This window comes from Mesorhizobium sp. AA23 (assembly GCF_001672435.1).
In the GTDB taxonomy this organism is placed as follows: Bacteria; Pseudomonadota; Alphaproteobacteria; order Rhizobiales; family Rhizobiaceae; genus Mesorhizobium.
Window position 1 is genome coordinate 570,902 of record NZ_LYTP01000023.1, and the last position, 55,806, is coordinate 626,707.

The 55,806-nt window shown below is 61.4% G+C and carries 54 protein-coding genes and 1 tRNA gene (2 of these 55 only partly in view); 28 read left to right on the top strand and 27 right to left on the bottom strand.

What is annotated here, in order from left to right:
* Positions 1–78, bottom strand: the 5' portion of a protein-coding gene (locus A9K66_RS19410) for a protein-L-isoaspartate O-methyltransferase (protein WP_067326752.1). The gene continues 765 nt to the left of window position 1, outside the view; 78 of the gene's 843 nt are visible here — the first part of the coding sequence; the start codon lies at positions 76–78; its stop codon lies off the left edge, out of view.
* A gap of 45 nt (positions 79–123) precedes the next feature.
* Positions 124–1,473 carry an Nramp family divalent metal transporter gene (locus A9K66_RS19415; RefSeq protein ID WP_067326755.1) on the bottom strand — a complete coding sequence of 450 codons (1,350 nt, stop codon included), beginning with the start codon at positions 1,471–1,473 and terminating at the stop codon, positions 124–126.
* Positions 1,474–1,699: 226 nt separating this feature from the next.
* On the opposite strand from A9K66_RS19415, the gene mntR reads away from it, so the two are divergent.
* From mntR to A9K66_RS19430, 3 genes are all read left to right on the top strand, one after another.
* The gene (gene mntR / locus A9K66_RS19420) at positions 1,700–2,152 is read left to right on the top strand and encodes a manganese-binding transcriptional regulator MntR (RefSeq protein ID WP_067327157.1); all 453 of its coding nucleotides are present in this window, start codon (positions 1,700–1,702) and stop codon (positions 2,150–2,152) included.
* Positions 2,153–2,519: 367 nt separating this feature from the next.
* Entirely contained in the window at positions 2,520–3,437 is a 918-nt protein-coding gene (locus A9K66_RS19425; RefSeq protein ID WP_067326758.1) for a neutral zinc metallopeptidase, read from the top strand.
* A gap of 144 nt (positions 3,438–3,581) precedes the next feature.
* Complete coding sequence (locus tag A9K66_RS19430) at positions 3,582–4,850, top strand: TCR/Tet family MFS transporter (protein WP_067326761.1); 1,269 nt, start codon at positions 3,582–3,584, stop codon at positions 4,848–4,850.
* A 189-nt stretch (positions 4,851–5,039) separates the two neighbouring features.
* Here A9K66_RS19430 and carA read toward each other — a convergent pair whose 3' ends face one another.
* The gene (gene carA, locus A9K66_RS19435; protein WP_067326765.1) at positions 5,040–6,242 is read right to left on the bottom strand and encodes a glutamine-hydrolyzing carbamoyl-phosphate synthase small subunit; all 1,203 of its coding nucleotides are present in this window, start codon (positions 6,240–6,242) and stop codon (positions 5,040–5,042) included.
* A gap of 269 nt (positions 6,243–6,511) precedes the next feature.
* Here carA and A9K66_RS19440 point away from each other — a divergent pair, with 269 nt between their 5' ends.
* Positions 6,512–6,961 carry a GatB/YqeY domain-containing protein gene (locus A9K66_RS19440; RefSeq protein ID WP_067326768.1) on the top strand — a complete coding sequence of 150 codons (450 nt, stop codon included), beginning with the start codon at positions 6,512–6,514 and terminating at the stop codon, positions 6,959–6,961.
* Between the two features lie 9 nt (positions 6,962–6,970).
* Here the strand turns inward: A9K66_RS19440 and A9K66_RS19445 are convergent, their stop codons facing one another.
* The gene (locus tag A9K66_RS19445; RefSeq protein WP_067326772.1) at positions 6,971–7,960 is read right to left on the bottom strand and encodes a hypothetical protein; all 990 of its coding nucleotides are present in this window, start codon (positions 7,958–7,960) and stop codon (positions 6,971–6,973) included.
* Between the two features lie 291 nt (positions 7,961–8,251).
* Here A9K66_RS19445 and A9K66_RS19450 point away from each other — a divergent pair, with 291 nt between their 5' ends.
* Together A9K66_RS19450 and A9K66_RS19455 are read left to right on the top strand one after the other, a co-directional pair.
* Complete coding sequence (locus A9K66_RS19450) at positions 8,252–8,962, top strand: DNA helicase (protein ID WP_067326775.1); 711 nt, start codon at positions 8,252–8,254, stop codon at positions 8,960–8,962.
* A 51-nt stretch (positions 8,963–9,013) separates the two neighbouring features.
* A complete protein-coding gene (locus tag A9K66_RS19455; protein WP_067326778.1) occupies positions 9,014–9,571 on the top strand; it encodes a GNAT family N-acetyltransferase in 558 nt (185 codons plus the stop codon).
* Between the two features lie 27 nt (positions 9,572–9,598).
* Here the strand turns inward: A9K66_RS19455 and A9K66_RS19460 are convergent, their stop codons facing one another.
* The gene (locus tag A9K66_RS19460) at positions 9,599–9,988 is read right to left on the bottom strand and encodes a DUF983 domain-containing protein (protein ID WP_082953963.1); all 390 of its coding nucleotides are present in this window, start codon (positions 9,986–9,988) and stop codon (positions 9,599–9,601) included.
* Between the two features lie 105 nt (positions 9,989–10,093).
* On the opposite strand from A9K66_RS19460, the gene A9K66_RS19465 reads away from it, so the two are divergent.
* Positions 10,094–11,470, top strand: a complete 1,377-nt coding sequence (locus tag A9K66_RS19465; RefSeq protein WP_067327162.1) for a PLP-dependent aminotransferase family protein — start codon at positions 10,094–10,096, stop codon at positions 11,468–11,470.
* 25 nt (positions 11,471–11,495) lie between these two features.
* Here A9K66_RS19465 and A9K66_RS19470 read toward each other — a convergent pair whose 3' ends face one another.
* Together A9K66_RS19470 and A9K66_RS19475 are read right to left on the bottom strand one after the other, a co-directional pair.
* Positions 11,496–12,677 carry an MFS transporter gene (locus A9K66_RS19470; protein WP_067326781.1) on the bottom strand — a complete coding sequence of 394 codons (1,182 nt, stop codon included), beginning with the start codon at positions 12,675–12,677 and terminating at the stop codon, positions 11,496–11,498.
* Positions 12,678–12,922: 245 nt separating this feature from the next.
* Positions 12,923–14,587 (bottom strand): Na/Pi cotransporter family protein, encoded by a 1,665-nt coding sequence (locus tag A9K66_RS19475; RefSeq protein WP_067326785.1) that lies wholly within the window; start codon positions 14,585–14,587, stop codon positions 12,923–12,925.
* A gap of 362 nt (positions 14,588–14,949) precedes the next feature.
* On the opposite strand from A9K66_RS19475, the gene A9K66_RS19480 reads away from it, so the two are divergent.
* The 7 genes from A9K66_RS19480 (at position 14,950) to A9K66_RS19510 (ending at position 22,109) form a co-directional block, all read left to right on the top strand.
* Positions 14,950–15,312, top strand: coding sequence for an RcnB family protein (locus A9K66_RS19480; RefSeq protein WP_066994606.1), 363 nt, complete (start codon positions 14,950–14,952; stop codon positions 15,310–15,312).
* A gap of 138 nt (positions 15,313–15,450) precedes the next feature.
* Complete coding sequence (dnaG, locus tag A9K66_RS19485) at positions 15,451–17,403, top strand: DNA primase (RefSeq protein WP_067326789.1); 1,953 nt, start codon at positions 15,451–15,453, stop codon at positions 17,401–17,403.
* Between the two features lie 422 nt (positions 17,404–17,825).
* A complete protein-coding gene (gene rpoD, locus A9K66_RS19490) occupies positions 17,826–19,856 on the top strand; it encodes an RNA polymerase sigma factor RpoD (protein ID WP_066994612.1) in 2,031 nt (676 codons plus the stop codon).
* A gap of 203 nt (positions 19,857–20,059) precedes the next feature.
* Positions 20,060–20,353: a GYD domain-containing protein gene (locus A9K66_RS19495; RefSeq protein WP_066994615.1), complete on the top strand. Its 294-nt coding sequence runs from the start codon at positions 20,060–20,062 to the stop codon at positions 20,351–20,353.
* A 67-nt stretch (positions 20,354–20,420) separates the two neighbouring features.
* Positions 20,421–20,801 carry a DCC1-like thiol-disulfide oxidoreductase family protein gene (locus A9K66_RS19500; protein WP_197507491.1) on the top strand — a complete coding sequence of 127 codons (381 nt, stop codon included), beginning with the start codon at positions 20,421–20,423 and terminating at the stop codon, positions 20,799–20,801.
* A gap of 140 nt (positions 20,802–20,941) precedes the next feature.
* Positions 20,942–21,613 (top strand): PadR family transcriptional regulator, encoded by a 672-nt coding sequence (locus tag A9K66_RS19505; protein WP_067326791.1) that lies wholly within the window; start codon positions 20,942–20,944, stop codon positions 21,611–21,613.
* Positions 21,614–21,815: 202 nt separating this feature from the next.
* Positions 21,816–22,109, top strand: a complete 294-nt coding sequence (locus tag A9K66_RS19510; protein ID WP_067326794.1) for an HlyU family transcriptional regulator — start codon at positions 21,816–21,818, stop codon at positions 22,107–22,109.
* 31 nt (positions 22,110–22,140) lie between these two features.
* Here A9K66_RS19510 and A9K66_RS19515 read toward each other — a convergent pair whose 3' ends face one another.
* From A9K66_RS19515 to A9K66_RS19525, 3 genes are all read right to left on the bottom strand, one after another.
* Complete coding sequence (locus tag A9K66_RS19515; protein ID WP_067326797.1) at positions 22,141–23,073, bottom strand: 3-keto-5-aminohexanoate cleavage protein; 933 nt, start codon at positions 23,071–23,073, stop codon at positions 22,141–22,143.
* Positions 23,074–23,102: 29 nt separating this feature from the next.
* Positions 23,103–23,342, bottom strand: coding sequence for a hypothetical protein (locus A9K66_RS19520; RefSeq protein ID WP_067326800.1), 240 nt, complete (start codon positions 23,340–23,342; stop codon positions 23,103–23,105).
* Between the two features lie 84 nt (positions 23,343–23,426).
* Positions 23,427–24,071, bottom strand: a complete 645-nt coding sequence (locus tag A9K66_RS19525) for an FMN-dependent NADH-azoreductase (protein WP_067326803.1) — start codon at positions 24,069–24,071, stop codon at positions 23,427–23,429.
* A 110-nt stretch (positions 24,072–24,181) separates the two neighbouring features.
* Between A9K66_RS19525 and A9K66_RS19530 the strand changes: the two genes are divergently transcribed.
* A complete protein-coding gene (locus A9K66_RS19530) occupies positions 24,182–25,129 on the top strand; it encodes a LysR family transcriptional regulator (protein WP_067326806.1) in 948 nt (315 codons plus the stop codon).
* Here the strand turns inward: A9K66_RS19530 and A9K66_RS19535 are convergent.
* Entirely contained in the window at positions 25,071–25,697 is a 627-nt protein-coding gene (locus tag A9K66_RS19535) for a TetR/AcrR family transcriptional regulator (RefSeq protein ID WP_067326810.1), read from the bottom strand. The genes A9K66_RS19530 and A9K66_RS19535 overlap by 59 nt on opposite strands.
* 66 nt (positions 25,698–25,763) lie before the next feature.
* On the opposite strand from A9K66_RS19535, the gene A9K66_RS19540 reads away from it, so the two are divergent.
* Entirely contained in the window at positions 25,764–26,189 is a 426-nt protein-coding gene (locus A9K66_RS19540; protein ID WP_067327168.1) for a VOC family protein, read from the top strand.
* Between the two features lie 15 nt (positions 26,190–26,204).
* Here A9K66_RS19540 and A9K66_RS19545 read toward each other — a convergent pair whose 3' ends face one another.
* Entirely contained in the window at positions 26,205–27,152 is a 948-nt protein-coding gene (locus tag A9K66_RS19545; RefSeq protein WP_067326813.1) for a trypsin-like peptidase domain-containing protein, read from the bottom strand.
* 171 nt (positions 27,153–27,323) lie between these two features.
* Here A9K66_RS19545 and A9K66_RS19550 point away from each other — a divergent pair, with 171 nt between their 5' ends.
* From A9K66_RS19550 to A9K66_RS19560, 3 genes are all read left to right on the top strand, one after another.
* Positions 27,324–28,196: a S1C family serine protease gene (locus tag A9K66_RS19550; protein ID WP_067326816.1), complete on the top strand. Its 873-nt coding sequence runs from the start codon at positions 27,324–27,326 to the stop codon at positions 28,194–28,196.
* A 7-nt stretch (positions 28,197–28,203) separates the two neighbouring features.
* Complete coding sequence (locus A9K66_RS19555; protein WP_067326819.1) at positions 28,204–28,851, top strand: helix-turn-helix transcriptional regulator; 648 nt, start codon at positions 28,204–28,206, stop codon at positions 28,849–28,851.
* A 104-nt stretch (positions 28,852–28,955) separates the two neighbouring features.
* The gene (locus A9K66_RS19560; protein ID WP_067326822.1) at positions 28,956–29,822 is read left to right on the top strand and encodes an NAD(P)-dependent oxidoreductase; all 867 of its coding nucleotides are present in this window, start codon (positions 28,956–28,958) and stop codon (positions 29,820–29,822) included.
* 421 nt (positions 29,823–30,243) lie between these two features.
* Here A9K66_RS19560 and A9K66_RS31275 read toward each other — a convergent pair whose 3' ends face one another.
* The gene (locus tag A9K66_RS31275) at positions 30,244–31,554 is read right to left on the bottom strand and encodes an OmpA family protein (RefSeq protein ID WP_245307586.1); all 1,311 of its coding nucleotides are present in this window, start codon (positions 31,552–31,554) and stop codon (positions 30,244–30,246) included.
* Between A9K66_RS31275 and A9K66_RS31280 the strand changes: the two genes are divergently transcribed.
* The 3 genes from A9K66_RS31280 (at position 31,540) to A9K66_RS19575 (ending at position 33,777) form a co-directional block, all read left to right on the top strand.
* A complete protein-coding gene (locus A9K66_RS31280) occupies positions 31,540–32,349 on the top strand; it encodes a hypothetical protein (protein WP_245307589.1) in 810 nt (269 codons plus the stop codon). The two genes, A9K66_RS31275 and A9K66_RS31280, sit on opposite strands and share 15 nt — an antisense overlap.
* 314 nt (positions 32,350–32,663) lie before the next feature.
* Positions 32,664–33,110, top strand: a complete 447-nt coding sequence (locus tag A9K66_RS19570) for a YcgN family cysteine cluster protein (RefSeq protein WP_067326829.1) — start codon at positions 32,664–32,666, stop codon at positions 33,108–33,110.
* 316 nt (positions 33,111–33,426) lie between these two features.
* Positions 33,427–33,777, top strand: a complete 351-nt coding sequence (locus A9K66_RS19575; RefSeq protein WP_067326832.1) for a hypothetical protein — start codon at positions 33,427–33,429, stop codon at positions 33,775–33,777.
* Between the two features lie 211 nt (positions 33,778–33,988).
* On the opposite strand, the gene A9K66_RS19580 is transcribed toward A9K66_RS19575, so the two are convergent.
* Positions 33,989–34,699, bottom strand: a complete 711-nt coding sequence (locus A9K66_RS19580) for an SIMPL domain-containing protein (RefSeq protein ID WP_067326835.1) — start codon at positions 34,697–34,699, stop codon at positions 33,989–33,991.
* A 214-nt stretch (positions 34,700–34,913) separates the two neighbouring features.
* Between A9K66_RS19580 and A9K66_RS19585 the strand changes: the two genes are divergently transcribed.
* Positions 34,914–34,989: transfer RNA gene (locus A9K66_RS19585), tRNA-Ile, on the top strand.
* A 446-nt stretch (positions 34,990–35,435) separates the two neighbouring features.
* Here the strand turns inward: A9K66_RS19585 and A9K66_RS19590 are convergent.
* Both A9K66_RS19590 and A9K66_RS19595 read right to left on the bottom strand, forming a co-directional pair.
* Positions 35,436–37,124, bottom strand: a complete 1,689-nt coding sequence (locus tag A9K66_RS19590) for a recombinase family protein (RefSeq protein ID WP_067326839.1) — start codon at positions 37,122–37,124, stop codon at positions 35,436–35,438.
* Positions 37,121–37,627 carry a DUF2924 domain-containing protein gene (locus A9K66_RS19595; RefSeq protein WP_067326842.1) on the bottom strand — a complete coding sequence of 169 codons (507 nt, stop codon included), beginning with the start codon at positions 37,625–37,627 and terminating at the stop codon, positions 37,121–37,123. The genes A9K66_RS19590 and A9K66_RS19595 overlap by 4 nt, the downstream gene beginning before the upstream one ends.
* A gap of 762 nt (positions 37,628–38,389) precedes the next feature.
* On the opposite strand from A9K66_RS19595, the gene A9K66_RS19605 reads away from it, so the two are divergent.
* Complete coding sequence (locus tag A9K66_RS19605; RefSeq protein ID WP_067326848.1) at positions 38,390–39,556, top strand: (p)ppGpp synthetase; 1,167 nt, start codon at positions 38,390–38,392, stop codon at positions 39,554–39,556.
* Between the two features lie 267 nt (positions 39,557–39,823).
* On the opposite strand, the gene A9K66_RS19610 is transcribed toward A9K66_RS19605, so the two are convergent.
* Both A9K66_RS19610 and A9K66_RS19615 read right to left on the bottom strand, forming a co-directional pair.
* Positions 39,824–40,270, bottom strand: a complete 447-nt coding sequence (locus A9K66_RS19610; RefSeq protein WP_067326851.1) for a hypothetical protein — start codon at positions 40,268–40,270, stop codon at positions 39,824–39,826.
* Between the two features lie 75 nt (positions 40,271–40,345).
* A complete protein-coding gene (locus A9K66_RS19615; RefSeq protein ID WP_067326854.1) occupies positions 40,346–40,717 on the bottom strand; it encodes a hypothetical protein in 372 nt (123 codons plus the stop codon).
* Between the two features lie 287 nt (positions 40,718–41,004).
* Here A9K66_RS19615 and A9K66_RS19620 point away from each other — a divergent pair, with 287 nt between their 5' ends.
* Positions 41,005–41,802, top strand: coding sequence for a hypothetical protein (locus A9K66_RS19620; RefSeq protein ID WP_067326857.1), 798 nt, complete (start codon positions 41,005–41,007; stop codon positions 41,800–41,802).
* 436 nt (positions 41,803–42,238) lie between these two features.
* Here the strand turns inward: A9K66_RS19620 and A9K66_RS19625 are convergent, their stop codons facing one another.
* The 7 genes from A9K66_RS19625 to A9K66_RS19655 all read right to left on the bottom strand — a co-directional run bounded on the left by A9K66_RS19625 (position 42,239) and on the right by A9K66_RS19655 (position 48,831).
* Positions 42,239–43,933, bottom strand: coding sequence for a recombinase family protein (locus A9K66_RS19625; protein ID WP_067326860.1), 1,695 nt, complete (start codon positions 43,931–43,933; stop codon positions 42,239–42,241).
* Positions 43,930–44,409 carry a DUF2924 domain-containing protein gene (locus A9K66_RS19630; protein WP_245307602.1) on the bottom strand — a complete coding sequence of 160 codons (480 nt, stop codon included), beginning with the start codon at positions 44,407–44,409 and terminating at the stop codon, positions 43,930–43,932. The genes A9K66_RS19625 and A9K66_RS19630 overlap by 4 nt, the downstream gene beginning before the upstream one ends.
* Complete coding sequence (locus A9K66_RS29695; RefSeq protein WP_082953965.1) at positions 44,409–44,840, bottom strand: DUF3489 domain-containing protein; 432 nt, start codon at positions 44,838–44,840, stop codon at positions 44,409–44,411. The genes A9K66_RS19630 and A9K66_RS29695 overlap by 1 nt, the downstream gene beginning before the upstream one ends.
* A gap of 319 nt (positions 44,841–45,159) precedes the next feature.
* Entirely contained in the window at positions 45,160–45,870 is a 711-nt protein-coding gene (locus A9K66_RS19640) for a hypothetical protein (protein ID WP_067326864.1), read from the bottom strand.
* Positions 45,867–46,316, bottom strand: coding sequence for a hypothetical protein (locus tag A9K66_RS19645; RefSeq protein ID WP_067326867.1), 450 nt, complete (start codon positions 46,314–46,316; stop codon positions 45,867–45,869). The genes A9K66_RS19640 and A9K66_RS19645 overlap by 4 nt, the downstream gene beginning before the upstream one ends.
* Before the next feature lie 437 nt (positions 46,317–46,753).
* Positions 46,754–48,598 (bottom strand): hypothetical protein, encoded by a 1,845-nt coding sequence (locus tag A9K66_RS19650; RefSeq protein WP_067326870.1) that lies wholly within the window; start codon positions 48,596–48,598, stop codon positions 46,754–46,756.
* An 11-nt stretch (positions 48,599–48,609) separates the two neighbouring features.
* On the bottom strand, positions 48,610–48,831 hold the full coding sequence (locus A9K66_RS19655) for a hypothetical protein (RefSeq protein ID WP_067327177.1): 222 nt from the start codon (positions 48,829–48,831) through the stop codon (positions 48,610–48,612).
* 293 nt (positions 48,832–49,124) lie between these two features.
* Here A9K66_RS19655 and A9K66_RS19660 point away from each other — a divergent pair, with 293 nt between their 5' ends.
* Positions 49,125–51,206 (top strand): AAA family ATPase, encoded by a 2,082-nt coding sequence (locus A9K66_RS19660; RefSeq protein WP_067327179.1) that lies wholly within the window; start codon positions 49,125–49,127, stop codon positions 51,204–51,206.
* A gap of 281 nt (positions 51,207–51,487) precedes the next feature.
* On the top strand, positions 51,488–52,417 hold the full coding sequence (locus tag A9K66_RS19665; protein ID WP_156751102.1) for a hypothetical protein: 930 nt from the start codon (positions 51,488–51,490) through the stop codon (positions 52,415–52,417).
* A gap of 337 nt (positions 52,418–52,754) precedes the next feature.
* Here A9K66_RS19665 and A9K66_RS19670 read toward each other — a convergent pair whose 3' ends face one another.
* Together A9K66_RS19670 and A9K66_RS19675 are read right to left on the bottom strand one after the other, a co-directional pair.
* Complete coding sequence (locus A9K66_RS19670; RefSeq protein ID WP_067326876.1) at positions 52,755–53,456, bottom strand: FadR/GntR family transcriptional regulator; 702 nt, start codon at positions 53,454–53,456, stop codon at positions 52,755–52,757.
* A 98-nt stretch (positions 53,457–53,554) separates the two neighbouring features.
* On the bottom strand, positions 53,555–54,349 hold the full coding sequence (locus A9K66_RS19675) for a 3-oxoacyl-ACP reductase family protein (RefSeq protein WP_067326879.1): 795 nt from the start codon (positions 54,347–54,349) through the stop codon (positions 53,555–53,557).
* A 146-nt stretch (positions 54,350–54,495) separates the two neighbouring features.
* Here A9K66_RS19675 and A9K66_RS19680 point away from each other — a divergent pair, with 146 nt between their 5' ends.
* Positions 54,496–55,806: the 5' portion of a four-carbon acid sugar kinase family protein gene (locus A9K66_RS19680; RefSeq protein ID WP_067326882.1), read on the top strand. It continues 42 nt past the right edge of the window; the window shows 1,311 of its 1,353 coding nt (coding positions 1–1,311); the start codon lies at positions 54,496–54,498; the stop codon falls past the right edge of the window.

Consider the following 55,806-nt stretch of genomic DNA (forward strand, 5'->3'; position numbering starts at 1 on the left):
GATGCGGGGATCGGCGGAGCGCGCATGCGCGGCCATCAGTTTGGCGTAGAATTTTCGGGCGTCGTCCGAAACGGTCATGCTTTCAGAAGATAGCGCGGCCGGCCGGGATGTCGCGGCTCGAACTCAGCCGGCAAAAGTGTCGAAGAGCAGCTTGAAGTTGAGCACCAGGATGATCGCCGCGACTACCCAGGCGAGTGCGGCGACGCCGCGCGAGATGGCGAAACTGCCCATTTTCTTCTTATCCGAGACGAACTGCACCAGCGGCACAACGGCGAAGGGCAACTGCATCGACAGGATGACCTGGCTGAAGACCAGGAGCTGGGCCGTGCCCTTTTCGCCGTAGAGCGCGGTGACGATCACGACGGGGACGATGGCAAGGCCGCGCGTCAGCAGGCGGCGCGCCCATTGCGGAATGCGCAGACGCAGGAAGCCTTCCATCACGATCTGGCCGGCGAGCGTGGCAGTGACCGTCGAGTTGAGCCCGGAGGCGAGCAGCGCGACCGCGAACAGGATCGAGGCGATGCTCAAGCCCAACAGCGGCGACAGCAATGCGAAAGCCTGACCGATCTCGGCGACATCCTGGTGCCCGGTGCCGTGGAAGGCCACGGCCGCGACGATCAGGATGGACGCGTTGACAAACAGCGCCAGGATCAGCGCGATGGTCGAGTCCGTGGTCGCCCATTTGATGGCGTCGCGCTTGCCGGCATCGGTGCGCTCATAGGCGCGGGTCTGCACGATCGAGGAGTGCAGGTAGAGATTGTGCGGCATCACGGTGGCGCCGATGATGCCGATGGCGATGTAGAGCATCGTCGGGTTGGTGACGATCTGGGACGACGGCACGAACATCGAATGCAGGATTGTGCCTGCGGGCGGGGCGGCGACGAAGATCTGGATGGCGAAGCAGCCAAAGATGATGATCAGGAGCGCGACGACGAACGCCTCGAGATAACGGAAGCCCCTGTTCATGAGCAGCAGCACAAGGAAGGCGTCCAGCGCGGTGAGGACGGCGCCGCCGATCAGCGGGATGCCGAACAGGAGCTGCAGCGCAATCGCCGTGCCGATCACCTCGGCGAGGTCGCAGGCGATGATCGCCAGTTCGCAGGCGATCCAGAGCAGGAAATTTACCGGACGCGGATAATAGGCGCGGCAGGCCTGCGCGAGGTCGCGGCCGGTGGCGATGCCGAGGCGGGCGGCCAGCGCCTGCAACAGGATCGCCATCAGGTTCGACAGCATGATGATGAAAAGCAGCGTGTAGCCGAACTGGGCGCCGCCGGCGAGGTCTGTCGCCCAGTTGCCCGGGTCCATATAGCCGACCGAGACCATATAGCCGGGACCCATGAAGGCGAACAGGCGGCGGAACCAGAGACCGGTGTCGGGCACCCTGATCGAGGCATTGACCTCGCGCAGACTGGGCTGCTCAGTCTCATCGGAGCGGGCAAATTGCCACGAGGGACGGGACACTGCTTCTGACATCGGGGGTCCGCTGGAAGGGTATCGAGGATCGCCACTATGTATGCTAAGGCTGAACATTATGCAACAGGCTATACTTCATTGTTCAAGCTCTTGTGATGCAAGCCGACAGGCGCCGCGTGCAGCAGCAAACGCCGGGTTGCGCCGACCCGGGAATGCAAATAAACGGCCAGAGCACTACGGTCCGTGCTATGAGTGCGGAGCCGATTCAGCCATGAAGGAGCGCGTATTGGCGCTGAGGAACAGACCAGTTCGACGCGAAAAGCCGCTTCCTGATGCCGAAATCCATTCGGAAGGGTTCCGGCAGACCCGCGAAGCGCGTCGCAGCGCGCTTGTCGAGGACTATGTCGAGCTGATCGCCGATCTGATCGAGGACGGAAACGAGGCCCGTCAGGTCGATATCGCGGCCAGGCTTGGCGTCGCGCAACCCACCGTGGCAAAAATGCTGACACGGCTCTGCGCCGACGGGCTGGTGTCCAGGAAACCCTATCGCGGGGTGTTTCTCACGGACGCCGGTCGCAAGGTGGCGCAGGAGAGCCGCATCCGTCACGAGACTGTCGAAGCCTTCCTGCGCTCGCTCGGTGTCAGCCCCGAGACGGCACGGATCGATGCCGAGGGCATCGAGCACCATGTCAGCGCCGAGACGCTGGATGCATTTCGCAGGGCGATGACGACACGCTGAGCCCCGCCAGCGTTAAACTTCCCGACCGACGAGTCGCTGGAACCGCCGAACGGTACGCACGTTGCTCCTGACGTTGCGCGATGATCGCGTGGAAGGGAGGAAGCGACGGGCGTTGAACAGGCACGGACCACGAAGGGCTAGCAAGCGGCCAACGGGTTGAGACAGGCGGCGGCTCGTGACGAGCGCAAAGACCGAGGCCGAAACCGGTCGAAACAAAAGCTCTGAATTCTCCTCCCATCTGGAGCCGGACGCGCGGTCTTTTGGTCAGCAAAAATGCTGTGACTCGGCGTGACCGTTGCGATAATTGTCTGAAGGGGGCGGTCTTCGGCCGGACCTTCCAGAACATCTGCATTGCGAGGAAGTTGCCATGCTTTGGAGAGGCCGCCGTCAGAGCGACAATATCGAGGACGAGCGCAGCGACAGCGGCGGCGGGTTCGGCGGTGGCGGTCCGCGGCAGTTCCGCGTTCCGATCGGGGGGCGAGCGGGCGGCGGCGGCAGCATCATCTTCGTCATTCTGGTGGTTCTCGCCGGATGGTATTTCGGCTTCGATCCATCGCAGATCCTGGGTGAAGGTGGTGGCCTTGTGCCGGGCGGCGGCGGCCAGATTACCGAAGACAGCAGTTCGCCGGACAGCGGCGCGCCCGCCTCGGACGAGATGAAACAGTTCGTGGCGACCGTGCTCGCCGAGACCGAGGACACATGGAGCGGTATCTTCAAGGCCAATGGCCTCACCTACGAGGACCCGAAACTGGTGCTGTTCAGCAGCCAGATCCGGTCGGCTTGCGGCTTTGCCTCTTCGGCGGCGGGACCGTTCTATTGCCCGGGCGATCACAAGGTCTATCTCGACATGACCTTCTTCCAGCAGCTCGACCAGCAGTTCGGCGCCTCGGGTGAATTCGCCCGCGCCTACGTGATCGCGCATGAGGTCGGCCATCACGTGCAGAACCTCACCGGCATCATGTCGAAATTCAACCAGATGCGGCAGGGCATGGGCGAGGCAGAGGCCAATCAGATGTCGGTCCGGGTCGAGCTTCAGGCAGACTGCTTCGCCGGTGTCTGGGCGCACTATACCGCGCAGAAGGGCATTCTGGAGCAGGGCGACATGGAAAGCGCGCTGAATGCCGCCAAGCAGATCGGCGACGACACGCTGCAGAAAAAAATGCAGGGCTATGTGGTTCCGGAAAGCTTCAACCACGGCACGTCGGCGCAGCGGCAGACCTGGCTGGCGCGCGGCTACAAGAGCGGCAAGCTTTCGGACTGCGATACATTCAACAATCCGGTCTGAGCGGCGACGCAGGGCTGCGGCACCGCGGCGGGCTGCCGGGAACTGATGTCAGGATGAGGCAGTTGCGGTCGTTCGCTTATTGTTCCGGCCGGCTGGCTCGCCTATAAGAGCCTCCCGCCCAAGGCGGCCGAGGAGCTTGTCACCATGATCGACCCCAAGACCGCCAAGCGGGGCCTTGCGCTCGTTTTCACGACGCTGCTGCTCGACGTCATCGGCTTCGGCATCATCATGCCGGTGCTGCCGGCCTATCTGCAGGAGCTGACCGGCGTCGGCGTCAGCGAGGCGGCGATCGAGGGCGGCTGGCTGTTCTTCGTCTATGCGGCGATGCAATTCTTCTTCGCGCCTGTCATCGGCGGCTTGAGCGACCGTTTCGGGCGGCGGCCGATCCTGCTTGCCTCGGTGCTCACCTTCTCCATCGACAATCTGATCTGCGCCATCGCCTGGTCCTATCCGATGCTGTTCATCGGACGCGTGCTCGCCGGCATTTCCGGCGCCAGCTATTCGACGACGTCGGCCTTCATCGCCGACATCTCGAACGACGAGAACAGGGCCAAGAATTTCGGCCTGCTCGGCATTGCCTTCGGCGTCGGCTTCGTCATCGGCCCGGTGCTCGGCGGACTGCTCGGCACGTTCGGGCCGCGCGTGCCGTTCTACTTCGCCGCCGGGCTCGCCTTCGTGAACTTCCTCATCGCGATGTTCTTGCTGCCGGAGACGCTGGACGAGCAGCATCGTCGCCGCTTCGAATGGAAACGCGCCAATCCGGTCGGCACGCTGATCCAGATGCGCAACTATCCCGGCATTGGCTGGATCGGACTGGTCTTTTTCCTGATGACGCTCGGCCACATGATGTATCCGGCGGTCTGGTCTTTCGTTTCAAGCTACCGTTATGGCTGGAATGAGCAGCAGATCGGCTTCTCGCTCGGCGCCTTCGGCCTTTGCGGCGCGATCGTCATGGCGACGGTGCTGCCGCGTGTCATCCCGAAGCTCGGCGAGTGGAGGACCGCGGCGATCGGCCTGACCTTCACCGCGCTCAGCGCCTTTGGCTACGCGTTTGCGACGCAGGGCTGGATGATCTACGCGGTGATCGTCGCCGGCTGCCTGGAAGCGCTCGCCGACCCGCCATTGAGGAGCCTTGCGGCCGCCAAGGTGCCGCCTTCGGCGCAAGGCGAATTGCAGGGCGCGATGACCTCGATCTTCTCGATCACCTCGATCATCACGCCGCTGCTTTATACGGCGATCTTTTCCTGGTTCACCGGCCCAAGCGCGCCGGTTGAGTTCGGCGGCGCGCCCTATGTGCTCGGCGCGGTTTTCCTGACATTGGCGGTGATCGTCTTCGTGACGAAGGTCGCCAAGCCGACACCGAAGGAGGTCGAGCGCATGCACGCGCAGGAAGCGGTGACCGACGCGGCTTAAGGCGTGTTGATATTCAGGTGGTGCTGGCCTGTAAATGACTGTTTCCTGCGCTTCCAGTGCGCACGACCAAAAAATACGATCCGCTCCGGTTCTCTGAACCCGGCCAGTTTGGTCGCTTCGCGCCCGTCTTCGACTCCGGCCCGGCCTGGCCCGAATCTCAATACGCCTTGGAGTGGGTTGCGCTTTGAGCTAGGCGCCCTCGGCCAGGGCCGGCGCGCCGCGCCGCTCGCGAATGAGATTGACGAAGCGGCGGAAGAGATAGTGCGAATCCTGCGGCCCGGGCGAGGCCTCGGGATGGTGCTGGACCGAGAACACCGGCCGGCCGGTCAGCGCGATGCCGCAATTCGAGCCGTCGAACAGCGAGACGTGGGTTTCCTCGACGTCTTCGGGCAGCGAGTCGGCGTCGACGGCGAAGCCATGGTTCATCGAGACGATCTCGACCTTGCCGGTTGTGTGGTCCTTCACCGGATGGTTGGCGCCGTGATGGCCCTGATGCATCTTCTCGGTCTTGCCGCCGAGCGCCAGCGCCAGCATCTGGTGGCCGAGGCAGATGCCGAACACCGGGAGATCGCTTTTCAGCAGGTCCTGGATGACCGGCACGGCATATTTGCCCGTCGCTTCCGGGTCGCCGGGACCGTTGGACAGGAAGATGCCGTCCGGCTGCATGGCCAGGATCTCTTCCGCGCCGGTTTTTGCCGGCACGACGGTGACCTTGGCGCCGAGGCCCGCAAGCAGGCGCAGTATGTTTCGCTTGACGCCATAATCGATGGCCACGACATGCAGCGACGACTCGTCCTGCTCGCCGAAGCCTTTGTTCCAGGCCCAGGGCGTCTCGCGCCAGACCGAGGATTGGCCCGAGGTGACCTCCTTGGCGAGGTCCAGCCCGATAAGGCCCGACCAGGCGGCGGCGCGCCGCTTCAGGTCGTCGAGGTCGAAAACGCCATCCGGTGCATGGGCGATCACGGCGTTGGGCATGCCTTTCTCGCGGATCAGCACGGTGAGAGCGCGAGTGTCGATCCCCGAGAGCGCGATGATGCCGCGCCTCTTCAACCATTGGTCGAGATGCCCGGCCGCCCGGTAGTTGGAGGGGTCGGTGACATTGGCCTTGAAGATCGCGCCGACGGCACCCGCGCGGGCAGCTGGATGCAAATCCTCGATATCCTCGCTGTTGGTGCCGACATTGCCGATATGCGGGAAGGTGAAGGTGACGATCTGGCCGGCATAGGAGGGGTCGGTAAGGATCTCTTCGTAGCCGGTCAGGGCGGTGTTGAAGCAGACTTCGGCGACCGCCGATCCGGTGGCGCCGAGGCCGCGGCCTTCGATCACCGTGCCGTCGGCGAGCACGAGAAGGGCGGTCGGCTTTTCGGTGGCCCAGGGGGCGGTCGTGGCCATGGCGGCACTCCTAGAGGCTGTTCCGGATCATCCCGTTGGAGGGACGACCCGCGCAGCAAACGACGCGCGGCGGCGAATTCGCGAGCCTGCGCGCAACCAAAGTTTCAGTTCATGCGAGGCTCAGTACATAGGGGATGGCGGCAAAGCGGTCAATGACGCTTCCTCCGAGCGGAATGGATTTATTTCGCCGAGCAAAATCAACGGTTTGCCTGGATTTGCCTTGAGCGTCCGGCGAAGCTATTGTCCGCCGCGATCGAAGGAGAAGCATCATGCGCGAGAAAATCGCCGAATCCATGAAGAGCGCGATGAAGGCACAGGACAAGCATCGGCTGCCGACGCTCAGGCTGATCCAGGCCGCCATCCACGACCGCGACATCGCCAATCGCGGCGCGGGCAAGCCGGCGGCGAGCGAGGAAGAGATCCTGCAGATCCTCTCCAAGATGGTGAAGCAGCGCGAGGAATCGGCCAAAGCCTTCGAGGACGGCAGGCGGCCGGAACTGGCGGCGCAGGAGCGCGGCGAGATGGAGATCATCCGCGAGTTCCTGCCGGCACAGCTCGACGATGTGGCGATCACGGCGGCGGCGCGCGAGGCGATCGCGGCGACGGGTGCCGCCAGCCAGAAGGACATGGGCAAGGTGATCGGCGCCCTGAAGCAGAAATATGCCGGCCAGATGGATTTCGCCAAGGCGAGCGCCATCATCAAGGGGCTGCTCCAGTAGAAGACCGGCTCAGTTCTTGCAGATCGGCACCGGCTGCGGCGGCGGCGCCGGATGGTCCTTCTTGTACTGCGCGATGATCGGCTCGAGGGTCTTCTTCGGCCAGAACTTCGGAGAGCCGATTTCCTTCAGGCAGGATGCGTTCCAATAGACGCCCGCAGCCGACAGCGCTTGGCCGGCGGCCTTTGCGCGCGCCACAGCGGCGATGTCGCGCGATTCAGGATAGATATAGAGCGTCGTCGGGTTGTTCTTCACCAACGGGATGATCTGCTCGGCATCGGCCGGCGACCAGCTGGTGCAGCCATTGCTGCGGCCGCCGGCATAATTCACCAGCTTGCCGAACGGGACGAAGCCGTCATGGTCGGCGTAGGAGCTGTTCGGATCTTTCCGCAGGCACATGCCCCTGAGCAAGGCTGCCGGATGGCCGCCGATCACGCGCTGCCTGGCGTTCGCCGCTTCGCCTTCGCCATCGAACTGGATGAAGGTACGCATGAACACCGCGTTCTGCGCACCGACGCGATAATAGCCCTTGAAGGACGTCTTGGTCTCGGCGGTCATGTAGGCTCCGCCTGCCGTCAGCTCCGAATCCATCGCGTTGCCGAAGTTTTTCGCGCAACGCCTGCCATTGGAGAAATCGGCAACGCCTTTGAGATTGCGGCCGCCGCCATGGCCCGAAGAAACCGCTCGAAAGAGCTGCTTGGCCTCGCAGATGATATAGTAGCGTTGGCCAAGCACACTGTTGCCCAGGTCGCCGGGCCGCGTCGCATCCATGGCGAAGTAGCAGGGGTTGCTGACCGAACCTTCACTGACCTTCTTCTGGTGGAGGGCGCGCGCCCGCTCCAGCACGACCTGCGAGATCTGACCTTCGTTGTCGCCGACATGGCGCTGCAGCCAGTCCGGAATGTTCGATGGGCGCAACGCCGCGAACGAGCCGACCGATGCCGTCAGAGCGGCGAGGACGAAGAGGACGGCGGCACCAAGCGGAACAGATATCAACCGCACCGGATAATCCCCCCTCGAACTGGTATCGCTTGTGGTGAATCACCTGCGCCAATCATAAGAGCATAGCGCCGATGGGCGAAACACTTCTTGTCTAGTGCGCTCTGCCGAAGCTGGCGCATCTGCGATTTTCGACAGGCAAGAAGTTGGCTACTATCTGATTCCGGCGCGCCCACGCCTCCTCCCTCCGTTGGGAAAGCATTGTTCATGCAGGGCATTCGATCGCTAAACCGACTGTTCGAGCATCGGCATAAGGAGGGATTGCGAAGACTGCTCGCAATAGGAGGTTTTTCGATGCGGCTTTCCGCACCCGTCTATCATCTCAAGCGCCAGGCGAGGTTGCTGTCGCGCAAGGAAAATGTTCCCCTTCATGAGGCGCTTGACCGCATGGCCTTCAAGGAAGGCTTTGGCAGCTGGAGCCTGCTTGCGGCGAAAGCCGCCGAGGCCGCACCCGCCGGGAGGCTGCTGGCGCAACTGATACCCGGCGACATGGTCCTCGTGGCGGCCCGGCCGGGTCAGGGCAAGACGCTGATGAGCCTCGAACTCGCCGTGGCGGCCATGAAGCAGGGCAGTCGCGCCGTATTCTTCACCCTGGAATACATGCATGCCGACATCCTCGACCGGTTCCGCGACATCGGCGTCGACCCTGCCGTTTTCGACCATCTGTTCGAGTTCGACAATTCCGACGCCATCAGCGCCACCTACATCATCGAGGCGTTGGGGTCGGCGCCGCGCGGCACGCTGGCGGTGATCGACTATCTGCAACTGCTCGACCAGAAGCGCGAGGATCCCGAGCTCATGGTCCAGATACGCGCCTTGAGATCGTTTGCCCGGGAACGCGGGCTGGTGCTGGTCTTCATCTCTCAGGTCGACCGGTCATACGATGCGTCCAGGAAGCCGTTTCCCGACCTTGACGATGTCCGGCTGCCGAACCCACTCGATTTATCGCTCTTCGACAAGATGTGCTTCCTCAACAAGGGCGAAATCCGCTTTCAGTCAGCTTGAGGGCGATCCTGACCGGGGCTATGCCTCCGATCTCGCAAAGGACACGGCTTCATGGTCGAAATCGTCAAACCGGCGCTCGAGCATCTGCCATCCTACAAGGCGGCGCTGGAGCGCGGCTGGTCGCCGGACAATGTGCGGCTGCTGGAGGCTACGCGCGAGCAGCTTGAGGCGATCGAACAGGATCCGGCGGCATTCCTTGCCGGCCTTGACGATCCCGAAGCCAAGGGGCCGCCGATCGCGCTGCCGGACGGCACAATGGTGCCACGCCTGCCGGGCTTCCGGCGCTGGATCTGGGACGGCGAGGCCGCCGGCTCGATCGGGCTTCGCTGGCAGAAGGGCACGTCGGCGCTGCCGCCGCACGTGCTCGGCCACATCGGCTATGCCGTGATGCCATGGAAGAAGGGGCGCGGCTATGCCACCGAAGCGCTGCGGCTGATGCTTCACGAGGCAAGGGCGGTCGGTCTCGACTATGTCGAGATCACCACCGATCTCGACAATCTTGCATCCCAGAAGGTGGTGCTCGCCAATGGCGGCATTCTCGTCGGGCGGTTCGCCAAAGTCGCCGCCTATGGTGGCGCGGAGAGCCTCAAGTACCGGATCGACCTTTAGGTCTCAAGGCAAGCGAACTTGAGAACCTTATTCGCCGGGCCTGGCCAGTCTTCCTTCTGCGGCCTTGTAGTAGAACTGGCTCGCGACAAGCCAGCCTTTCAGCGGCCTGAGCGGCGGAATGCAGGTCGCAAGGATGATCGGCACCGAAACGAAGGCGTGGAACCACATGGATGGCTCGAACGTCACCTGCGCCCAGACGGCGAACAGGACGGAGGGCACGCAGGCAAAGCAGATGACGAAGAAGGCGGGTCCGTCGGCCGGATCGGCAAAAGAATAGTCGAGCCCGCAGACTTCGCATTTCGGCGCCAGCTCCAGAAATCCGTCGAACAGCCGGCCCTCTCCGCAACGCGGGCATCGCCCGCGGATGCCGACCCGCCAGGGCTCGAGGTGGGGATAGTGCGCGTCGTGCATGGTCATCACTCCAGGACCTCGCATGCATTCGATCGGCCTTGAGGTCACGCATACATACTAATATGATTATTGTATGCATACAATGCGACAAAATGTATGGATGCCGGTGGCATGAACAGTGAAGGGGACCTCAGCTGGCTTTCTCCCTTGGCGGAAGACTCACGGCCGCTCTATCTCAAGATCGTCGAGGCGCTTGCGGCTGCCCGCTCGATCGGGCGGCTGCAACCGGGGGACAGGCTGCCGCCGCAGCGAGAGCTTGCCCGCTTCCTTGGCGTGGATCTGACCACGGTCACCCGGGCGTTCACCGAAGCCCGCCGCAGGAACCTGATCGATGCAACGGCCGGTCGCGGCACCTTCATCACGCCCGGCGAGCCGGAAGAGCCGATCCTCGATCTGAGCATGAACATTCCGCCGGCGCCTTCGGGCCTGAGCCTGCCGGCATTGATCCGGAGCGGCATCGAGGGACTGCTCAAACGTTTCAGCGCCGAAGCACTGCTTTCCTACCATCCCGGCCCGGGTTCTCCCGCGGAACGCGCCGCCGGCTCGTATTGGCTTGCCGCAGCCGGCGGCAGGTTGCCTGTCGAGCGCGTGGCTCTTGGTTCGGGGGCGCAGGCGCTGCTCGCCGCCGTCCTTCTGTCGCAAACCCGTGAGGGCGATACGATCCTCACCGATACGCTGACCTATCCCGGCCTGATCGCGCTGGCGCAGGCCACGGGGCGAAAGCTGGCTGGGGCGGGACGCGACGATGACGGCATGCGCCCCGACCATCTGGAGGAAGCGGCGCGACGATATGGCGCCCGCGCCCTCTATCTCAACCCGACACTTCACAATCCGACCACGCTCACCATGCCGGAGGGCCGGCGCCGGGATCTGGCTCGGATGGCGGGCAGGCTTGGCCTGGTGATCGTCGAGGACGATCCCTACAGTCCCCTGCAGACCGCTTCACCGCCAGCCTTCCTCAGCCTGGCGCCGGACCGGACATTCCACCTGGCTACATTGGCGAAATGCATCTCGCCATTTCTGCGCACGGCGTTCCTGGCGGCGCCTGACGCGAAATCCGTCGAGCGGATCGCGGCGACAATCCGGGGCACCACCATGATGGCGCCGCCGCTGATGACGGGGCTCGCCTGCGAGTGGGTGCGAAGCGGCCTGGCCGGCGAGATCACCGCCGCGGTGCGTGCCGAAGCAGAGGCCAGGCAGACGATCGCGCGCAAGATCCTGCCGGCCGGTTTCGCCTCGACGGAATCAAGCCTGCATCTTTGGTATCCGCTGGATGCGCGATTGCGTTCATCGGATATCGCCGAGATCGCACGCCGTCGCGGATTGGCCCTCAGCCCGGCGGAAGAGTTCTCCGTCGTGCCCAGTGCCGCTGATGGCTTGCGGCTGGCGTTGGGTGCCGCATCCAGCCACGAAAGGCTGGAGGAGGGGCTTCACGGTTTGAAGTCGATCCTGTCGGGCGGCTCTGGCTCCTTGCGTCCTCAGGTCTGAGGCGGCAGAGCGGCACGCCAAGGCTCTATTCCGCCGCAGCCGGCAACGGCGGCGTCGCCCGGCTGCGCCATTCCCAAGCCTGCGAGGCAAGCGCGACCGCCAGGGCCACCAGCATGGCAAACGCGCCGGCGACCGGCAGGCTGCGATAGCCAAGACCGGCATTGAGCATCGCAGCGCCCAGCGAGGCGGCGAGCGCGATGCCGACATTGAAGCCCGAGGGAATCAGCGACGAGGCAAGGTTCGAGGCGTCTGCCGTCCAGGCCAGGATCCGGGTCTGGATCGGCGCGCCGATGGCGAAGTTGAGGCCGCCCCATATGACTATCGCGACGATCATCGGCACCGGGTAGGGACTGACCGCATAGATGACGCCAAGCATTACCGCCTGCAGGAAAAGCATGGCGATCAGCGACGGCATCAGCTTCCAGTCGGCAAGCTTGCCGCCCAAGAGAACGCCGATCGTCGCGCCGACGCCGTTGAGCAGCAGCACAAACGGGATCAGGCTTTCGTGGAGGCCGGTGACTTCGAGCAGCGTCGGCGTGATGTAGGTGAAGAGGCCGAACTGGCCGATCATCAACATCAGCATCAGGATGAGCGAGGTCCAGACCTGCTGGCGCCCCAACACGCGCACCTCGCGCGCGAGGCCGGCGGGCCGGTTGGCGGCGCCTGCCGTGCGGGGCAGCAGCGCAAGCATGGCAACGATCGCGATGACGCCCAGCGCGCACATCACCCAGAAGGTCGCCCGCCAGCCCCAGAGACCGCCGATCGCGGTGCCGGCCGGAACGCCGATAACATTGGAGACGGTCAATCCAGAGAGGATGACCGCGACCGCCCGGCCACGCTGGTCCTCGCGCACCAGGCCGACCGCGACCACCATGGCGACGCCGAAATAGCAGCCATGCGCCACTGCAGTGGCAATGCGCAGGAGAAGCATCGAGGTGAAATCGGGCGCCAGCGCGCATGTGGTCTGGCCAAGAGTGAAGGCAATGGTCAGGGCGATGAGCAGCGACTTTCGCGAGACCCTGCTGGTTGCGAGCGCCAGGAGCGGACCACCAATGGCGATGCCGCAGGCATAGCCGGAGACGAGATAGCCGGCGGTGGGCACGGAAACACCCAGACCCTGCGCTACCTCCGGCAGCACGCCGGCGATGACGAACTCAGTCGTGCCGAAAGCGAAGGCGGCAATGAACAGGGCAATGAGGGGCAGCATGGCGCGGACAGCGATCCTGAATGAGCTGGCCTCAAACCATGGATGGACGCTGCGGGCAATGCAGAAATTGTCGATGCCGCTTTAGGTTTTCTTGACCGGGTTGGGCAGTGGTCCCGCCTAAATGAGCACAAGGCCCTCTTCGTGCCGTGAGGACGCCCAGTCCGAGCCGTCTGTCAATCTCACCGTCACCTAGCCGACGGCGAGGATCAGCAAAGGCTAATTTTGTGCGGGCCGGTCGGTCGATGCTAGCTCGCCTTCAGCCGCGAGCCGCCGAGCAGCCCGCGCTCCTCCAGCACCGGGTAGGCCATGGAGGCGAGCAGCGAATTGATCTGCTTGAGGTCGCGGATGGTGTCGAGATGGATCGAACTGGTCTCGACGCTTTTCGCGGTCCCGTCGCGCAGCCGCACGAAGTGGCTGGCGCTGGTCTCTTTCTCGCGCTCGCGCAGCAGGTCCTTCTCGAGCACCAACTGGCGGGCGGTTTCCGGGTCGCGCGAGACCAGCACGTTGAAGGCAAGCCGCGCATTGGCCAGAACCGAGGCATGGAAAGCGCAAAGCTCGCGCCAGCCCTCGGGCGTGAATTCCAGCCCGCGCTCCAGCTTCTTCCTGACATGCACAAGCATGTTGCGCACGATGATGTCGCCGACCTGCTCCAGCTTGACGCAGGCGCCGATCAGTTCCTGGCAGCGCAGCGCCTCGTCCTCACTCAGGGGGTTCTTGGTGACCTTGGCCAGATAGAGCTTGATCGCGGCGTGCTTCTGGTCGACCCGGTCGTCGAGCGCGGCCAGCGCCTTGATCTTGCCGGCGTCGGCGCTTTCATAGAGCTCGATGATCCGCTTCAGCATGATCTCGACCGTCTCGCAGACCCGTACCACCTCGCGCGTGGCGTTGGCCAGGGCCTGGCTTGGCGTGTCGAGCGCGCTCTCGTTCAGCGCCGACAGTTCGACCACGTCGAGCGCTGCCGTCGGTTCGGGCTTAGTGCCGAGCGCCACGATCTTCTCCGAAGCGCGATAGACGAGGCCGGCGAGTGGCAGCCCGGCAAGCAGGATGATCACGTTGAACAGGATGTGGGCGTTGACGATCTGGCCGGAGGCCGTCGTGCCGAGGAAGGAGAAGTGCGGCCTGAAAATCATGAACAGGATCAGCATCACGAGCGAGCCAAGCCCGCGCATCAGAAGATTGCCGATCGGCACGATGCGGACTTCCGCCGCTGCCGAGCGGGTGAGCATCGGCGCGATGATCGAGGAACCGAGATTGACGCCCAGGATCAGGACGACGCCGAGCTCCGGAGTGATCAAACCCCGGCCGGCGAGCGTGGCCATGAGCAGGACCGCCGCGATGCTCGACTGGAACAGCCAGGTGATCAGTGCCGCCAGCAGGTAGGAGCTGATCGCATCGCCGGAGAAGTAGTCGATGATGACCGGCATGAGCTGGCTGTCGCGCAACGGCTCGGAAGCTTGGCCGATCATCTCCAGCGACAGGATCAGAAGGCCGATGCCGACAAGGATGCGGCCGGTCTGACGCCAATCGCGGCGCTCGGTGGCCATGAACATGATGGTTCCTGCGACCAGGCACAACGGCACCACGAGCGACAGATCAAAGGTAAGAAGCTTCGCGACCAAGGCCGAGCCGATCTCGGCGCCGCGCACGGCAAGCTGCCCGGCGGCGCCCGACACGATGCCCGCGCCGGCGAAGGAGCCGACCAGCAGCGTGACGGCGGTTGAACTCTGCAGCGCGATCGCGAGGCCACAGCCGGCCAGCACCGCCATCAGCGGCTTGCGCATGGTGGCGCGCAGCCTGTGACGCAGCACATCGCCATAGGCGCGCTCGACACCGGTTTTTACCATGCGGGTGGCGAACAGCATCAGCGCCACTGCGCCGGCAAGGTGCAGAAGGACAACGGATCCGCTCATGCCGAGCCTCGCAACGAGGCGGCCAGGAAGCGGAAAAAGGTGCGAATCGCAAGCATTTCGAAGGTCGAGACTAAAGCAGTTTACATTAGCCGGATAATAAATTTTACCCGATTCGGCCGACATTCGGCACACGACGGCGTGTGTCGGAAATGGATAGAAGGTGCTTTGGTTGCAGATCGCGGTCGGACAGGCGGCAAATGTCGCGTCGACGCGAAGCCTGGGCTTGAACCGGTTTCTGTAAATTGGTGAAGCTACTTGCGTAACCAACGGAAATCATTACGGATTTGTAACCAAGGTGTTCAGTTTCGGTTCATGCCAGCCGGAATATCTCCTTGCCTATCGACAACCAAGGAGCACTGACCATGAAGCGTCTCATACTTTCCACCGTGACCGCCGCGATGCTGACCGCTTCGGCCTTTTCGGGCCAGGCGGCGCCGCTCGTTCAGCCGAGCGAGACGCAATCGACCTACACACAGGTCGACTGGCAGAAGCCGGGCCGGCATGTCGAGAAGCGCGTCGTGAAGAAGAAGGTCGTGGTGAAGCGCAGCCATTGGCGCAATGGGCAGAAGTATTCCAGCTGGAAGCGCCATCAGGCGGTTCGCGACTGGCACCGTTATGGGCTGCGCCGTCCCGGCCCCGGCCAGGAGTGGATTCGCGTCGGCAACGACTACCTTTTGGTCAGCATCGTCTCCGGTATCATCTTCGGCGCGATCGCCGCGCACTGAGCGGGGAATGGTCCGAAAGACGGGAAGGCGGCCGCGCGGCCGCCTTCTTTTTGTCTGTGAAAAGCGGGTACGATCGGGCTTATCGAGTCGTCGCGCCCAAGCGGCTTGATTATATGGAGGGTAAACGAGCCTTTCCCGATGCGCTTTCCACCCGCCTTCCTCGACGAGATACGCGACCGCGTGCCGATTTCTTCGATGATCGGTCAACGCGTTTCCTGGGATAGGAAGAAGTCCAACGCATCGCGCGGCGATTATTGGGCGTGCTGCCCGTTTCACGGCGAAAAGAGCCCGTCGTTCCACTGCGAGGACAAGAAGGGGCGCTATCACTGTTTCGGCTGTTCGGTCTCGGGTGATCATTTCAAGTTCCTGACCGAACTCGACGGCATGAGCTTTCCCGAAGCGGTCGGAAGGATCGCAGAGATGGCCGGCGTGCCGATGCCGGTGCGCGACGCCCAAGAAGAAAAGCGCGAGAAGGAACGCGCCAGCCTGACCGACGTCATGGAGATGGCGACGGTCTTCTTCCAGGAGCGCCTGCAGGGACCGGAAGGCGCCAAGGCCCGCGCCTATCTGCGCGACCGCGGTCTGACGCCGGCGACGCAGCAGTCCTTCCGGCTCGGCTATGCGCCGGACAGCCGCAACGCGCTCAAGGAATACCTCGCCGCCAAGGGGGTGCCGAAGGCCGATATCGAAGCCTGCGGACTGGTCCGGCATGGCGACGACATCCCGGTCTCCTATGACTGGTTCCGCGACCGCATCATGTTCCCGATCCCGGATTCGCGCGGCAGGATCATCGCCTTCGGCGGTCGGGCGCTGGCGCCGGACGCTTTGGCGAAATACATGAACTCGCCGGAGACCGAGCTCTTCCACAAGGGCAACGTGCTCTACAATTTCGCGCGCGCCCGCAAAGCGGTGGCCAAGGGCGGCACGGTGATCGCCGTCGAAGGCTATATGGATGTGATCGCGCTGGCACAGGCCGGCTTCGAGAATGCCGTGGCGCCTCTCGGCACGGCGCTCACCGAAAACCAGCTCGAGCTTTTGTGGCGCATGGCGCCGGAGCCGGTGCTGTGCTTCGACGGCGACCAGGCCGGGTTGAAGGCCGCCTGGCGCGCCGCCGACCTCGCGCTGCCGTCGGTGCAGGCCGGGCGCTCGGCACGCTTCGCGTTGCTGCCGGAAGGCAAGGATCCGGACGATCTGGTCAAGGCCGAGGGGCCGGACGCGTTCCGCGCCGTGCTTGCCGATGCGCGGCCGCTGGTCGACCTTTTGTGGATGCGCGAGACGGCGGGCGGCGTCTTCGACACGCCGGAGCGGCGGGCGGAGCTCGAGAAGACGCTGCGCGAGCTTACCGGCCGCATCCGCGACGAAAGCCTGCGCTACCACTATCAGCAGGAGATGCGCGAGCGCGTCCTAAGCTTCTTCGGCTCGCAGCGCGGCGCGCGGCAAGGCCTACACGAGGGACGCCAGGACGGCCGGCCAGGCGAGCGCGGCAGAGGTTCGGCGCCAGGCGGGGCGTTTGGCCGGAGCGCTGCGGGCGCGCGCACCGCCATCACCGAAAGCCTCGGCCGGTCGGCGCTGGTCAAGCGCACGGGCGAGGCCATGTCGGTACGCGAGGCGACGATCATCGTGGCGCTGGTCAACCATCCGCCGCTGATCGACGAGAATTTCGCGCATGTCGAATTCCTCGATCTTGCCAATTCGGATCTCAAGCGGCTGCATGCAGCCATCCTCGACGCGATGGCGCATGACGCGGCCGACGACCGCGACGCAGTCATCGCCACCATCGAGCGCGCCGGATGCGGCGACATCTGGGAACGCGCGGTGGCGCTGATCAAGCGGGCGCGGCAGTGGCCGGCGCTCGAAACCGCGGGACTTGACGACGCCCGCGACGCCTTCAACCAAGCGCTGCACTTGCAGCGCAGCGCGCGCACCTTACATAGGGAGCTGAAACAGGCGCAGGCGGCGCTCGATGCAGACCCGTCGGACGAAAACTTCCGGCATCTCGTCGAGATTCAAGCGCAATTCAACGATGTACAGGCAACGGAAGCGCTGATCGAAGGGTTCGGCGTTTCGTCGGGCAGGGCTGGGCGCGCTTAGGCCCAGGTCGGCCCGAAATGAAGTGGAAATGCTCAAGGCGCGTCGATTCGACGCCTCTAAGTCGGGCAATTGATTCGCTTTTTTCATGCGAATCATGCCAGAGGCGCTTGACCTTCTGGCAGATTGGCGGAATCAGGACGATTCGAAACGTTAACCGTGCCCGGCGTCGGTGGGAAATTTTGAGCGATGTAAGGTTCTGGCGACTGGACAGGCAAAAGGCCTGCCACAGATACCAGGGTTAATCTGGACTTAATGCATGTCGCCCAAAAGTGGAACCGGTTTTGGGGCAACGACAGGCAGCAAACAAAAGAGATGATGCGGTCACTGGCCCGGTAAGAAGCGTTCTGGGGCGAGCGCATCCGGTTTGACTGGTCCGGCAGCTTACGCGGCTTCGGTATTCGGCCGCTTGGAGACGACAAAGAATGGCGACAAAGGAAAAGGAAGAGGTCGAGACCGAACGTGAAGGCGCCACAGATGGCCCGCTGCTCGACCTTTCCGATGATGCTGTCAAGAAGATGATCAAGGCCGCCAAGAAGCGCGGCTATGTGACCATGGACGAACTGAACTCGGTGCTGCCCTCGGAGGAAGTGACATCCGAGCAGATCGAGGACACGATGGCCATGCTGTCCGACATGGGCATCAACGTCGTCGAGGACGACGAGCAGGGCGAGGAGGCGGAAGGCGGCGACGCGGGCGCCGACTCCGAGGAAGACGCCAACGAGCTTGCCGAGCAGACCGGCACCGCCGTTGCCACCACGACTACCAAGAAAGAGCCGACCGACCGCACCGACGATCCGGTGCGCATGTATCTGCGCGAGATGGGCTCGGTCGAGCTTCTGTCGCGCGAGGGCGAAATCGCGATCGCCAAGCGCATCGAGGCCGGCCGCGAGACGATGATTGCGGGCCTGTGCGAGAGCCCGCTCACCTTCCAGGCGATCATCATCTGGCGCGACGAGCTCAACGAATCGAAGATCCTGCTGCGCGAGATCATCGACCTCGAGGCGACCTATGCCGGCCCCGAGGCCAAGCAGGCGCCGGTTGTCGAACGCGTCGAGGAAGCGCCCAAGGCCGAAGAGAAGCCGCGCGGCCGCTCGGCGGCGCGCGAGGAAGAAGACGACATCACCAATGTCGGCGGCGACACGCGCGGGCTGGAAGAAGAGGAAGACGACGAGGACGAGGCAAGCCTGTCGCTGGCCGCGATGGAAGCGGAACTGCGCCCGCAGGTGATGGAGACGCTCGACGTCATCGCCGACACTTACAAGAAGCTTCGCAAGCTGCAGGACCAGCAGGTCGAGAACCGGCTGGCGGCTGCCGGCACGCTTTCGCCCAGCCAGGATCGCCGGCTGAAGGAGCTCAAGGAGCAACTCATCAAGGCGGTGAAGTCGCTGTCGCTCAACACCGCGCGCATCGAAGCGCTGGTCGAGCAGCTCTACGACATCAACAAGCGCCTGGTGCAGAACGAGGGCAAGCTGCTTCGGCTCGCCGAAAGCTACGGCGTGCGCCGCGAGGAGTTCCTCAAGGAGTATCAGGGCTCGGAGCTCGATCCGAACTGGACCCGCTCGATCGCGAATCTCACCTCGCGCGGCTGGAAGGAATTCACAAAGAACGAGAAGGACGCGATCAAGGAACTGCGCGCCGAGATCCAGAACCTCGCCACCGAGACGGCGATCTCGATCTTGGAATTCCGCAGGATCGTCAACCAGGTGCAGAAGGGCGAGCGCGAGGCCGCGATCGCCAAGAAGGAAATGGTGGAAGCGAACCTTCGGCTCGTCATCTCCATCGCCAAGAAATACACCAATCGCGGCCTACAGTTCCTGGACCTGATCCAGGAAGGCAATATCGGCCTGATGAAGGCAGTCGACAAATTCGAGTATCGCCGCGGCTACAAGTTCTCGACCTACGCGACATGGTGGATCCGGCAGGCGATCACCCGCTCGATCGCCGATCAGGCGCGCACCATCCGCATTCCGGTGCACATGATCGAGACGATCAACAAGATCGTGCGTACCTCGCGCCAGATGCTGCATGAGATCGGCCGCGAGCCGACGCCGGAAGAGCTGGCAGAGAAGCTCGCAATGCCGCTCGAAAAAGTGCGCAAGGTGCTGAAGATCGCCAAGGAGCCGATCTCGCTCGAAACGCCGGTCGGCGACGAGGAGGATTCGCATCTCGGCGACTTCATCGAGGACAAGATGGCGATCCTGCCGATCGACGCGGCGATCCAGGCCAATCTGCGCGAGACAACCACGCGCGTGCTGGCTTCGCTCACCCCGCGCGAGGAGCGTGTTCTGCGCATGCGCTTCGGCATCGGCATGAACACCGACCACACGCTGGAAGAGGTCGGCCAGCAGTTTTCGGTCACCCGCGAGCGTATCCGTCAGATCGAGGCCAAGGCGCTGCGCAAGCTCAAGCACCCGAGCCGCTCGCGGAAGCTGAGAAGCTTCCTGGACAGCTGAGCGGAAACGCAACATACGAAAACGGGCGCCTCGGCGTCCTTTTTCATTTCCACCTATTTGTTATGCCGCCTTGCCGGGCTTGCTCAACAGGAGGATAATTTCAGGGTCGGATGCATTTGTGGGCGACAAGCCGGATGCCCGCCCCGGACGCCGGTCGCAACTGCCAGGCGTCGCGCTCCGTGGCTCCCGGTGGGAGGTGTGCCATGACAACCTACATCGTGCTTATCAACTGGACCGAATTGGGCGCCAAGAACGTGCGGGAGTCGCCGAAGCGGCTCGATGCCGCCAAGAAGCTGCTCGGTGAAATGGGCGGATCGTTCAAGGCATTCTATCTGACGATGGGCGAATGCGACATGGTCGCCATTGTCGAAGCGCCGGACGATGCCGTGCTTGCCCGTTTCGCGCTGATGTTGTCGTCGGGCGGCAATGTCAGGACGCGGACGATGAAGGCGTTTCCGGAATTCGCCTACCGCGAGATCATCAGTTCGCTGGGGTAGAGCGCCGGAAACAGCCCGGCTCGATGCTGATATTGCGGTGCCGCGCTCGGTCGCCGATAGTCGCGCGATGCCTGAGCCGTTGCTGACTGTCTGGTACAACACACGCTGCCCGGTCTGCGATGCCGGCATCAACCGCCAGAAACGGCGGCTGATTGAAGCGGTCAAGTGCGGCCGCGTCGAATTCCGCGACATCAATTTCGAACCGCAAGCGCTTTCAGCCTTCGGCGCCTCGCTCGAGGATGTCCGCCGGCGGCTGCATGCGACCGATGCCGAGGGCAAGCTGCTGGTCGGTGCCGATGTGGCGATCGCCGTCTGGCGGCTCACGCCTGGCGAGGGATGGCTCGCCACCCTGTTCGGCAATCCGGCCGTGCTGCGGCTGACGCGCTTTGTCTATGATCGGTTTGCCGATCTTCTCTACGCCTGGAACCGCCGCAAAGGCCGCTGGTAGGCTGTTTTCGCGGCGATCGCTGCGCATTCGACCGCCTCGCAGTTCGCCTTGCGTCAACCAAGATGCATCGTAAGATATATCTTGACTCCACCCGCCACCTAGCTAAGATATATCGTAAGATAGAACTCAAGGAGCGATCCATGCACAAGCATAATCCCTTCGGGCACAACCATTTCGGTCAGCGCATATTCATGCACATGGCCGGTCGTTTCGGTGGTCGCGGCGGCGGCTTTGGTCCCTTCGGCCAGGGCATGCGCGGCGGCGGCCGCGGCGGTCCGGGCGACATGTTCCGCGCCGGCCGCATGTTGGCCGACGGCGATCTCAAGCTGATCACGCTGTCGCTTCTGGCCGAGGCGCCGCGGCACGGCTACGACATCATCAAGGCGCTGGAGGAACGCACCAGCGGCATCTACAGCCCGAGCCCGGGCGTGGTCTATCCGACGCTGACCTTTCTCGAAGAGGCCGGCTATGCCGTCTCGTCAAGCGAAGGCAACAAGAAGGTGTTCTCGATCACCGAGGCGGGCAGGGCGCATCTCGAGCAAAATCGCGAGATGATCGATCACGTGCTCGACCATCTCGAGCGGTTCGGCCGCAAGATGGCCAAGGCGCGCGACTGGTTTGGCTGGAACGACGAGGGCGAGGACGTCGGCCGGCGCGGCCGTCACGAAAAGCGCGACCGGTTCCGCGCACTGCGCCACCGCCTACGCGCCGCGCTCAGCGATATCCTCGATGCGCCGGAGGACAAGCAGGCCGAGGCGATCAGCATTCTGGAAGACGCCGCCGCAGCGCTCGAGGCCCTCTCACGTCGCTGAGTCGCCCGGCACTGAACGGGCTATTGCTGGCTCGACCGATGACCGTCAAAGCGGGATGACTTCCAAAAGTCATCCCCGTTTATCTTTGTGTGAGCATGATCTTCCCGAAAACCGCTGCACAGTTTTCGGGTTCATGCTGTAGTGAAAATCGTCCTGCGGCACGCTATGTGATGCAGGACGATTTGCCGTTGGAGGATGCGCTATGTCTTTTCTGAAACGTCTTTTCGGCGGCGGCGGTGGTGAGGCGACGGACACCGGAGCCGCGAAGCCGGCAAAGCAGGTCGAGCACAAGGGCTTCCTGATCAGCGCCACGCCCTACAAGGCGGACGGCCAGTACCAGACCTGCGGCGTCGTCTCCAAGGAAGTGGACGGCGTGATGAAGGAGCACCGCTTCATCCGCGCCGACCGTTTCGCCGGGCTGGACGATGCGGTCGACATCTCGATCAAGAAGGGCATCCAGCTCGTCGACGAGCAGGGCGAGCGGATGTTTGGATAGCCGTTGCCGCAGGGTTCTTTTTTTGCCGGGATCAGAACGCGACTTTGTCGCCGCCCTTCAGCTGCAGGATCTGCCGCGCCTCGTCGGGCGTGGCGATCGAGGCGCCGAGGCCCTCGATGATCTGGCGGACCTTCGTTACTTGTTCGGCGCTCGAGCGGGCAAGCTTGCCCTTGCCGATCCATAACGAGTCCTCCAGGCCAACCCGCACATTGCCGCCCAGCGCGATCGCCTGCGTGGCGATCGGCAGTTGGTGGCGGCCGGCGCCCAGCACCGACCAGTGATATTCGTTGCCGAACAGCCGATCGGCCGTGCGCTTCATATGGGCGACGTCCTCCGGATGCGTGCCGATTCCGCCGAGGATGCCGAACACGCTCTGGACGAAGAACGGTGCCTTCACCAGCCCGCGCTCGACGAAATGCGCCAGGGTATAGAGATGGCCGATGTCGTAGCACTCGATCTCGAAGCGCGTGCCGTTGTCGGCGCAGGTGCGCAATATGTGCTCGATATCGCCGAAAGTGTTGCGGAAGATCCGGTCGCGCGACGATTCGAGATAGGGCCGCTCCCACTCATGCTCGAACGTCTTGAAGCGCTCCAGCATCGGAAACAGCGCGAAGTTCATCGAGCCCATGTTGAGCGAGGCGACCTCGGGCGCGAAGACTTTCGCGGGCCTGACGCGTTCCTCCACGCTCATCGTCGCCGCACCACCGGTGGTGATGTTGACGACGCAGTTGGAGCGCTGCTTGATGACCTGCAGGAAAGGGGCGAACGCCTCGGTCGACTGGTCGGGGCGTCCGTCGACCGGATTGCGGGCATGAAGGTGGACGATCGCGGCACCCGCCTCGGCCGCCTCGATAGCGGCGGTCGCGATCTCCTCGGCCGTCACCGGCAAGTGCGGCGACATTGACGGCGTGTGGATCGAGCCTGTGACCGCGCAGGTGATGATGATCTTGTTCTGGCTTGCCACTTTTTGATGCCCTGATCCTGATCTCTTCGCTATCCGAACGCGCCCTGTTCGACCGCGTCCTGTTCGACCGCTTGGGCGATGCCGGCAATGAACCGCTCGACGGCACGATATAGAACAGGGTAATCGGCAGCGCCGCCAGTGTCAGCCCGGTGAACAGCTAGTCGGCGGTGAATTTCGCCGACGAACACCGTCAGCCCCGGCGGCAGTTTCCTCAAATTGCCGGAGGTGATCAGCACCAGCGGGAAGAAACAGTCGTTCCAGATCGGCACGGCTCGACGAACATGCAAAAAAGGCAGGCGCCGATCGGCGCCCGCCTTTTCATTCTCAGGGTTTTTCCGTTCTCAGGGCAATGATTACGCGGCCACGGCGATCCCGTCCGCGTTAGCAGCCGCGGCCGCGATCGCATCCACCTTGGCGGTGGCCTTGGCAAGCGCGGCGGTGACCGCGTCGGCGCCCATGCCGACGCCTTCGACGCGGATCACTTCGACGTCCGTCATGCCCAGGAAGGCAAGCACGCCGCGCAGGTAGGGGATGGCGTGATCCATCTGCACCGCGGCACCCTCGGAATAGATGCCGCCCGAAGCAAGCACGATATAGACCTTCTTGCCGGCGACCAGGCCCTTCGGGCCATTCTCACCATAAGCAAAAGTCCTGCCCGAGCGTGCGACGTGGTCGATCCACGACTTCAACGTCGAGGAAATGTTGAAGTTGATGAAACCGGTGGCGAGGATAATCGTGTCGGCCGCGAACAGCTCGTCGAGCACCGCGTCGGACACGCCGACCACCTCGGCCTGACGCGGGCTGCGCGCCTCGGCGGGGGTATAGATGCCGGTGGCGTAGTCGGGATCGATATGCGGCAGCGGATCGGCGACCAAGTCGCGCACGACAAGTGTGTTGGACGGATCGGCGGCGGCCAGCTTCTGAGCAAGATCGGTGGCGACGCGGGTCGAGTGCGAGGCGGCGCCGCGCGGGCTGGAGGTAACAAGCAGTATGGACATGGCGGTGTCCCCTTTGGTTGGATTGAACTTGCCCGAGCCATATGGGGTTGCGGCTCTATCCGGAAAACTGGTATAATTTGCATGGTACCCATCGAGAATATGGATTGCTCATGCAGCCAAATCCGACGCTCGACCAATTGCAGATCCTGGTGGCGGTGGCCGACACCGGCAGCTTCTCAGCCGCGGGGCGCAAGCTAAACAGGGCGCAATCGGTGGTGAGCTACGGCATCGCCAATCTCGAAGCGCAACTGGGCCTGAAGCTGTTCGAGCGCGAAGGCCTGCGCGAGCCGCAACTGACCGATGTCGGCAAGGCCATGCTGGAGGACGCGCGGCGCATGATCGGCGTGCTGCAGCGCATCCGCTCGCGCGCCGACGGCTACAGGCAAGGGCTGGAGGCGGAAGTAAACCTGTCGGTCGACGTGGCGCTGCCTTCGCCGGCGCTCGTGCGGGTGCTCAAGGCCTTCGAGGCCCAGTTCCCGGCGGTGATGCTGCGCCTCTATATCGGTTCGCTCGGCCTGATCGTCGATCAGGTCGTCAACGGCCAGTCGGACCTCGGCTTTGGCGGCCTGCAAGGCGATGCGGACGTCAATCTGCTGCGCATCGGCTTCATCTCGCTGGTGCCGGCTGCCGCACCCGACCACCCGCTGGCCAAACTGCCGAAGCCAATTGCGATCGAAGATCTGCGCGACCACATCCAGCTTGTCGTCTCCGACCAGTCGGAGCGGACGCGGGGCCGCGACTATGGCGTGTTTGCCTATCGCACCTGGCGGCTGACGGACGTGCGAACCAAGCACGCCCTGATGCGTGAGGGTCTCGGCTGGGGCGGGCTGCCGCGCTGGCTGATTGCCGACGACATCGCCAGCGGGCGGCTGGTCGAGCTCGATCTCGAGCCTTATCGCGAGGTGCGTGCGCCGATGTACGCGATGCACCGCAACGACCGGAGCCCCAAGCCGGCGGCTTCGTGGCTCATCGACGAGTTCAAGCGGCAGCTCGGCTGCTTCAACGAGCTGGAACCGGGCGTTTGGACGGAGGAGGAGCCGGAGACAAGCCGTCCATGAGCGCCATCAGCACGGCGCGATACTCCTCGGCCGATGCGCCGGCCTCGATGGCCAAAGCTGCGCGATCGAAGGCGGCGGCCAGCACCGCGGTCAGCGCCTCGGCCGGCAGCTTGACCATCGAGCGCGCGCGCATGGCTGCGATCAGGCCTTCGCGCAGCGAGCGGTTGCCGTGGCGATTGTCGATCTCGTCCATCGCCGCGCGGCCAAGCACGGCCGGCCCATCGAGCAGCAAAAGCCGCGTGCGGCCGGGCGCGCGCATCGCGGCGAGATAGGCGTCGGAGCCGGAGATCAAGGCATCGCGGGCCGAGAGCGAGGCGGGCGAGGCGCGGTCGATCTCCGCTGCGACGGTCGCTGCCTCCTGTTCGACGACCGCGGCGAGCAACGCCTGCTTGTCGGCAAAATGATGATAGAGCGCCCCACGCGTCACGCCGGCGGCGGCCACGATCTCCGGCGTGCCCGTCTCCGCATAGGATTTTTCCGTGAACAATTTTCGCGCCGCGCGGATCAGATCGGCGCGCGTTGCCTCGGTGCGGTCGCGGTTGGAGCGGCGTCCAGACTCTGGTTGCATACATACAGCCTGTATGTTAATTGCACTTACATACAGACTGTATGTTGGATGGCAGGAGAAAGAAAGATGAAGACGACCAGCTATTATCCGGTGCTGATGACCGGCGACGTCGCCGCCACGGCGGCCTTTTATGTCGAGCATTTCCGCTTCAAGGCGCTGTTCGACACCGACTGGTACGTCCATCTGCAGTCGGCCGAGGATCGCCGCGTCAATCTCGGCATCGTCGACGGGGACCATGAGACGATCCCTGAGGAGGGCCGGGGACGCACGTCCGGCCTGCTGATCAATTTCGAGGTCCGCGATCCCGACGCCGTCTATGAGCGCATCGTGGCCGCAGGCCTGCCGATCCTGCGCACCTTGCGCGACGAGCCCTTCGGCCAGCGCCATTTCATCACCAAGGACCCCAACGGCGTGCTGATCGACGTGATCAAGCCTATTGCGCCGAGCGAAGAATTCCTGGCGCAATACGCCAAAGGTGCGGCCGGGAGCTAGGCCGGACAGCGGGTCTCAGTTCGTCCGCGCCACCGGCGTCACGGCGACCTGGCTGACGCCGGTGCGGCGCACGACGGTGCAGAGCGTCTCGCGACCGATGCGGTCGGCGTCGAGCATGCGCACGAGATCATCGACGCCGGTGACCGGTCGGCCGTCGAGAGCGGCGATGATGTCGCCTTCCTTCAGGCCAGCCCTCGCGGCGGGGCCGTTCTTCTCGACACTGCGCAGGCGCACGGCCGTGTTGGTCGTGACCTGCGAGAGAAGTGCGGCACGGCGCGGCAGGTTGGTCGTATCGGCAGAGACGCCGATGAAGGCGCGGCGCACGCGGCCGAAGCGGATGATCTCGGAAATGACGAAATTGGCGGTGTTGGAGGCGACCGCGAAGGCAATGCCTTGCGCGCCGTGGATCATGGCGGTGTTGACACCGACGACTTCGCCAGCCGACGACACCAGCGGTCCGCCGGAATTGCCGGGGTTGAGCGCGGCGTCCGTCTGAATGACGTCGTCGATCAGCCTGCCGGTCGAGGCGCGCATCGAGCGGCCGAGCGCCGAGACGACGCCGGCGGTGACGGTCCATTCGAAGCCGAGCGGATTGCCGATGGCGATCGCGATCTGGCCGCGCCTGAGGCGCTTGGAATCGCCGAGCGGGGCGATGTCGGCGAAGCTGCCGTCGGCGCGAACCAGCGCAATGTCGGTGTCGGGATCGCGGCCAAGCACGCGCCCCTCGCGCGAAGCGCCATCCGGCATCGTGACGCGAACGTCGCGGGCGTCGTCGACGACGTGGAAATTGGTGACGACCAGCCCGTCCTGAGCGATCACGAAGCCCGAGCCATGGCCGCCGGCACCAATGCGCTCGATGCGGCACACGGCCGGTCCGATTCGATCGACGGCGTCAGCGACCGTCGCCGAGTAGGCGTCGAGCAAGGCGTCATCGGATTGGAGTTTTTCGACGGCGAAGGCCATGGGTGGGGCTCCCGTGTGATCTGGCGCAAACGATGCCTATATGTGCGGAGCGGCAGCAATTGCCGCGACCTGACCACATGGCCAGTCAGGCACTCGACTAGCCGTCAGGCGAGTATTCGCGGCGGGACCACGGAGCGATATCTGGGTCACAGAACCCAGGAGACCATCGATATGAGCAACTTCAACCTTAGTGCCTTTTCCGATGCCGTTGCCGATGTCGCGGCGGCCGCCGCGCCGGCGCTGGCAAGCTTCGCTACGCATCACCACCGCACCGCGAGCGCCTTCCACTGGCGCGACGGCTTCTTTGTTACCGCGGAGGAAGCGGTCGAAGCCGGAGAGGAGATCGAACTGACGCTGGCCTCGGGCGAAACTGTGAAGGCCGAGCTTGCCGGCCGAGATCCTTCGACGGGCGTTGCCCTGCTGAAGCCGGCTTCCGCCGCCGGTCTGCCGCAACTGGCTGAGGCCGCTGCCGTGCGCCCCGGCAACGTGGCGATCGCCGTCGGCAATAGCGAAGGGGCAGCACTTGCGGTCTTTGGCACGGTCGGCGAGGTCGGGCCCGCCTGGCGCTCGATGCGCGGCGGCGCGATCGAACGGCGCATCAATCTGGCCATCAACGCCGGCGGCCGCTTCGAGGGCGGTCCGGTGCTCGATGCCAAGGGCGGCCTGATCGGCATGCTCTTGTTCGGGCCGCGCCGGCGGGCGCTGGTCATGCCTTACGAGACGATCGAGCGGGCGGTTGCGACGCTGCGCGAGAAGGGACATGTCGCGCGCGGCTATCTCGGTGCCGGGCTGCACCCGATCCGCAACAGCGACACCCACGGCGCCATGGTGATGAGCCTCGACGACAGCGGCCCGGCGAAAGCCGCCGGCCTGCATGTCGGCGACATCATCGTCACCTGGAATGGCGAGGCCGTGCATGGGCCGCGCGAGCTGATCCGCAAGCTCGGGCCGGACAGCGCCGGCACCACCGTGACGCTCGGTATCTTGAGCGGCGGCGCTGAGCGCGATGTTTCGATCACCATCGGCGAAAAGCCGTTGAGCTGAGAGGCCGATGGCAAGCAGCGCGATACAAACGATTGCTCGACCGGAGCCGGCAAGCACCCGGCTGACGGTGCTGATCGCGCTCGGCGACGCGGCCCGCGCCGAGCAACTGGTCGATGCGCTTGCGGCGAGCGAGGACCTGCTGCCGATCCTCGCCGGGAGCGGCATGGGTCAAACGGCGGATGTCGCCTTGGTCGATGAGGCTGCTTCGGAAAGCCGGGCCGTGAGCCCGGCAACGCCATGTGTGCTGCTGTCGCGTCGCGCCGGCCATGAAAGGCCGGGCGGCAATGTGTTTGCGACGCTGCCGGCCTCCGCCGACGGCCTGCTGATTGCCGCCGCCTTGCGCTTGGCGGCGTCCGGCTATCGCATCGGCCGGGCAGGACCGTCCGATCTTGGTGCACATGGCGAGTTCCACGCGGGGGTGTCCGAGGACGAGACGCCCGACGACAACCAGCCCCGCGCGGCGTTGTCGCCGCGCGAAGCTGAAGTGCTCGCGCTGCTGGCGGAAGGCGCGCCCAACAAGGTAATCGCCCGGCGGCTCAACATCTCCGTCCACACGGCGAAATTCCACGTCGCCGCGATCCTGATCAAGCTCGGCGCCGCCAACCGCACCGATGCGATCGCCATCGCCATGCGGCAAGGGCTGGTGCTGGTCTAGACCCTTTCAGCACGACGCTGCGTAACCTCCGACCGGTGCGTTGGGCCTTGCGCCACGGCTGCCCGCCGCGCAAGTTGCCTCACTGTTGCAGAGGGAGCCGAGACATGTCGCTCAAGGGAAAGACGCTATTCATCTCGGGCGGATCGCGCGGGATTGGGTTGGCGATCGCGCTGCGCGCGGCGCGCGACGGCGCCAATATAACGATTGCAGCCAAAACCGCCGAGCCGCATCCGAAGCTGCCGGGCACGATCTACAGCGCGGCCGAAGAAATCGAGCAGGCCGGCGGCAAGGCGCTGCCGGTGCTTTGCGACATCCGCGACGAGGCTCAGGTCGGCGAGGCGGTGGCAAAAACCGTCGAGCGGTTCGGCGGCATCGACATCTGCGTCAACAATGCCAGCGCCATCCAGCTTACCGGCACGCTGGAGACCGACATGAGGCGCTACGATCTGATGCACCAGATCAACACGCGCGGCACGTTCCTGGTGTCCAAAATGTGCATTCCACACCTGAAGTTGGCAAAGAATCCTCACATCCTGAATCTGGCGCCGCCGCTCGACATGAAGGCCAAGTGGTTCAAGAACCACGTCGCCTACACGATGGCCAAGTTCGGCATGTCCATGTGCACGCTCGGCATGAGCGCCGAGTTCGCCAAAGACGGCATCGCCGTCAATTCGTTGTGGCCGATCTCGACCATCGACACGGCCGCCGTGCGCAATCTCCTGGGTGGCGCCACGGTGGCTGCGATGAGCCGCTCGCCCGACATCATGGCCGATGCCGCGTGCGCGATCTTCCTGCGGCCGGCGCGCGAGGCGACCGGCAATTTCTACATCGACGAAGAGGTGCTGCGGGCCGAGGGCGTCACGGACTTTTCGGCCTATGCGCCAGGCTCGGCGGATCAGCTAGCCGGCGATTTCTTCGTGCCGGACGAGGTGTTCGCCAACTCGCCGACGAAGGTCAGAAGGATCTACTGACAGTCCGCGGCCGCCTCATTCCGCGGCGCCCTTCCTGCCTTTCGACGGATTCGACGCGAGTTCGAGACGCTTCCTGAGATGTTCCGGGCGGTTTCGCCCTGATCTACGCAATTCCGAAAACCGCTGCGCACTCTCCTGGAATTGCTCTGTGGGGTTCGGCCGTATCTCGGGCAGGTGGACTTATTTTCAAGATAAAGCCCCGCCGGAGAGGGGCGCCGGCGGGGCTCATGTGTCCCGCTGGAGTCGGGACAGGGCAGGGAACGCCCTGACTGGAATCTGGGTGCCGCAATGCGGCGATTCAATGAGCACGGCGGGATGAGCGGGACAATTCTTCTTGAATTCCAAGAGAAAGGGCCCGTCCGGATCCGGACGGGCCCAATCTTGTCGCGCCGATTCCGAAAATCGGCTCAGGATCTTCAAGTCATTGCTCGTTGCTCGCCACAGGCGCCACCAGCGAGGTGATGCGGCGGATGGCGACACGACGGTTCTCGCGGTTCGGGCTAGACGTATTCACCTTGAGATATTCCTCGCCATAGCCCTGTGTCGTGAGGTTCTCGGCCGGGACGCCAAAAGCGTTGGTCAACGCTTCGGCGACCGCCTCGGCACGCCGATCCGACAGTGCGAGGTTCGCGTCAGGCGTACCGACGGCGTCGGTGTGGCCCTCGATCAGGAAGGTCTCGGCCGGGTTCTTCTTGAGAAGTTTGTCCATGGCGGTGGCCACGCCTTCGAGCTTCTGCACTTCGGTGTCGGAAAGAGTCGCCGAGCCGAAATCGAAGTTGAGCGTGTCGAGGTCGATACGACGGGCGATGTCGCGCACGCGGGCCGAGCGCTTGACCTCGTCGATCGAGTAGAGACGCTGGACCCTCTCTACCGGCGGCTGCTCGAGGAAGGTGTAATACTCGTCCGGATCCTCGACTTCTTCCGAATCCAGGATGTAGTCCCGACGCGATATGTCGAGACGCATCGGCGGCAGGTCGTCGCCTGGATCGCGCCAGTCGTCGACATCCTGGTAATAGCGCTCGTCGACATAGCTCAGGACATATTCGCGCCCGTCAGGCGTGATGCGCGAACGCTGGACAATGTCGCCATTGCGGTTGCGGATGGTGACGATCTTGACGCCATTCTCGCGCTCGACGGTCTCGCGGGTGCGGCCGCGCGGCAGATCCTCGTAATAGACATCCCTGGCGCCACGGGTAATGCGAGGAGCCTCGTTGCTTTCCACGAAAGTCTGGTTGTTGAACTGGAGGATCACGCGGTCGCCGAACTGCTTCACCACATCCGCGCCCTGGGGCCGGCGGCGCTCGCGGACCACCTGCTCGGGCGTAAGCTCGATCCGCTTGCCCTTTTCCTCGGTGACCGGAACAAGCTTCTCAGGCTTGATCGCCTGCTGGGCCGCCTTGTCGTCGGTGGGCGGCGGCCCCTGATCGACCGCGGCAGGCCGCTGCTGCTGTTCGGCCTGATTGCCGCCCTGCTGTCCAGCCTGGTTGCCGCCTTGCTCGACACCGGCCTGGCCATTCTCGTTCTGGCCGGCCGGCTGGCGGCCCTTGCGCTTGCGAACGACATCCTTCTGGCTGTCGAGGATGGGAGCCTCGTTCGCGTTGGCAGGGGTCTCGCCCTGTGCGGCAGCGCCGGCGTTCGCGCCGCCTTCAGCCGGCTGCTCACCGGTAGCGGGCTGGGTGGTTGCCTGGCCTTCGCTGGAGGGCTGCTTGGTCGAAGGTTGATCTCCCGTCACCGCCTGACCGGTGCCGGGCTGCTCGCCGACCGTCTGTCTGCGCTTCTTGGTCTTGTCCAGAGGCTGTTCGCCTTCGGCCGGTGCTGCTTGCTGATTGTTTTGCTGTGGCTCGGCCTGCTGTGCCTCGCCGGCAGGGGCTTCGGTCTTCGGCGCCTGCTCGGCCGGGGCGGTCTCGGTTTGCTGCTGATCCCGCTTCTTCCTGCGCAGCTTGTCTTGCGGCGTGTTGTCGTTGGCGGGCGCCGCCTGTTCGGCAGGCTGCTCGGCCGGTGCAGTCTCGGTTTGCTGCTGCTGGCGCTTCTTCCTGCGCGGCTGCTGTTCGTCGCTCGCCGGCGCCTGTTCGGCGGGCTGCTCTGCCGGGGCCGTTTCGGTTTGCTGCTGCTGGCGCTTCTTCCTGCGCGGCTGCTGTTCGTCGCTCGCCGGCGCGGCCTGTTCGGCCGGCTGCTCGGCCGGAGCGGTTTCGGTCTGCTGCTGGCGCTTCTTCTTGCGCGGTTGCTGCTCGTCGGTCGCAGCCTGTCCGCCCTGATCGGCAGGGGCTGCCTCGATCTGCTGCTGTTGATCGCGTTTCTTGCGCGGTTTGAGCTGCTGCTCCGCCGGGGCCGCCTCTTCCGCCTGGCCGGACTGCTGCTGGTCCTGCCGCTTCCGGCGCGGCTTCTGCTCTGGCTCGGCGGACTGTTCGGCCGGCGCCGACTCCGTCTGCTGCTCGCGCTTCTTTTTCCTCGGCTGCTCGGCTTGCCCCTGCTGGCCTTGCGCACATTCCTCAGCCGATTGGCCTTCGGCGCAGTTCGACTGCGCTAGGATAAACGGCGTCCCCCGCGAAGGGCCGAGATCGGCCTGCAGCGGATACGCGCCCAACGGCGCGGATGCCATTAGCAGGCCGATTGCCGTACCTGCCAGAATCCGTGGTTGGCGTTTCATATCGATTTTCTCCTACTGGGGTCCCATCCCTGCCCAAACTTTCAACAGCATCAATTGGTTCCGCCGGGCATTGTTGTCAGCCAAGGATGCCCGGCCGGCCTTTTGAAGGCAATTTCGTGTTTTTCTAATGTTGATAATGGGTCCTGTGACAGCAGTGCTTGACCGAGAGGTCCCGGAGGGCCAAATCCAGCGGCATGAATGCGCCATTTTGGAAAACCAAGACTCTCGAGGCCATGACCCCGGACGAATGGGAATCACTTTGTGACGGCTGCGGCAAATGCTGCCTGTCCAAGCTCGAGGACGAGGATACTGGCGAAATCTATTGGACGAGCGTCGGCTGCCGGCTGTTCGACGCCGAAAAATGCCTGTGCTCGGATTATGCCAACCGGTTGGCGCGCGTGCCCGATTGCGTCGGCCTCACACCGCAGAATGTGCGCACCATCACCTGGCTGCCCAAGACCTGCGCCTACCGGCTCGTCGCCGAGGGACACGACCTCTATTGGTGGCACAAGCTGGTTTCGGGGAGCGCCGAGACCGTGCATGAGGCCGGGATTTCGATCCGCGGCCGGGTGAAGGCCAAGGAAACGGATCTCGCCGAGCCGGACGACTATTTTGATTATGTGCTTGATGACGAACCTTGACGGATCCCGCATCTTGATGAGGAACCCTGACGGGTCAGCATCTTGATGACGATGACGAACCCTGACGGGTTCGCATCTTGATGACGAAGCCTGGCGGCTTCGCATCTTGAAACTCGAGGGAACTGGGGCCGCGGTGACGCGTTCCCCGCGTCAGATTTGGAAGTGCATTCGGGTGAGGGGTTTTGCCTTTTCTTCCACATGAACCGGACATGAACGGCCGGTTCGCACAAAGTTCAGACACAAAAAGGCATTTTGTAATCATTGGTTCGCCAATCATCCGTTCAAGGGCGCGAGGCCCACAACAAGGAGAGAGACAATGTTCAACCAGATCAAGACGGCAGCCCTTTCGGCCCTTGTCGGGCTTTGCACGCTCGGCGCCATCCCGGCGGCGCATGCGGACAGCCTCTATCTCGGCTTCGGCAACAATCACGATCCGCGCTTCGGCGTCTACACCGGCGATGATGGCTATTACCGCCGCGATCGCGACTGGCGCCGCCGCGGCTGTTCGCCGGACCGCGCGCTCGACAAGGCCGAGCGTATGGGCCTGCACCGCGTCCGCATCGTCGACATCAGCCGGCGAACGGTGAAGGTGGCCGGCCGTCAGTATGGCGACCGCGTGGTGGTGGTCTTCGCCAACGAGCGTGGCTGCCCGATCATCTATCGCTGAGGCTTTTCTGGAGCCTGCGAGGACAGGTTGGGCATGATCCTCTGCAGGACCAGCTGACCTTCTGCGAGGTCGGGAGCAGGATGACTCTCGCCGATGTCACCTGTGAGTAGTGGAGCCCCTTCGGCCAGTGCTGAAGCGCGGCTCAGATAAACCCCGGAGGATCGGTCCTCCGGGGTTTTGTTTTTGTCGGATTACCAAAGCGGCGGGCAAGCTATTTCAGCTCGAACGTGACGGTCACCTGGACGGTGTAGGAATTCTCGCCGGCCTGCACCGGCACGGCGGCGCGGGCGGCATCGAAAGCCTTGGCGTTCAACGGCATCGGCGCCGGCGCGACGTTCTGGTCGGTGATCTCGATCACCTTGCCAAGGTTGACGCCGGCGGCCGCGGCGAGCGTCTTGGCCTTGGCGAGCGCGTCGGCAACCGCCTTCTTGCGCGCCTCGGTGATGGTGGCCTTCGGATCATCATTGGTGAAGGCGATGCCGCCGCCCTGGTTGACCCCGAGCGACACCGCCTTGTCGAGGATGTCGCCGGTCTTGTCGACGTCGCGCACGCGCACCGACAGTGTGTTCGTCACCTGGTAGGCAACGAGTTCGGCTTCCTGGCTGCCGTCCGCCTTGTTGGTGTAATTGTAGCGCGGATTGATCTGGATGCCGGCTGTCTGCAGGTCGCGATCGGCAATTCCGGCCGATTTCATCGCCGCGATCACGGCCGCCATGGCATCATTGTTGGCATCAAGCGCGGCGCGCGCGGTCTTTGCCTCACGCATGACGCTGAGCGTCAGGATCGCCATGTCCGGCGCGACAGTCGCTTCGCCTTCGCCCGAGACGACAATGCGCGGAGCCGGCTGGGTGTCGGCGGCGCTTGCTAGCGCCGGAAACGCTATCGCGGCAGCGAGCGCGACAGGCAAAAGATATCTGGTCATGAAAACTCCTCGAAATCTGCGATCCGGTATCACCTCTGCCCAGACTCGAAAAAGGCATCGATTCCCGGCGTTGCGGGCAGTCCGGACCAGTTCACGCGCCTGATGGGCGCGCACGCCGCTGTACGGAGCGAATATGAGCTGATTTTGGCATTTGCCGCCAGCGCTTTCGAAAGCCTTGTGCCGGGCGGCGAAAAACACTAAGCCAGCCCGCGTGGGGCCTGTAGCTCAATGGTTAGAGCCGGCGGCTCATAACCGCTTGGTTGGGGGTTCGAGTCCCTCCGGGCCCACCAAAAACCCTTTAATATCAAGTACTTAGCATATATTTTGGCTCCGCGCATCACCAAACGATCGCTAGGATGCACCTCGATGCGGCGTGAATCGCCGCTGTCCAAATGGCCGCCATTTTTGCCCGAAACTGCCATGTCCGACACTTCCCTGGAAATCAGCCTGAATAGCGTCGACATTTCCGCGCCTTAGTTTTTGCTTGCAGTCGGCCGCATCGGGTCATTCGGAGCACCATCCCCTGCACCCTATTTCGAGGGTTTTTCAGCTGTTTCACGATAGTTCCGACATTTCCATTTTGTCAGCGCCGCGCATTTGTAACGGTTGGCTGAGACGCGCCAGTGAGCGCCCAAAATGCCGGAATTTTTGGCCGTCGTCTCTGACGGGGGAATTCCGTAGCCAAGCGTTTTGGGAAGTGATGGTCGGCTCATCAGAGAGATGCCCGGCCGTTGGTTCAGAAACCGAGGAGTGTCGCTTGGTCGGTCCAGGCAATCGGGAGTTCCGGTAGGCGAGGAAGCCGATGCGCGGTCAGTTCGACAGGCTGGTCGCCAGCGACGATGCCGGACGCGATTTTGGGAGCAAGGAAGGCGAGGGGTAGGAGGCGGCTCACCTCGGATGCATCGGTGCCATTCAGTAAGGCAACGTCGGTGAGGCTGCGGTTGGCGCCATCCGTGAGCTGGTCAAGATACAAATGAGCGCGGCGAAGAAGGCTGACAAGAGCCGCATCCGGTTCTCGGATGGGGCTAGATCCATCGGTAAGCACAAGCCGCGTTTCGACACCGCGACGCCTCATCCCAAACGGACATTCGAGTAACGTCGTTTCGGCGCCACCATCAGTGGGGAGGACCCTGGCCAGCAACAGTTCCGAGACTGACCGGACATCGAGCTCGATGGTCAATGATCCCGGCCTGAGCGTGATCCGGCGAACGATTTTTTGGAGCAGCGCTCGCTTCGCGTAAACGTCTCCCGACGCCCAAGATGATCGCACCTCACCAGCTCGAGCAAGCGCGGATTGGATTTCGCCGGAATCCGCCCATCGCCGAATCCAATCAGACAGTTGGGCATGATCACTGAGAATCCGATTCAGACGATGCTCAACAATCGATTCGGCTGTCTGGGCGGGAAGGCGCCAACCGTCTGATCCATTTCGCCGCTGATCAACGAACTGCTTTGAGACGTAGTACCGATAGCGAACGTCTCGTCTCTTGGCATGAACGGATCGCAGCTTCTTGTCGGCTTCATCGAAGAGCAGGCCGGTTAGCAAATGAGCTTGGGTGACGTTCGACTGACTTCGCCGCCTGGGTGCCTGGGAGTTGAGAAGCTGCTGGGTCTCGTCGAACAAGGCAACCGTGAGGATCGCTTCGTGCTCGCCGTCGTAGATGTGCTTCTTGTGCCTAATTTTGCCGATGTAGATCGGGTTCGAAAGAAGGTGGTAAAGGTTGCCGCGGCCGAACGGTGACGTGACGACAACAGAACCGTCCTTTTGTTGGCGAGACCGTGCTGAAAGGCCGTCACGCCTGGCCTCGCTGACAAGTTCACGAACTGACTTCAAGACAAGATAGCGAGCGAACAGATGCTGGACGATCTTTGCTTCGGCTGCGTCAACCACGAGCTTGCGGTTCTCAGCGCGATAGCCGAGTGGCACGATGCCGCCCATCCACATGCCCTTCTTTTTCGAGGCGGCGATCTTGTCGCGGATGCGTTCAGCGGTGACCTCTCGCTCGAACTGGGCGAAGGATAGGAGCACATTGAGTGTAAGCCTGCCCATCGACGTGGTGGTGTTGAACTGTTGGGTGACCGAGACGAAGGAGACGGAATTGGCATCAAAGATCTCCACGATCTTTGAGAAATCCATCAGCGATCGGGTGAGGCGATCGATCTTATAGACGACCACCACATCAATCTTCCGGTTCTGGATTTCCTGCAGGAGGCGCCGGAGGGCAGGGCGCTCCATCGTGCCACCGGAAATGCCTCCATCGTCGTAATGGTCCGGCATTAGCCTCCAGCCTAACCCTGCCTGTGAGACAATGAATGCGGCACAGGCGTCGCGTTGGGCATCAAGCGAATTGAATTCCTGTTCCAGGCCCTCCTCGGTGGATTTGCGAGTGTAGATTGCACAGTTGAGGCGAGGGGATGTTGTCATAGGCCAAAAAACCTCGGGCCAGACCAATGCGTGCCGGTGATGCGGCGAGCAACGGCCGTCAGCGATCGGAACGTCTTGCCATCGAGCACGAAGCCACCGTGGACAACTTCAACAATATGCATTCGACCGTTCCACTCTCGCATCAGACGAGACCCGACCTTGGGCGGAATCGGTCCCGGCTTCTTCGCCACGACTGGGTTAGATGGCGCAGCCTCGGTGGATGCTGCGCCATTGCTTCTCGGGGACGCGGCATTCGCTGCAGGGAGCGAATTTATGCCAGTCGGACGCACATCGATCGACCCGAGGGCTTTTCTAGTGCTCGCCGGCAGGCCGCCCAGCCGTCTCGCCTGGAGATGCCAGGCGGCAGACCGCTCCAGCAACTCGCGCTTGACACCTTTGGGCGGCGGGCAGCCGTAGGTCTTTATCCAAGCTGCCACCAGTTGGTCTCGCGCCAAATCGCGGATTGCAGCGATCTCGGTGTTGATATCCAGTCGCTTGCGCATCGAGACTGCTCAGCCATATCTACTTCGACAATGCGGTAGCGCCGTTGGCCATCCTTGCCAGTTTCACCGAGCAGTTCGCGGCCAAGACTTTCCTAACGGCCCTCGAGAGGAAGGCCGACACCGATTGCGCCCCGCCATCCAGTAGCATCGATCAACGACTTGGCAGTGACGCTGTTGGTGGACCTCTGGGTCCTTCGGAAGCTGTTAATCCCGGCCTGCGCTAAGGGCGAAGTGCCCTTGCCTTTCTCAACGGTCACCGAGACGGTTGCATCGGACTTCTCGCGCAGCGAGGGGGTCGAGGTCCTGATAGAAGTTGGGTGCCGTGGCTCGCAGTTCGACGTTGTCAGCTTTGGCTTTGATGTAATTGAGGATTGCCATCTTGAATCTTCGTCAGTTCGGCGCCCGGATCATCCCGGCGCTTGCACTGACTGAAGCCCGCCGCTTGCGGGCTCGAGACTCACCTAGGCTCTTGCAGCACCGAGTTCCTCGGCGGTGCTTACCCAACCAATGCTTCCTTTGGCGGTGAAGTCCAGCGGAAAGTCGCTGTTTGCGAACGGTTCTGTAGCGCGTGGGGGCAGACGGCTAGGAACATAAGGTCTCGGAATTGTTGCGCTGCGTAGAAGTGCGCAACCCTCAGTCTACGGCGCGTTGTCAATTGATTGCCTGCCGGTCTTCTAATTATATGACCACCGCTGTCAATTGCGCTTTAGGCCGCGTTAGAAAAGCGACTGTCACAGGACAAGCATTGCGAAGGGGAATTGTATGCCGTCGTTGGACTTTGAAACAGAGAAAGAAGCATTTCGAACATACTATAACGACAACTCGGTCCGCTTCGATCAAGCGAAGGATGCGTTTCTCACGCTTTTGCGATCGCTACTAGCCCATGCAGGATTCGGCGCTGCCGCCGCTGTTGGCCGCATCAAGGATCGTGAAGAGTCGATCAAGAAGTTCACGCGAAAATATCAAAGTGGGCTGGAGGAGAGCAAGACGCCCTATACGATTCAAGATCACATCACAGACTTGATCGGGCTTCGACTCGTTTGTCTGTATGAGGACGAGATCGACCCCATCGGTTCGCTGATCCGCAAGCATTTCGAGGTCATCGACATCACCGATAAGACCGCAGAGATTGAAGGCACGGAGAACGCCTTCGGCTACAAGGGCCTTCATCTAGACCTAAAGCTCGATGGTGCTCGCGCCGACATGCCTGAGTATACTTTGTTCGCTCCTTATCGTTTTGAGTTGCAAATCCGGACAATTATACAGGATTCTTGGAGCACTCTCGACCACAAGATAAAGTACAAGAAGTCGATCCCGCCGGCGCTCAAGCGGCGTATCAACACATTGGCGGCACTTTTCGAACTCGCTGACCGAGAGTTTCGGCAAGTCCGCGACTCAACCCTTGTCGAGATCGCGAAGGCGGAAGCGGAAACCGATTCCGACTCCTCAGATACCGACCAGGCCGACGAACAGGCGCGAAAACGCCCCGTGGATGAAGCCGAAATTGAGCGCGGCCAGTTCGCGCCGCTAAATGCTTTTAGGCTCCTGCGCATCGCGCATCACTTCTTTCCTGACGTTGAGTTTGAGCCCAACAAGATTGATGGCTTCACGGCCGAAGTAACGAGACGAGAGCCAGAAATCAGCCGCGGGAAATTCAACTACTATCTTCGCACTACTATTGGGCTGGTGCGGCGCTATAAGGCGGCGGAGTTCGTAGATGAGGCCAAAGGTGGAAAGTTCAACGCATTCACTGAGATGCGTCATGCCCTTTACGCTGCCAACCCAGCCGCGTTCACAAGTATGCTCACCAATGTCGCTCGCGAGAGCTTCGATCTTTGGCGCACAAAGAATGCAGCCCAAATTGCAGCGGAAGAGAATGACCCGATGGCGCCTCCAAGGAAGCCATTGCGTCGACGTAACCGGGCCTGATGATCGCTCTGGCGCCCAGCGGCAGACCTCGATTGCCATGCTCTGCCCTTGACGCATCGAGCCGTGGCACCAGCGGGTTAGGACGCCTAGCTGGGTGTCGAATTCAACCTTTGGTACTGAAGTCCGGAGTCTACCAACAGCGGCGTGGAGGCCCTGCCTCTCGTCCTTTAGCGAGCGCCTGGACATGCGACGAGAGACTCCGGACAAGTAAGGAGCCCCCCAGGCTAGAGAGCCTGGAGGGCGAAGGAAAGACCGTATCTGGCCGGGTTACCGAACGATGTATCCGGGGTTGCCAAACACGTCTTGGCAAAACGCGCCGACTGGCTGAAGAGGGCCGGGGCCCGCCCGGCCGATACCAGTCATACAGAAGTTGCCAACCTGCATCTGCGGCTGCCAATTCCGCTGCGACTGCCAATTCTGTTGGGGGGCCGGCCCGCCGCCGCCATTGAAGCCATCCAACACACCGGAACGCTGAATAGCCCATGCGCCTTCAAGCGCCTGACCGGCGCCAGGCACAAAGCCGTCGAGCGTGGCCGCCGCGGCATGGTCAACCGGATTGCCGAGTTGGGCATTGAGGTGATCAGCAGCGCGGGCCAAGTCGGGGTTGAAGGGTTTGATGAAAGTGTCGGCAAGGAACCCCCCAGCGTGGGCGTCAGACATGCCGGCAACGGCGATCAGTGCAGCAAATGCAATGGTGGAACGGAGCTTGTTCATGGTAGTTCTCCACGGTTGAAACTTGATCTTCGGGGTGATCCCGCAGGCATCCGGTAGACGCCTGCGGGTCCATAGTTAGCGGCTGACCCAGCCCGTCTGGACACCCCACTGGGTGAAGGCCTGGCAAGGGCTTCCCAGGGGGTTCATCGGCCCCGGGCCAAAGCGCCCTGCCTGCGTCATGCAGAAGTTGCCCATCTGCTGCATCTGCGGCTGCCAGGTCGGGCTAGGGCTAGGCACAGGGACATTGCCGCCGTTCCCGAAGGGATTGAGCTGGTCAAGCGGTTTGTTCAGAGCGGTGTGGATGCCATCAAGGGCCTGCCGAGTGTTCTCGTCATAGAGCCCGAGGTCACGGCCCAAACCAGCCAGAAAGCCTTCGGCATGAGCATTGGTGGCTGCGACGCTAGTGGTCACTGCGGCGATGGCAATCATGATACGGACGGTTTTCATAACAATTCTCCACGTTTGCTAGGGTTAAACTGAAGCAATCCCTGTGGTAGCAAGGATAGTCTCAGTGGTTACTCTACTTCCGAGCATGAGTTGTTGGCGCTGCTCGTTGTGTAATAGATAATTAACCACCGCCCTGATCGCCACATTAACGATCGGGATCGTTCTGCAGTGAATTTCACGGCAGCCTAGGCTGTTTGAAGGAAGCGCCGGCCTCGATGAAGAGTTTTGACATTTCCGCAAATCGGATCATAAAATCTGACGGAAAATGAAATTTTCGGGGATTTGCTATGGCAATCGGGGGACGCACAGACGCGTTCGACGAGGACGCAAGGCTCCAAGTCGCGGCTGTAATCAAGAAACACCTCCACACAATCGGTAAGTCCCGGAAGGAAGTGCTCTACGACCAGGGGCTAAGTGTCTCGACCATAGATAAAGCCCTTGCGGGCGATTTTTCTGAGGCGACGCTCGATAGGATCGAGGCCATCCTCGGCACGAAGTTTGCGCCCAAAAGTAATGTCTTTGCCGAACAGGCATCCGAGGACTTGGGCAGTTATACCTTTAAAGCTGTCGAGCACCTACAGGGCGACTACCTGGTTTTGCGGCCCTGTTTCAGCAATGTCGGACGTCTGAACGTCTATGGGATTTCCATCAAATGGGATGAGAATGAAGCGTGCCTCCTCTTTGAGGAAAAACAACGCAGCGATGTAAAGTATACGCAACGTGGCCGCGTTTACGTCCCGTTTGGCAAGCCGTTTTTCTCCCTGGTCACAATCGCCAAGGGGAGCGTCCGATTGATCAACCTCTACCTGCCGGAAGAGGACGGTATCTGCCGAGGAGTGATCTCGACGCTGCACAATCCCATGGCGGCGTCCTTTCAGCCGGCGACCTGCCCGATTGTACTGAAGCGCATTTCCATAGATGAGTTGAACGACGGCGTGGCTGCAGCAGGGTTTGTTTCTAGCGAGATGCCACAGTACACGGAATACAAAGACCTACTGGACGGCGTTATCGGAGATGGGTACGCGGTCCTGGTCACCGGGGCCGATTTTGTAGAGAGGCGAAAGCCGCTCGCGTTAGTCAGCTGATTTCTGTTTTCCGAGCCGCAGTACTCTCGCATGGACCGGTGAGCTATATCAACGCGAGGTCTTTACGCTGCCCCCATCACCTCACGATCGGTGGTGTCTCACCCAGGCGCCTTCCAAATTTTACCCGAAACGTCTCTGTCTGCGACTTTCCCGAAAGTGAGCCGAAATAGCGTCGACATTTCCGAGGCTTAGTTTTGCCATTTGGTTGACAGTTCGAGTCCCTTGGGGACCACCATTCAGTCCGTCAGTTTTTGCCCTCTCTCGGCCGTCTCGGAATAGTGTCGACCTTTCCGAAGGTTAGCGGCGCCCCTGGGGCAACGCTTGGCGGAGACGTCGCCGTCGCGGCCCAGAATGCCCCAAATTCTGGGCTTCGTCTCTGGGGGCCCATTTCCGTAGCCAACTGTTTGGAAAAGCGATGCTCGGGTGATGGTCGGAATCAGAGGCCGAGGAGGGCAGACTGATCGGACCAGGCGAGGGGAAGGCCCGAGAGGCGCGACAGCCTGTGGGCAGTGAGTTCTATCGGCTGAGTGCCGGCTATGATCCTGGAGATGATCTTCGGCGAGAGAAACGCCAGCGGCAGCAGCCTGCTCACCTCAGAGACCGTCGTTGCGTTCAAGCTAGCGATCTCCGTCAGGCTTCGGCCAGAGCCATCTGTGAGTTGGTGGAGATACCGCTGGGCGCGATGCACCACGTCGATCAATGCGGCGTCCAGTTCAGCACTGTTGGATCTGTCACCGGTTAGGACAATGCGCGTCTCGACACCGCGTCGTTTGATGTCGAATGGGCAAGAGATCGACATGGTTTCGGCTCCGCCATCACTTGGGAGCGTTCGATCGATGAGATGTTCTGCAAGTGCCCTGCAATCGACGTCGACGGTCAGCACTTTCTGACTAAGCGTGATGCGGCGGACGAGCTTTTGCAGCAGCGATCGCTTGCCGTCTGCAGTCTCGGTGCTCCAGGCAGCCTTGAAGTCAGCCGCGCGACGCATCGCGATTGGAATTTCGCCTGAGCTTCCCCTTCGCTGAATCAAATCTGCGATTTGGCCGCGATCGTTGAGAATGCGGTACAGCTGATGCTCAACTCCTGATTCAACTGCATCGGCGGGAAGGCGCCATCCGTCGGAGCTTCCGCGTCGCTGATCAACGAACTGTTTTGAGACATAGTACCGATAGCGAATGCCGCGCTTGCTGGCATGCACCGACCGAAGCTTCTCGCCGTGCTCGTCGAACAGCAGTCCTGTGAGAAGATGCTGCTGGTTGACGTTGGATTTGCTCCTCCGACGCGGCGCTTGGGATGCCAAGAGCGCCCGCGCCTGATCGAACACCGGGCCTGCAATGACCGACTCATGCTCGCCGTCGTGGACCTGGTCTTTGTGCTTGATCTTGCCGATGTAGATGGGGTTCGACAGCAGGTGATAAAGATTGCCGCGGCCGAATGGCTTGGTGACGGCAACGGCCCCATCCTTGCGTTCACGAGTTCGGGTGACGAGGCCATCTCGCGCGGCCTCGTCCGCGAGGTCGCGCACTGATTTCAAAACAAGGTAGCGCTCGAAGAGATGTCGGACGATCTTCGCCTCGGCTTCATCGATAAGAAGCTTGCGATGCTCTACGCGATAACCGATCGGCACCACACCACCCATCCACATACCCTTCTTCTTGGACGCCGCGATCTTGTCGCGGATGCGTTCGGCTGTGACTTCGCGCTCGAACTGCGCAAAGGACAGAAGCACGTTGAGCGTCAGCCTGCCCATCGACGTGGTGGTGTTGAACTGCTGGGTGACGGAGACGAATGACACCGCGCTGGCATCGAAGATCTCGACGATCTTGGAGAAGTCCATCAGCGAGCGGGTGAGACGGTCGATCTTGTAGACGACAACGACATCCACCCTCTTGTCGCGGATGTCCTGAAGTAGCTGCTGCAGGGCAGGGCGCTCCATCGTCCCACCGGAAATGCCGCCATCGTCATAGCGATCTGGAACGAGCTTCCAGCCTAAGCCGATCTGCGAGGCGATGAAGGCCACGCAGGCCTCGCGCTGGGCATCGAGCGAGTTGAATTCCTGATCGAGGCCTTCCTCGCTTGATTTACGCGTGTAGACGGCGCAGCGCAGGCGAGGGGTTGAGTTGCTGCTCATAGGCCGAAGAACCTTGGACCGGACCAATGCGCGCCGGTGATCTTGCGCGCGATCGACGACAGCGAGGGATAGACCTTGGCCTCGAAGACAAAGCCCTCTTCGATCACGTCGACGACGTGGGTCTTGCCGTTCCAGTCACGAACCAACCGGGCGCCTGGCAAAACTTGTTTGTGCTTCTGCGCGATCGTCACCTTGATGTGGTCGGCGACGACGTTAGCTTGGCTGTCGCGGTCGGCGAACTTCTTCTCGACCCGGTCTATGGCGGACCTGAGCATGCGACGCGTCTCGGTGGAAAATCCACCGAGACGCTTTGCCTGAAGATGCCAGGCTGCTGCCCTGATCAGAAGTTCACGCCTGACACCCTTTGGTGGCGAGCACCTGTAGATCTTCTCCCATTGGGCTGCGAGTTCCTCGCGGGAGAGGTCGCCCAGGGCGGCAACCTCTGTCTCGATGTTGAGCTTGGCGCGCATGACCATCAAGCGCCACTCTTGGCGCTATCGTCGATGCGATAGCGCCGAACACCGTCCTTCCCGACATCGCTGACCAGGTTGAGGCCAAGCTTCTTCTTGACGACCGCTGACAAGAAGCCTCGCACCGAGTGGGCCTGCCAATTGGTCGCCTCCATCAGCATCTCGATCGTGGCGCCCTTGGCTAGGCGAAGTTTCTTCAGCACTAGGTCCGATTTGCTCGGCTTGCCCTCGTTGCGGGGCGTAGGCTTCGGTGGCTTGGCAGGTTCCGGATCGCCCGCGCCTTTCGCATTACCAACCTTCTTCTTGGCCGACTTTGGCTTCTTCGCGCGTTTGGGTGGAGCGTCGAGCGCATCCCAGATGTGCTCGCGCGGCTCCGGCGGGATTTGAAGCTGATCGTTGTCCGCCTCAGTGCCCTGGTCGGTTCCGAGCGTTGCCATGGTCGTTCTCCTCAGTTAGCAGTCGCCGGCCGATCCGGCGCCTGTACTGACTTGAGCCCGCCTGGCGGGCTGGAGAGACCTGGCAGAGGTGAAAGCCGCCGCCTTGCTACCCACAGCAATGCTTGCGCGCGCAACGAAGTCCAGTGGAATGTGCTTCGAAGGTTAGCTATTTTGAAAAATCGCAGATCGGGCCGACCCTTAGCATGTCTTCGAAGTCGACGAAGCCCCGGCGAAAATCGAACGCTAGCACAAGACTTCATTTGGTTAGGACAATACTGAATGCCGACGCACGGGTTCACGAACGCCGAGGCGCGCTTTATCAGATGAGGCTCTGCACCATGACGAAAGGAGATTTATCCGCCTCTCCCCTCCTCATCTGTGAGAGATACATGTCGAAGTTATGGACGACGCAAACCCTGAACTTTCGCTTCGCAAAGCCTTTCAAAGCTTTGCCAGAGGTTGCAGTCAGGTACCCTAGCGTTATGAGGGAGGGTGGAAAGTGGTCGTCCTCAACCGTGCCGGCCTTCAGCTTTTTCAGCATTGAGGGTGTGATTTCGTGCACGATCCCAATAAATTGGGCGAGGAGCATCGGATACACGACCAGTTTTTTGACCTCAGCGAACGTTGCCAGCGCCTTGTTATTCAAGGCAACCCATTTCTTCTTCGGTTTGGCCTTTGGCACATGATCATCGCCTATAACCACGGCCACGTCGACGACATACACTGCCTCATCTTTGTGGCCACCCATTACCGACAGATTGGAATGTATCTCGTAAAGCTCCTTACCCTTGACGCACTTGAACCATGAGAAGTTGTAAGGGTGCCCCCGAGACGAAAGCTTGGCCGCGAAGAGGCCGTTGATCGCGTTCTCCACCGTGATCGTGTACCCAGCCAGCCGGTAATGTTCGGTCGCCATGGTGAGGGCACCCAGTTCAAGAAGCGCTGTTTCCCTGATCGACAGATGCTCGAATTGGACGGAATGCTTGCTGATGAAAGCTTTGAGCTCTTTCTCGATCGCGGCGACCTTCAATCTTGCCTCGCAAACATCTTTGTCGCTACGTCACTCAAACTGCCAGTGTCCGCAACCAGATCTGCGATATCAAGCTTGGCGATTAGCTTGTACAGCTCCTGACGGAGGTTCCGCCCTTCCACAAACGCCGGGGAGTCTTGGCTGATTTCGTCTCGACCGATCCGGAAGCCCCTTGTTTGCGGCAAGGCTTCGGTCCCCGCAGGCGGTCGCGTTGCGACACCGATGCAGTCGTTCATGATCCAATATTGGCTGTTTACAGTGGACCAGATCCTGCGAATCGCGACGATGAGCAGGAACTGGTCAAGTCTGTCACCGCTGATTTCTACGCGAGCGTCCCTCGCGATATCAGAAACAACAGCGGCAACAGCATCAACGTAGCCGTTCACACCCTCCCGCAATGAGTAGGGCAGCCGATCGGTAATGCTTTGTATCTGACGGTTTGGCATCGGCTCCTTAAGGCGCAGAAACTTGCCGGCGAGCGAATACTATCACAGCGGAAGTTGACTTCGGTAAGCAGTTAAACGCCCGGCTTCTCTGCCAGATGTTGTTGAAGTCCACCCACGCCCGGTAGAGAATCATGGTACCATCCGAGGATGGCAGCAACGTTGTTCTATGGACCATCAGGGTCGCCTCAGGCGTTGCGATGCTGCCGCTCGCAACTGGCTAATGCCAGTGGGACTAGGAGGCACGGCCTAGGCGAACTCCATCAAAAAGCACTCCACAAAACCAAGGGGGAAGTAACGTTAGGTTGGAAGGCCCGGACTGGGAGCATTGTGCTGGCCAGCATTGCTAACGACAGATTGGCGGCCACCGCTTTGTCTCGCTCTCAAAGCCACGGCGGCAAAGCGCGGCGCTTGTTTTCAATCTCCTAGACAGATGCTCCTTACGCGGCCTCCGGTTCTACGGCGAATCCATGCGCCTTGAGCTCCGCGCTGATCCACTTACGCGCCGTAGCGATACTCTGACGATAGTCATCCGCTGCTAGAGACAGCGACTCCGGGGACGTCGCCCTTTCGAGGTCTTCCAGTGACCATCCGTCAACCAACCGTTTGCTGATCGCGTAGCAAGTAGCCTTGCCCACGCGAAATGCCATAGATCGCTGCGCTGCCCTTAGGATGATGCTGCGGAGCGCCTCTCCTTCTGCTTGTCCTGCGAAGTGTACTTCTAGCTCCGAAGTCATCCTATCGACAGCGGAGTAAAGGCCGTTGATGAAGAGTGTCTGCGCGTCTTTGTAGAAGCGGCCCGCACGACCCTTCATCTGCTTCTCATCTATCTCCGTAGGATCGTCCAGTATCTCGATCGTAGGGGCGCGCTCAAGCGCATGCGCCTCCTTGGAGAGCTTCGCCCCCTCAGGAGCCTTCCGGACTTTCTTTTCCGTCGCCCTGAGGCCAGAATTCCGTTCGCCGCGGAGGAAGCGATCCTCCTCGTCGTCGATCGGATCGGCATCAGCAGCGCGAGCCTCGTCGAGACCGAGATCATTGTCCTCGGTGCGCTGGGTCGTCTTGTTCGACTTCACATAGGTCGAAGTTGGCAAGCGGAACTCGTCAAGGAGCTTCTGAAGGTCTTTCTGCAGGTCGTCTAGGTTTTCATCCCTTGGAGGATGTGCCTCCCTAATCACGTCCTTCACCCACTCGGGCATCAGTTCGCGGACCTTTATTGCATAGTCATCGGTTGTGATCGGGTTGCGCTCTTCGACAGTCGTGAGAGCATCTCGGTATTGGTTTGGCAGCGCGGCATCGTCCGGGAGGATAATCTGGACTGTAAGCACGGTTGAGCCGAAAGGTATCCCGTAATTCGGAGCGACAGCCGACCACTTTGTCCCGGTTCGGAAGTCGTATCGTTCACCCTTGTGCACGAGCGCGCAGAATGAGGTCGACGATGTCGCTGGATTGTTAAGCGCGCTTATGGTGTGACTGTAATTGGCGTGCTTTGGATCGTGAACGTATTGAATTTTCACCGCCGACTCAGAGCAAGTGACAATCTCAGCCTTCGGAAGCTGTGGAATGACATCCTGTGGCGTCTTGAGGGTGCGCGTCCTTCCTGTCTCGTCGCGCCCTCCGCCCTTTGTCACGGACACATCCAATATGACCTTGACGCCGGCCCGGAACTCCGCGAAACGTCGAAAGATCTGCGTGGCAACGTAGCTACGGTCAACCCGGATTCCTTTGCCGATAGGCTCTGCCACGGTGTCGTGGTCGTCGTCTTCCCCCATTAACACGACTTCCGTCCAGTCGTAGGTTACATCGGCTGTCTTTCGTACCGCCTCGGTAACGTCGAAGACGGTCTCCTGCCGCCCCTCGACCTCGAAGGCAAATCGGACAAACGTATCCGCTTCATCGTCGAATCCTATCGTAACCTCGTGAACCACACCTGTTTTGCAGGAGCGATAACGGATCCCTGCGGGTGAGACGGTTAAGCCGGAGACCTTGGCGCCTATGCCAAAATTTTCGCTAAGAGACATCTGTTTGTTGATCGAGGCAGAGATGTTTGTCGCCGTCCGAAGTTCTCCGGAATCCATTCCCGGTCCGGTGTTCCAGAACGTCAACTTGCGAACCCCCCCAACAAACGATGGGTAGATGCGCACAGTTCGATGGCCCTCGGGTGCCAACGCCGCACTTTCCTGCGCGTTCATGAAGAACTCTCGGACAAGCGTATGTCGCGGCGCTTGGCCGATTAGGCGGTTGATCAGAAACTTATCGTCCTGGACCGTCAGACGTTCGAAATTCATCTCAAAGATCCCTATAGCTTAAAGACGTCCTTCTCAGCTGCCGATGTGGAGCCGAATTTCCGTTCGAGATCTGAGGCTGCATCGCGAAGCGCCCTGACAATTTTCTTAACGTCACTCTCATCAAATTCGTACGCCCGTCGGTTCGAAAGATTGCCGATTTTCCTGATGGCCTCCAAAGCTGCCTGTGTCCTTCCCTCGGCAAGCTTCACGAATTTCATCCTCTTTTCGGACATCGTTGCCTTCCCGTTTGAAAGGAATAAGTGATTCAACGGCGCGCCAAAGAAGTCAATATTCGCCAGAATATTTTGGTGAATTTCACTCCGAAATTCAGCCCAATCTCTTATCAAGGCGGTGGTCATGATAGGGGCTGGCGCAATTGCGCGGAAAAAAATCCGCTTTGGAGTGAGAGAGCATGATCCATCCGGATAGGCAGTTCTCAGCCGACCATTAACCGCCGCATTCTCCTTTGGACCTGCAATTCCACAGTATATCTTAACCTGCGCGAATCGCCGCGGGGGAAATGCCGATGAAACTGGTTAAATACAAGGTCACGAATTATAGGTCCGTGATCGACAGTGGTTGGGTCGAAACCGATCACGTCACTGCGCTTATCGGGGTCAACGAGTCCGGAAAAACCAACCTCTTGTTGCCGTTATGGAAACTCAACCCTGCACGAGAGGGCGAGATCAAAGCGACTTCGGACTATCCAAAGGCAACATTCAACGATATCCAGGCCGATCCAGGCGAAGTTCCCTTTATTACTGCGGAATTTGATGCGCCTGAACTGGCTGGGAAAATCTCGAGTCTGACTGGCCTGGCCGAGAGTGATGCGCGCCTGGTTCATGTCACCCGCTATTTTGACGGCAACTTCAGCGTTAGCTTCCCGAACCATCGACCTCAGCGGACACTGCAGGGAACGGAGCTTACAAACCTTCTTGAGACGGCTTCTGTTCAGCTCGAACAGATTGCTCCTTTGGCGAAAGAGGGGGATCTCAAGACACAGTTTGTTAGCGTCATGAAGCAGGTGGGCAACGGCATCGCGGAGGGGCGCGCCTATAGTTCAGCCGCCGTTCGGGCGATAGCAAGTCAGTTGCGGCCGTCGCTGCCAGAGAACCCGGCCGCCACCAGTTCGATCGTCCCGCGGCTCAATGCCCTTCTTGATGAGCTCGAGCACACGGCTAAGCTTCTTGAATCCCCCGAGCCAGAGGACGTCGATGGAGTGTTCGAGTTGGTGATCGAGGGGCTCCCCAAGTTTGTTTATTATTCGAACTACGGGAATTTGGACTCGGAAATCTACCTACCCCACGTCGTACAGAACATGAAACGCGCAGACTTGGGAGCTCGGGAAGCTGCGAAAGCCCGGACGCTCCGAGTTCTATTTAGCTTTGTAAAGTTACAGCCGGATCAGATTCTAGAGCTGGGTCGAGACCTTCAGCCTAACGAAAGCATCACTGCGGACCGCATCGCCGAGATCACGGAGAAGAAGCGCACGCGGACCATCATGCTCAATTCTGCAGGCACAGACCTTACGAAGAAGTTCAAACAATGGTGGAAGCAGGGGGACTACACATTCGAGTTCCAAGCGGACGGAGATCATTTTCGCATCTGGGTTAGCGATGCACGGCGGCCAGAGAAGGTCGAGCTGGAAGACAGGAGCACGGGTTTACAGTGGTTTCTTAGTTTCTACCTCGTGTTTCTGGTTGAAAGTGCGCAAGGGCACGAGAATGCAATCCTGCTGTTGGACGAACCAGGGCTGTCCTTACATCCATTGGCACAGAGGGATTTATCCGCGTTCTTCGAAAACCTTGCTGCCACCAATCAGCTAATCTATACGACCCATTCACCATTTCTTGTTGACGCCGACATGTTGGACCGGGCGCGCAAGGTGTATGTCAGCGAAGATGGGTCGACCAAGGCGTCACCGGACCTCCGACGCGGTTCGGAAGATCCACGGAAATCCGGTGCGACTTACGCGATCTATTCGGCGCTAAACATGAACGTGGCTGAAAGTCTGTTGTTGGGGTGCCATCCAGTCATTGTGGAAGGTCCGTCCGATCAACATTACCTCGCAACCATCAAAACTCTTCTGATCGCTGCTACGCGTATATCACCTAAACGCGAAATTGTGTTCCCGCCCTCTCACGGTGCGAAAAACGCAAAGGTGGTCGCAAGTATTTTGACGGGCCGAGATGAAACCCTCCCTATCATGCTTCTTGACGGAGATGCCGCCGGCCGAAAGATGGCGCTCGACATGAAGAATGGTCTCTACCAAGAGGCCAAGGACCGAATTCTCTCCACAGACGACTACACTGATGTCAAGGACTCGGAAATTGAAGACCTCTTTCCCGCGGCCTTTTTAGCCGATGTGATCGATCGCTGGGAGCGGCGTTCAGATACGCCATTTTCAGACGTTGTCGATGCGACCAAGCCGATCGTTCCACAAGTAGAGGCGTGGGCAGCTTCTCAGCAAATTGTCCTGTCGGATGGTTGGAAGGTTGAGGTCGCGCGCGAGGCCAAGAAACGGGCGCTTTCCGCAGGCTTTGGCAAGTTTGCTCCAGAAGTTCTGGATCGGTGGACAAAACTCTTTGGGTCGTTTGGCGCAGACTGAAGGCATGCCGTTGCCGACCTTGAGCGAGTGGACTCCGGTGGACATCAATCTAATCCGCAGAGACCTAGACCGGCTAGCCGGTAGGGCCATGGGGAACGAACGGGACGAGCGACCTGCCCTCGCTTCGCAAGGTTGACGGCACACGCACACCGGCGCTGGCTATTCAAACTGTCAACTTTATACCCGGTTCAAACGAACGATATGAAGCGTTTTGCAGTTTGAATTTGAGCCGCATTCGCACAGCCTTACCTCACAGTCGGTGGCTGCCTTCGGAGTTACCTATGGCTTTGGAACGACCACCCAAGGACGGGCCGCAATTCGAGACAATGATGGCGCAGATTGATCTTAAGCTGACCGGTGAGGGCGTGGATATTCCGGCACGCCCAATGCTGGCAATGCGTGAGGTCTCGATGAGATATGGGCTTAGCATGCCGCTTGGCGGTAATCCTGCGCGCCTGCCGCCCGACTTGCGAGAGAATGTCCCGCTGAGCGAAGCAATCAACCAATGGTATAGGGACAACTATGGCGACCGCCTGAAGGTGAATCCCAGCCCGGGGCGGATGGTAGTGCAGCTTGATGGCGATCTCTATGTCCTGCGCGTGCCGCGCATCTTTGGCAGCGTGACCTTCGTTCTGAAGCGCCAGTGGCTACATCACCCGGGAATTTCGCGCGGCGCAGCAATCATCAATATTACCCAGCTTGTCGATGAGATGACCCCCGCCAAGGCAGCGCGACTGTCGGATTCGGCGTTGAATGCTATTGGCAAAGCCTTTGAAACGGCGTTACCGGCCGCGTACACCCTCGAGAATACCAATCACAACTTGATGTCGATTGCGCGCGGAGATGTTGACGTCGCAGTCGACAGCCTTATGGCGCGGCGGGGGCGCAACGGGGAATCGAAATGGGCCTCGCTCCAAGCCGCCGAGAAAGTGTTGAAGGCTGCGATCGACCTGACTGGCGAAAAGTTCAAGTTCACTCACGGTTTGGCGGCGCTTTGCCAGACACTCGCCGATGCGGGTCTTACATTCGATGCCAGCGCACAAGTAGCAGCAATTCAATGCAAGCCAGGTATCCGTTATGGTGAGGAATCCTGTAGTCGCGATGAAGCGCTAATCGCACATCAGGCCTCGCTGGAACTGGTCAACATTCTACGCGAGGCAGGTGCGAAGTTCTCCCCTGGGATCGACCGTCTGCGACCCTCGAGCCGTTAAGAGCGAGAGCTACTTTGCGCCCCGTACTGGAGACGACCTAATGGCGGCTCGAAAACCGGCCACACCGTCGTGGTTTTTGAGATGCGGCGCGTTTCAGACATTCAGTCTGCTTCTACGGGAACTAGAGCCTTTGCGCCTAATCCGGCGGATCAGGCACTCGCCAGCCCGCGGTCTCGCGTACGGCACGCGTGCTTTAGAATGCGGACGAAGCCTCAGAGAATTCGGTGCGCCTCTAGATGCTACGGAAATATGATCGCCACACTGCGGAAGCCTAGGATGTCCGCTCGTTCAAGTCATCGGAGAAAGCCATCCGTCGACGATGCAGGGGGGCAGGCGGTCATCCCAGCAACGACGTGCGGAAGTGCTCCATGTTCTCTTCGACGCTTTCGCGGCTGAGGTCACCTGTCTTCCTGTCGCGGATCATTTCGTACATGCGCTCATGGAGTCCGACTGCACGCCACTTGCCGCTGACCTCAAGCGACTTCTGCACCCAGGGCGCGACCATTTTCAGAACGAAGTCGGCGATCACCACGATCAGTGGGTTGCCAGCTGCTTTGTAGATAGCGCGATGGAAATCGAGGTCGGCCTTGAGGAGTTCCCCGATTGGAGAGTTCGGGTCCTCCGACAGCCTTCGCAAGCGGTCGATGCACTCCCTCATGAGCGCCAGATCTTCCTCCGTGCGCCGAACCGAAGCAAGTTCGGAGCAGTTGCGGTCGAAGACGTATCGCAGTTCCATCAGCATTTCGGGCGTCGAGCTTTGGAGGTAGAGCTTGAACATGGCCAGCGGCATCGCCGGGAGGCCCTCGTCCTTACGGATGTAATTGCCGAATCCGTGCCTCGTTTCGACGATTCCCGACACCGCGAGCGTCTTGATTGCTTCCCGGATTGGTGTCCGGCTGATTCCGAGTTGCTGGGCCAGTTCCTTCTCGTTGGGAAGTTTGTCCCCGGGTCCAAGGTTTCCATTAGCGATTTCGCCTGTAATGTAGTCCAGCGCAATCTCCAGCCTGCTTGGGATTTTCTTTGGATCAACAGACAGCATTCCTTGTCACGCTCCATCGTCTTGCGGAAGGTACGAGGTCATACCGCGTTTTGCCTTTTGCGACAAACATCGAACTGCGGGAGCCCGGATGACCAGGATTATTCGCTGATTTGTCCCAGCCGCTTCGAGGCTTTCGGATCGAACGGGAACATCAAACCCGCAGCGAGAAAGCCGCCGTCGACATTGAGTGTGTGTCCGGTGATGTACGCTGCCTCATCGCTCGCCAAGAACACTGCGGCATCCGCGATTTCTGACGGCTCGCCATACCGGCGCTGCGGGACGAGTCGGTGGTACGCTTCACGGGTTTCTACCGTGTGCATGACCTTCGACACCTCGGTAAGAATGGGGCCGGGCGCGATGTTGTTGACTGTGATGCCAGACTCCGCAAGCTCGACCGCCATCACCTTGGTGAGGAGTTCGACCCCGGCCTTCGAGGCGCCATAAGCCGATCGCCCGACGCCTCCCTTTTGGCCGGACAGTGAGGCGATATTGATGATCCTTCCATATCCCTTCGCTGCCATAATTCGCGCGAAGGCCTGTGCTACAAGGAATGTCCCGGTCAAGTTGATCCGAACGACGCGTTCGAATTCTTCCCTCGAGCTCTCGAGGAACAACGTGGTTGCACCGACTCCCGCGTTGTTGACCAAGATCTCGACCGCCCCAAACCGCTCGACTGTCTTTTCCACGATAGCCGTGATGTCCTCGTCGACAGAAATGTCGGCCCGAACCGCCAACGCTTTTTCGCCGAGGCGATCAGCGGCTGCATTTGCCACGTCTGAATCGCGATCGACGATGACCACGTTCGCCCCTTCGCGAATGTAAGCCTCAGCCACCGCGAGCCCGATCCCTCGTCCTGCCCCGGTTACCACGGCGGTACGACCAGAGAGTCTCATTTTCAGTCCTCCTGTGAAGATGTGACGTATAAGGTATGAGGTATGACCTTGACAGAGTTATGGGCTCCTCCTATGAGTCTTGTCAAGTGAACTCTGGTTCGGGGTGAGGAGGCAGATTTCCTCGGCTGGGGTTATGGGAGATTGGAATGTCTTCAGCTGCGAGACTGAAAGCCGTGTTTTACGGCGATGATTTCACAGGTTCGTCCGAGAACCTGGCGCAGTTCCATCGTAGCGGCGTAAAGGGCAAGCTCTATCTGGCGCGTCCCGCGATGGAGAAGGTTGTCGCCGATTCCCAATCCTACGATGTACTCGGTTTCGCGGGCACAGCCCGGGCGCTATCGGGAGTCGAACTCGACGCCGAGCTGGACAGCGCCTTCTCGATCATGGGGAGGCTGAGCAGCGCCTTCATTCAATACAAAATTTGCTCGACCTTCGACTCATCGCCGACGGTCGGAAACTACGGAGCTGTCCTCGATCGAGCCGCCATCCACTTCGGAGAACGTGACGTCCCCGTGCTTGCGGCCACACCCGACTTCGGACGCTACACCTGCTTCGGAAATCATTTCGCGCGCTTCGCCGACAGAATCGAGCGGTTGGACCGTCATCCAAGCATGTGCAGCCATCCCAAAACGCCGATGCATGAGGCTGATCTACGGATCCATCTAGCTGGGCAGACGGACAGGAAGTTCGTCAACGTCACGCTTCCCATGATCCGCAACCGCGCCGGTATGCACGAATGTGTCTTCAAGGCTTTCCAGGATGGAGCGGGAGTCATTTTCGACGGCGTCGAAAATGCGGACTTGGCCGCGGTCGCGGATTTGCTTTGGGTCAGGGCTTCAACGCTGCCGATTTTCGCGCTTGCAGCTCAAGGTCTCGCGCAGCAGCTTGGCGCGCTCTGGGCTCGGTTGGGTCTCCTGTCCGGCTCCAAGCCCCCCAACACCGAAATCTCCGGCGTCGAGAAACTGCTCGTGTTGTCAGGCAGTTGCGCCCTTCAGACTGGTCGCCAGATCGCTGCTGCGGAAGCTGCGGGCTGGAGCATGGTTCACTTAGACGTGTCAAAGATTGCGTCAGACGAGCAAGGTGCTGCGGCGGCCCGGGAAGCAGTGCTGAAGGCCGTTGAAGGCCTTGAGCGTGGTTGCCCCACCGTAATCTACACTGCCCGTGGCGAGTCCGGCCGGGTGGTCGAGAGCGAGGTTCCCGCGGAGCGCCTCGGAGCGATCTATTGCAACATTGCCCGATCGGTGCGGCGCGCCGTGTCCTTGCCACGCATCGTCTTTTCAGGCGGGGATAGCTCCAGCTACGCCGTCCGAACGGTCGGCGCGGAAGCGCTCGAGATCGCGGTTTTCGATGAGGTGCAGAACTGCCACGTTTGCCGCCTGGACGCGCCTGGCGACGCGGAGATCGACGGCCTCGAGGTCATGCTCAAGGGGGGACAGATCGGTGCCGACGACTTCTTC

What these genes read in the sequence shown, in the direction of transcription:
- A9K66_RS19645 (WP_067326867.1), bottom strand. Translation starts at nt 46,316, where the DNA reads ATGCCAAACCGTCAGATACAAAGCATTACCGATCGGCTGCCCTACTCA.
- A9K66_RS19460 (WP_082953963.1), bottom strand. Translation starts at nt 9,988, where the DNA reads ATGACCATGCACGACGCGCACTATCCCCACCTCGAGCCCTGGCGGGTC.
- A9K66_RS19555 (WP_067326819.1), top strand. Translation starts at nt 28,204, where the DNA reads ATGGCAAGCAGCGCGATACAAACGATTGCTCGACCGGAGCCGGCAAGC.
- A9K66_RS19560 (WP_067326822.1), top strand. Translation starts at nt 28,956, where the DNA reads ATGTCGCTCAAGGGAAAGACGCTATTCATCTCGGGCGGATCGCGCGGG.
- A9K66_RS19495 (WP_066994615.1), top strand. Translation starts at nt 20,060, where the DNA reads ATGACAACCTACATCGTGCTTATCAACTGGACCGAATTGGGCGCCAAG.
- A9K66_RS19625 (WP_067326860.1), bottom strand. Translation starts at nt 43,933, where the DNA reads ATGAGCAGCAACTCAACCCCTCGCCTGCGCTGCGCCGTCTACACGCGT.
- A9K66_RS19505 (WP_067326791.1), top strand. Translation starts at nt 20,942, where the DNA reads ATGCACAAGCATAATCCCTTCGGGCACAACCATTTCGGTCAGCGCATA.
- A9K66_RS19545 (WP_067326813.1), bottom strand. Translation starts at nt 27,152, where the DNA reads ATGGCCTTCGCCGTCGAAAAACTCCAATCCGATGACGCCTTGCTCGAC.
- A9K66_RS19480 (WP_066994606.1), top strand. Translation starts at nt 14,950, where the DNA reads ATGAAGCGTCTCATACTTTCCACCGTGACCGCCGCGATGCTGACCGCT.
- A9K66_RS19415 (WP_067326755.1), bottom strand. Translation starts at nt 1,473, where the DNA reads ATGTCAGAAGCAGTGTCCCGTCCCTCGTGGCAATTTGCCCGCTCCGAT.
- A9K66_RS19650 (WP_067326870.1), bottom strand. Translation starts at nt 48,598, where the DNA reads ATGAATTTCGAACGTCTGACGGTCCAGGACGATAAGTTTCTGATCAAC.
- A9K66_RS19610 (WP_067326851.1), bottom strand. Translation starts at nt 40,270, where the DNA reads ATGAACAAGCTCCGTTCCACCATTGCATTTGCTGCACTGATCGCCGTT.
- A9K66_RS19475 (WP_067326785.1), bottom strand. Translation starts at nt 14,587, where the DNA reads ATGAGCGGATCCGTTGTCCTTCTGCACCTTGCCGGCGCAGTGGCGCTG.
- A9K66_RS19510 (WP_067326794.1), top strand. Translation starts at nt 21,816, where the DNA reads ATGTCTTTTCTGAAACGTCTTTTCGGCGGCGGCGGTGGTGAGGCGACG.
- A9K66_RS19465 (WP_067327162.1), top strand. Translation starts at nt 10,094, where the DNA reads ATGAACAGTGAAGGGGACCTCAGCTGGCTTTCTCCCTTGGCGGAAGAC.
- A9K66_RS19590 (WP_067326839.1), bottom strand. Translation starts at nt 37,124, where the DNA reads ATGACAACATCCCCTCGCCTCAACTGTGCAATCTACACTCGCAAATCC.
- rpoD (WP_066994612.1), top strand. Translation starts at nt 17,826, where the DNA reads ATGGCGACAAAGGAAAAGGAAGAGGTCGAGACCGAACGTGAAGGCGCC.
- A9K66_RS19535 (WP_067326810.1), bottom strand. Translation starts at nt 25,697, where the DNA reads ATGCAACCAGAGTCTGGACGCCGCTCCAACCGCGACCGCACCGAGGCA.
- A9K66_RS19550 (WP_067326816.1), top strand. Translation starts at nt 27,324, where the DNA reads ATGAGCAACTTCAACCTTAGTGCCTTTTCCGATGCCGTTGCCGATGTC.
- dnaG (WP_067326789.1), top strand. Translation starts at nt 15,451, where the DNA reads ATGCGCTTTCCACCCGCCTTCCTCGACGAGATACGCGACCGCGTGCCG.
- A9K66_RS19450 (WP_067326775.1), top strand. Translation starts at nt 8,252, where the DNA reads ATGCGGCTTTCCGCACCCGTCTATCATCTCAAGCGCCAGGCGAGGTTG.
- A9K66_RS19630 (WP_245307602.1), bottom strand. Translation starts at nt 44,409, where the DNA reads ATGGTCATGCGCGCCAAGCTCAACATCGAGACAGAGGTTGCCGCCCTG.
- A9K66_RS19605 (WP_067326848.1), top strand. Translation starts at nt 38,390, where the DNA reads ATGCCGTCGTTGGACTTTGAAACAGAGAAAGAAGCATTTCGAACATAC.
- A9K66_RS19580 (WP_067326835.1), bottom strand. Translation starts at nt 34,699, where the DNA reads ATGACCAGATATCTTTTGCCTGTCGCGCTCGCTGCCGCGATAGCGTTT.
- A9K66_RS19660 (WP_067327179.1), top strand. Translation starts at nt 49,125, where the DNA reads ATGAAACTGGTTAAATACAAGGTCACGAATTATAGGTCCGTGATCGAC.
- A9K66_RS19430 (WP_067326761.1), top strand. Translation starts at nt 3,582, where the DNA reads ATGATCGACCCCAAGACCGCCAAGCGGGGCCTTGCGCTCGTTTTCACG.
- carA (WP_067326765.1), bottom strand. Translation starts at nt 6,242, where the DNA reads ATGGCCACGACCGCCCCCTGGGCCACCGAAAAGCCGACCGCCCTTCTC.
- A9K66_RS19620 (WP_067326857.1), top strand. Translation starts at nt 41,005, where the DNA reads ATGGCAATCGGGGGACGCACAGACGCGTTCGACGAGGACGCAAGGCTC.
- A9K66_RS29695 (WP_082953965.1), bottom strand. Translation starts at nt 44,840, where the DNA reads ATGGCAACGCTCGGAACCGACCAGGGCACTGAGGCGGACAACGATCAG.
- A9K66_RS19525 (WP_067326803.1), bottom strand. Translation starts at nt 24,071, where the DNA reads ATGTCCATACTGCTTGTTACCTCCAGCCCGCGCGGCGCCGCCTCGCAC.
- A9K66_RS19540 (WP_067327168.1), top strand. Translation starts at nt 25,764, where the DNA reads ATGAAGACGACCAGCTATTATCCGGTGCTGATGACCGGCGACGTCGCC.
- A9K66_RS19455 (WP_067326778.1), top strand. Translation starts at nt 9,014, where the DNA reads ATGGTCGAAATCGTCAAACCGGCGCTCGAGCATCTGCCATCCTACAAG.
- A9K66_RS19595 (WP_067326842.1), bottom strand. Translation starts at nt 37,627, where the DNA reads ATGCGCAAGCGACTGGATATCAACACCGAGATCGCTGCAATCCGCGAT.
- A9K66_RS19655 (WP_067327177.1), bottom strand. Translation starts at nt 48,831, where the DNA reads ATGTCCGAAAAGAGGATGAAATTCGTGAAGCTTGCCGAGGGAAGGACA.
- A9K66_RS19440 (WP_067326768.1), top strand. Translation starts at nt 6,512, where the DNA reads ATGCGCGAGAAAATCGCCGAATCCATGAAGAGCGCGATGAAGGCACAG.
- A9K66_RS19570 (WP_067326829.1), top strand. Translation starts at nt 32,664, where the DNA reads ATGAATGCGCCATTTTGGAAAACCAAGACTCTCGAGGCCATGACCCCG.
- A9K66_RS19675 (WP_067326879.1), bottom strand. Translation starts at nt 54,349, where the DNA reads ATGAGACTCTCTGGTCGTACCGCCGTGGTAACCGGGGCAGGACGAGGG.
- A9K66_RS19615 (WP_067326854.1), bottom strand. Translation starts at nt 40,717, where the DNA reads ATGAAAACCGTCCGTATCATGATTGCCATCGCCGCAGTGACCACTAGC.
- A9K66_RS19665 (WP_156751102.1), top strand. Translation starts at nt 51,488, where the DNA reads ATGGCTTTGGAACGACCACCCAAGGACGGGCCGCAATTCGAGACAATG.
- A9K66_RS19670 (WP_067326876.1), bottom strand. Translation starts at nt 53,456, where the DNA reads ATGCTGTCTGTTGATCCAAAGAAAATCCCAAGCAGGCTGGAGATTGCG.
- A9K66_RS19500 (WP_197507491.1), top strand. Translation starts at nt 20,421, where the DNA reads ATGCCTGAGCCGTTGCTGACTGTCTGGTACAACACACGCTGCCCGGTC.
- A9K66_RS19575 (WP_067326832.1), top strand. Translation starts at nt 33,427, where the DNA reads ATGTTCAACCAGATCAAGACGGCAGCCCTTTCGGCCCTTGTCGGGCTT.
- A9K66_RS19470 (WP_067326781.1), bottom strand. Translation starts at nt 12,677, where the DNA reads ATGCTGCCCCTCATTGCCCTGTTCATTGCCGCCTTCGCTTTCGGCACG.
- A9K66_RS19425 (WP_067326758.1), top strand. Translation starts at nt 2,520, where the DNA reads ATGCTTTGGAGAGGCCGCCGTCAGAGCGACAATATCGAGGACGAGCGC.
- A9K66_RS19530 (WP_067326806.1), top strand. Translation starts at nt 24,182, where the DNA reads ATGCAGCCAAATCCGACGCTCGACCAATTGCAGATCCTGGTGGCGGTG.